General features: G+C 42.4%; 48 protein-coding genes and 1 pseudogene (2 of these 49 only partly in view). 25 read left to right on the top strand and 24 right to left on the bottom strand.

All coding sequences use genetic code 11. The features are described 5' to 3' along the window. The 3 genes and pseudogenes from ABEB05_RS15310 to ABEB05_RS15300 all read left to right on the top strand — a co-directional run. A pseudogene (locus ABEB05_RS15310) lies at positions 1-541 on the top strand (Y-family DNA polymerase) (it extends 92 nt beyond the left edge of the window). A gap of 57 nt (positions 542-598) precedes the next feature. Then, a complete protein-coding gene (locus tag ABEB05_RS15305) occupies positions 599-886 on the top strand; it encodes a DinB/UmuC family translesion DNA polymerase (RefSeq protein WP_345694312.1) in 288 nt (95 codons plus the stop codon). A gap of 29 nt (positions 887-915) precedes the next feature. Continuing rightward, complete coding sequence (locus ABEB05_RS15300) at positions 916-1,191, top strand: DUF4113 domain-containing protein (protein ID WP_265790960.1); 276 nt, start codon at positions 916-918, stop codon at positions 1,189-1,191. An 80-nt stretch (positions 1,192-1,271) separates the two neighbouring features. Here ABEB05_RS15300 and ABEB05_RS15295 read toward each other — a convergent pair whose 3' ends face one another. Together ABEB05_RS15295 and ABEB05_RS15290 are read right to left on the bottom strand one after the other, a co-directional pair. Then, positions 1,272-2,231 (bottom strand): DMT family transporter, encoded by a 960-nt coding sequence (locus ABEB05_RS15295; protein WP_265791429.1) that lies wholly within the window; start codon positions 2,229-2,231, stop codon positions 1,272-1,274. A gap of 65 nt (positions 2,232-2,296) precedes the next feature. Beyond that, entirely contained in the window at positions 2,297-2,842 is a 546-nt protein-coding gene (locus tag ABEB05_RS15290) for a DUF2911 domain-containing protein (RefSeq protein WP_265790961.1), read from the bottom strand. Positions 2,843-3,210: 368 nt separating this feature from the next. Here ABEB05_RS15290 and ABEB05_RS15285 point away from each other — a divergent pair, with 368 nt between their 5' ends. Beyond that, a complete protein-coding gene (locus ABEB05_RS15285; protein ID WP_265790962.1) occupies positions 3,211-4,140 on the top strand; it encodes a 2-hydroxyacid dehydrogenase in 930 nt (309 codons plus the stop codon). Between the two features lie 57 nt (positions 4,141-4,197). On the opposite strand, the gene ABEB05_RS15280 is transcribed toward ABEB05_RS15285, so the two are convergent. Continuing rightward, positions 4,198-5,277 (bottom strand): branched-chain amino acid aminotransferase, encoded by a 1,080-nt coding sequence (locus tag ABEB05_RS15280; RefSeq protein WP_265790963.1) that lies wholly within the window; start codon positions 5,275-5,277, stop codon positions 4,198-4,200. 183 nt (positions 5,278-5,460) lie between these two features. Here ABEB05_RS15280 and ABEB05_RS15275 point away from each other — a divergent pair, with 183 nt between their 5' ends. Further along, positions 5,461-6,144, top strand: coding sequence for a uracil-DNA glycosylase (locus ABEB05_RS15275; protein ID WP_265790964.1), 684 nt, complete (start codon positions 5,461-5,463; stop codon positions 6,142-6,144). 63 nt (positions 6,145-6,207) lie between these two features. Here the strand turns inward: ABEB05_RS15275 and ppc are convergent, their stop codons facing one another. After that, complete coding sequence (ppc, locus tag ABEB05_RS15270) at positions 6,208-9,003, bottom strand: phosphoenolpyruvate carboxylase (protein ID WP_265790965.1); 2,796 nt, start codon at positions 9,001-9,003, stop codon at positions 6,208-6,210. Between the two features lie 75 nt (positions 9,004-9,078). Here ppc and ABEB05_RS15265 point away from each other — a divergent pair, with 75 nt between their 5' ends. The 5 genes from ABEB05_RS15265 to ABEB05_RS15245 all read left to right on the top strand — a co-directional run bounded on the left by ABEB05_RS15265 (position 9,079) and on the right by ABEB05_RS15245 (position 14,728). Further along, positions 9,079-9,654 (top strand): DNA-3-methyladenine glycosylase I, encoded by a 576-nt coding sequence (locus tag ABEB05_RS15265; protein WP_265790967.1) that lies wholly within the window; start codon positions 9,079-9,081, stop codon positions 9,652-9,654. A gap of 126 nt (positions 9,655-9,780) precedes the next feature. Continuing rightward, positions 9,781-9,987 carry a hypothetical protein gene (locus ABEB05_RS15260; protein WP_265790969.1) on the top strand — a complete coding sequence of 69 codons (207 nt, stop codon included), beginning with the start codon at positions 9,781-9,783 and terminating at the stop codon, positions 9,985-9,987. A gap of 399 nt (positions 9,988-10,386) precedes the next feature. Next, complete coding sequence (locus ABEB05_RS15255) at positions 10,387-11,922, top strand: M16 family metallopeptidase (protein WP_265790971.1); 1,536 nt, start codon at positions 10,387-10,389, stop codon at positions 11,920-11,922. A 43-nt stretch (positions 11,923-11,965) separates the two neighbouring features. Beyond that, positions 11,966-14,056 carry a M16 family metallopeptidase gene (locus ABEB05_RS15250; RefSeq protein ID WP_265790973.1) on the top strand — a complete coding sequence of 697 codons (2,091 nt, stop codon included), beginning with the start codon at positions 11,966-11,968 and terminating at the stop codon, positions 14,054-14,056. Between the two features lie 123 nt (positions 14,057-14,179). Continuing rightward, entirely contained in the window at positions 14,180-14,728 is a 549-nt protein-coding gene (locus ABEB05_RS15245; protein ID WP_265790975.1) for a DinB family protein, read from the top strand. 26 nt (positions 14,729-14,754) lie between these two features. Here ABEB05_RS15245 and ABEB05_RS15240 read toward each other — a convergent pair whose 3' ends face one another. Then, positions 14,755-15,759, bottom strand: a complete 1,005-nt coding sequence (locus tag ABEB05_RS15240) for a glycosyltransferase family protein (protein ID WP_265790977.1) — start codon at positions 15,757-15,759, stop codon at positions 14,755-14,757. Then, positions 15,756-16,571, bottom strand: coding sequence for a UDP-2,3-diacylglucosamine diphosphatase (locus ABEB05_RS15235; RefSeq protein ID WP_265790979.1), 816 nt, complete (start codon positions 16,569-16,571; stop codon positions 15,756-15,758). The genes ABEB05_RS15240 and ABEB05_RS15235 overlap by 4 nt, the downstream gene beginning before the upstream one ends. Before the next feature lie 264 nt (positions 16,572-16,835). Here ABEB05_RS15235 and ABEB05_RS15230 point away from each other — a divergent pair, with 264 nt between their 5' ends. Next, positions 16,836-17,291 carry an OsmC family protein gene (locus ABEB05_RS15230; RefSeq protein ID WP_265790981.1) on the top strand — a complete coding sequence of 152 codons (456 nt, stop codon included), beginning with the start codon at positions 16,836-16,838 and terminating at the stop codon, positions 17,289-17,291. A 65-nt stretch (positions 17,292-17,356) separates the two neighbouring features. Here the strand turns inward: ABEB05_RS15230 and gcvP are convergent, their stop codons facing one another. Continuing rightward, positions 17,357-20,272, bottom strand: a complete 2,916-nt coding sequence (gene gcvP / locus ABEB05_RS15225) for an aminomethyl-transferring glycine dehydrogenase (RefSeq protein WP_265790983.1) — start codon at positions 20,270-20,272, stop codon at positions 17,357-17,359. Positions 20,273-20,525: 253 nt separating this feature from the next. Beyond that, entirely contained in the window at positions 20,526-21,743 is a 1,218-nt protein-coding gene (locus tag ABEB05_RS15220) for a putative manganese transporter (protein WP_265790985.1), read from the bottom strand. Positions 21,744-22,043: 300 nt separating this feature from the next. Between ABEB05_RS15220 and ABEB05_RS15215 the strand changes: the two genes are divergently transcribed. The 3 genes from ABEB05_RS15215 (at position 22,044) to ABEB05_RS15205 (ending at position 23,928) form a co-directional block, all read left to right on the top strand. After that, positions 22,044-22,880 carry a ZIP family metal transporter gene (locus ABEB05_RS15215; protein WP_265790987.1) on the top strand — a complete coding sequence of 279 codons (837 nt, stop codon included), beginning with the start codon at positions 22,044-22,046 and terminating at the stop codon, positions 22,878-22,880. 67 nt (positions 22,881-22,947) lie between these two features. After that, positions 22,948-23,328, top strand: coding sequence for a response regulator (locus ABEB05_RS15210; protein WP_265790989.1), 381 nt, complete (start codon positions 22,948-22,950; stop codon positions 23,326-23,328). Positions 23,329-23,454: 126 nt separating this feature from the next. Further along, positions 23,455-23,928, top strand: a complete 474-nt coding sequence (locus ABEB05_RS15205) for a hypothetical protein (RefSeq protein ID WP_265790991.1) — start codon at positions 23,455-23,457, stop codon at positions 23,926-23,928. A 15-nt stretch (positions 23,929-23,943) separates the two neighbouring features. Here the strand turns inward: ABEB05_RS15205 and ABEB05_RS15200 are convergent, their stop codons facing one another. From ABEB05_RS15200 to ABEB05_RS15185, 4 genes are all read right to left on the bottom strand, one after another. Then, positions 23,944-25,434, bottom strand: coding sequence for a PH domain-containing protein (locus ABEB05_RS15200; protein ID WP_265790993.1), 1,491 nt, complete (start codon positions 25,432-25,434; stop codon positions 23,944-23,946). Beyond that, a complete protein-coding gene (locus ABEB05_RS15195; protein WP_265790995.1) occupies positions 25,427-25,912 on the bottom strand; it encodes a PH domain-containing protein in 486 nt (161 codons plus the stop codon). The genes ABEB05_RS15200 and ABEB05_RS15195 overlap by 8 nt, the downstream gene beginning before the upstream one ends. Positions 25,913-26,004: 92 nt before the next feature. Then, complete coding sequence (locus tag ABEB05_RS15190) at positions 26,005-26,181, bottom strand: histone H1 (RefSeq protein WP_265790997.1); 177 nt, start codon at positions 26,179-26,181, stop codon at positions 26,005-26,007. 124 nt (positions 26,182-26,305) lie between these two features. After that, positions 26,306-27,589, bottom strand: a complete 1,284-nt coding sequence (locus ABEB05_RS15185) for an MFS transporter (RefSeq protein WP_265790999.1) — start codon at positions 27,587-27,589, stop codon at positions 26,306-26,308. 113 nt (positions 27,590-27,702) lie between these two features. Here ABEB05_RS15185 and ABEB05_RS15180 point away from each other — a divergent pair, with 113 nt between their 5' ends. After that, positions 27,703-28,275, top strand: a complete 573-nt coding sequence (locus tag ABEB05_RS15180) for a hypothetical protein (RefSeq protein ID WP_265791001.1) — start codon at positions 27,703-27,705, stop codon at positions 28,273-28,275. Between the two features lie 146 nt (positions 28,276-28,421). After that, positions 28,422-29,660, top strand: a complete 1,239-nt coding sequence (locus ABEB05_RS15175; protein ID WP_265791003.1) for a Gfo/Idh/MocA family protein — start codon at positions 28,422-28,424, stop codon at positions 29,658-29,660. 15 nt (positions 29,661-29,675) lie between these two features. Here ABEB05_RS15175 and ABEB05_RS15170 read toward each other — a convergent pair whose 3' ends face one another. Next, a complete protein-coding gene (locus ABEB05_RS15170; protein WP_265791005.1) occupies positions 29,676-30,113 on the bottom strand; it encodes a 5' nucleotidase, NT5C type in 438 nt (145 codons plus the stop codon). Between the two features lie 256 nt (positions 30,114-30,369). Between ABEB05_RS15170 and ABEB05_RS15165 the strand changes: the two genes are divergently transcribed. Next, positions 30,370-31,566 (top strand): CynX/NimT family MFS transporter, encoded by a 1,197-nt coding sequence (locus tag ABEB05_RS15165; RefSeq protein WP_265791007.1) that lies wholly within the window; start codon positions 30,370-30,372, stop codon positions 31,564-31,566. A gap of 49 nt (positions 31,567-31,615) precedes the next feature. Here ABEB05_RS15165 and ABEB05_RS15160 read toward each other — a convergent pair whose 3' ends face one another. The 5 genes from ABEB05_RS15160 to ABEB05_RS15140 form a co-directional block, all read right to left on the bottom strand. Beyond that, positions 31,616-33,184 carry a DEAD/DEAH box helicase gene (locus ABEB05_RS15160; protein ID WP_265791009.1) on the bottom strand — a complete coding sequence of 523 codons (1,569 nt, stop codon included), beginning with the start codon at positions 33,182-33,184 and terminating at the stop codon, positions 31,616-31,618. A gap of 241 nt (positions 33,185-33,425) precedes the next feature. Beyond that, positions 33,426-34,334, bottom strand: a complete 909-nt coding sequence (locus ABEB05_RS15155; protein ID WP_265791011.1) for a sterol desaturase family protein — start codon at positions 34,332-34,334, stop codon at positions 33,426-33,428. A gap of 142 nt (positions 34,335-34,476) precedes the next feature. Further along, positions 34,477-35,472: a universal stress protein gene (locus ABEB05_RS15150; RefSeq protein ID WP_265791012.1), complete on the bottom strand. Its 996-nt coding sequence runs from the start codon at positions 35,470-35,472 to the stop codon at positions 34,477-34,479. Between the two features lie 38 nt (positions 35,473-35,510). Then, positions 35,511-36,650, bottom strand: coding sequence for a DUF368 domain-containing protein (locus tag ABEB05_RS15145; protein WP_265791013.1), 1,140 nt, complete (start codon positions 36,648-36,650; stop codon positions 35,511-35,513). 95 nt (positions 36,651-36,745) lie between these two features. Next, the gene (locus ABEB05_RS15140) at positions 36,746-37,414 is read right to left on the bottom strand and encodes a protein-L-isoaspartate(D-aspartate) O-methyltransferase (RefSeq protein ID WP_265791014.1); all 669 of its coding nucleotides are present in this window, start codon (positions 37,412-37,414) and stop codon (positions 36,746-36,748) included. A 113-nt stretch (positions 37,415-37,527) separates the two neighbouring features. Between ABEB05_RS15140 and ABEB05_RS15135 the strand changes: the two genes are divergently transcribed. Next, complete coding sequence (locus ABEB05_RS15135; RefSeq protein ID WP_265791015.1) at positions 37,528-40,647, top strand: AsmA family protein; 3,120 nt, start codon at positions 37,528-37,530, stop codon at positions 40,645-40,647. Positions 40,648-40,765: 118 nt separating this feature from the next. Here ABEB05_RS15135 and ABEB05_RS15130 read toward each other — a convergent pair whose 3' ends face one another. Beyond that, positions 40,766-41,890 carry a trypsin-like serine peptidase gene (locus ABEB05_RS15130; RefSeq protein ID WP_265791016.1) on the bottom strand — a complete coding sequence of 375 codons (1,125 nt, stop codon included), beginning with the start codon at positions 41,888-41,890 and terminating at the stop codon, positions 40,766-40,768. Positions 41,891-42,364: 474 nt separating this feature from the next. Here ABEB05_RS15130 and cysS point away from each other — a divergent pair, with 474 nt between their 5' ends. From cysS to ABEB05_RS15105, 5 genes are all read left to right on the top strand, one after another. Further along, positions 42,365-43,819, top strand: coding sequence for a cysteine--tRNA ligase (cysS, locus tag ABEB05_RS15125; protein WP_265791017.1), 1,455 nt, complete (start codon positions 42,365-42,367; stop codon positions 43,817-43,819). Between the two features lie 102 nt (positions 43,820-43,921). After that, on the top strand, positions 43,922-44,956 hold the full coding sequence (lgt, locus tag ABEB05_RS15120; protein WP_265791018.1) for a prolipoprotein diacylglyceryl transferase: 1,035 nt from the start codon (positions 43,922-43,924) through the stop codon (positions 44,954-44,956). 114 nt (positions 44,957-45,070) lie between these two features. Next, positions 45,071-46,813 (top strand): phospho-sugar mutase, encoded by a 1,743-nt coding sequence (locus ABEB05_RS15115; protein ID WP_265791019.1) that lies wholly within the window; start codon positions 45,071-45,073, stop codon positions 46,811-46,813. 130 nt (positions 46,814-46,943) lie between these two features. Then, the gene (locus tag ABEB05_RS15110; protein ID WP_265791020.1) at positions 46,944-47,453 is read left to right on the top strand and encodes a ZIP family metal transporter; all 510 of its coding nucleotides are present in this window, start codon (positions 46,944-46,946) and stop codon (positions 47,451-47,453) included. Between the two features lie 95 nt (positions 47,454-47,548). Then, the gene (locus ABEB05_RS15105) at positions 47,549-49,783 is read left to right on the top strand and encodes a S9 family peptidase (protein WP_265791021.1); all 2,235 of its coding nucleotides are present in this window, start codon (positions 47,549-47,551) and stop codon (positions 49,781-49,783) included. Between the two features lie 87 nt (positions 49,784-49,870). Here ABEB05_RS15105 and ABEB05_RS15100 read toward each other — a convergent pair whose 3' ends face one another. Then, a complete protein-coding gene (locus tag ABEB05_RS15100; protein ID WP_265791022.1) occupies positions 49,871-50,809 on the bottom strand; it encodes a mechanosensitive ion channel family protein in 939 nt (312 codons plus the stop codon). 209 nt (positions 50,810-51,018) lie between these two features. Here ABEB05_RS15100 and rlmN point away from each other — a divergent pair, with 209 nt between their 5' ends. Then, positions 51,019-52,131 (top strand): dual-specificity RNA methyltransferase RlmN, encoded by a 1,113-nt coding sequence (rlmN, locus tag ABEB05_RS15095; protein ID WP_265791023.1) that lies wholly within the window; start codon positions 51,019-51,021, stop codon positions 52,129-52,131. Between the two features lie 68 nt (positions 52,132-52,199). Here rlmN and lepB read toward each other — a convergent pair whose 3' ends face one another. The 4 genes from lepB to ABEB05_RS15075 all read right to left on the bottom strand — a co-directional run bounded on the left by lepB (position 52,200) and on the right by ABEB05_RS15075 (position 56,236). Then, positions 52,200-53,294, bottom strand: coding sequence for a signal peptidase I (gene lepB, locus ABEB05_RS15090; protein ID WP_265791024.1), 1,095 nt, complete (start codon positions 53,292-53,294; stop codon positions 52,200-52,202). Positions 53,295-53,335: 41 nt separating this feature from the next. Next, the gene (locus tag ABEB05_RS15085; RefSeq protein WP_265791025.1) at positions 53,336-53,917 is read right to left on the bottom strand and encodes a hypothetical protein; all 582 of its coding nucleotides are present in this window, start codon (positions 53,915-53,917) and stop codon (positions 53,336-53,338) included. Positions 53,918-53,996: 79 nt separating this feature from the next. Further along, the gene (gene lepA / locus ABEB05_RS15080; protein ID WP_265791026.1) at positions 53,997-55,802 is read right to left on the bottom strand and encodes a translation elongation factor 4; all 1,806 of its coding nucleotides are present in this window, start codon (positions 55,800-55,802) and stop codon (positions 53,997-53,999) included. Between the two features lie 164 nt (positions 55,803-55,966). Further along, complete coding sequence (locus ABEB05_RS15075; RefSeq protein ID WP_265791027.1) at positions 55,967-56,236, bottom strand: hypothetical protein; 270 nt, start codon at positions 56,234-56,236, stop codon at positions 55,967-55,969. Between the two features lie 563 nt (positions 56,237-56,799). On the opposite strand from ABEB05_RS15075, the gene ABEB05_RS15070 reads away from it, so the two are divergent. Beyond that, on the top strand, positions 56,800-57,671 hold the 5' portion of the coding sequence (locus ABEB05_RS15070) for an SMP-30/gluconolactonase/LRE family protein (protein WP_265791028.1). 58 nt of this gene lie beyond the right edge of the window; 872 of the gene's 930 nt are visible here — the first part of the coding sequence; its start codon is at positions 56,800-56,802; its stop codon lies off the right edge, out of view.

The raw sequence follows: 57,671 nt of genomic DNA, 5'->3' as shown, positions 1-57,671 counted from the left end.
CGCTATTCTTTCCAATAATGACGGATGTATTATTGCCCGCTCTAATGAGGCTAAGGAAGCCGGCATTGAGATGGAAGCACCCGAATTCAAGATCAGAAATCTTCTTAAACGAAATAACGTTATTCAAAAATCTTCCAATTATGCCCTGTACGGAGATATGTAGCTCCGGGTCATGAAAACGCTACGTCACCTTACTCCCCGAGTAGAACCTTACAGTATTGATGAGGCATTTATAGAATTTCCAAAGCTAATGACAGATGATTTACGATCCTTCGGACAAGTTATAAAATCGACAGTAAAACAGTGGACAGGTTTGCCGGTTTCTGTAGGAATTGCACCTTCCAAAACACTGGCTAAGATTGCAAATGAAACGGCAAAATCTCAACCGGGATATAACGGTGTGCTCAACTTGATAGGACATTCTGAACTGGATAATATATTAAGAGACACCAAGCTGACGGATATTTGGGGAATCGGAGCAGGTCTTTCTCAACGTCTCTTCAACGAAGGAATTACTAATGCGCTGGAATTAAAGAATTGATATACGCAGACGGACTAGGTCCGAAGCCGACTAAGTGTAAACGGGCTACGAACTGTGATGGAACTCAATGGGAAGCCCTGCCTGGAGATTGAACATATTAATGATCCCCGAAAAGGAATTATGACTTCGCGATCATTTGGTAAAGCAGTTACGAAATTAGAGGACCTACAAGAAGCTATTGCAGAATTTATTATGATTTCCACTGAAAAACTAAGGCTCAAGAATCGGTTACCTCCCTGCTGCATATTACACTGCGTACTAATAAGTATGGCGATGGTAACCCAAAATATAAATATGGAATTGAAATCCCTCTTCACATACTTACTGCTGACACTTCTTTTCTGATTAAATATGGACATAATACACTTATAAAGTTGTATCAATCCGGACTTAAATATAAAAAAGCGGCTGTTATGCTGACTGGCATCATTCCCCAATCAAAAATACAAGGCAATTTATTTAGCAAAAAGCAACAATCTAATAATCAACATGAATTGATGAGAAAAATCGATGATATCAATACAAAATATGGGTCAGACACAGCCCATTTTGCGGCCACTGGGTTTGAGCAATCCTGGCAAATGAAACAACAATTTTTATCCCCGAAGTATACAACGAGTTGGGATAACCTAATGGAAATAAGCTGTTAAATAAAAATCAATCTCTAAGCAGGATAGAATATGAAAATGGAATATCTTTCATCAAACATCTAAATCAGTTTTAAAAATGACTAGTTATCCTGTTTAGTACTCATAAGGAATGAAAGATCTTCTTCAATTTCCTTCTTTTTATTGGATGCTCCCGCTTTACCATCAATGACCTGAATAAATATTGCCCCTACAATAATAAAAACGGCAGAAACAACTTCGAGCCTAGATGGATTCTCTCCAATACTTAACCAAGCGATCAAAAGAGCAGCAATTGGGACCATATTTCCATAAAGCACGACTTGAGTAGGGCCAAGTATTTTTAGTGCACGAACTTTCGCCCATTGTCCAACTCCTACTCCAATAGCTCCACCCGCCAGTATAGCAATCCAGGTCCAGGGTCCAAGAGATAGCCAGGTTACTTCAACAAGAGCCGGGGAAGCAATCATCATGTATAACGAACAACCAATAGCTGTGCGTATTGCAACGACAGGTACCGGACCATATTGGCGGGCCAACGGTTTTATCAAGTGAAGCTCTATTACTGTAAGGATAAGAGCTACAATTAAAATTAAATCTCCCAACCAATATCCTTGTGCCGGACGTAACCCATCCCAGGCTAAAATTACTGTTCCGATAACAGCTAAAACAATCCCTATGTACCCATATAATCCCATGCGTTCGGTTCTAAACAGATAACCGCAGTATGTGCTGACTGCCGGTCCGAGTGCCAACCAAAGTGAGGCTCGGGCACCGTGGGTTAATCCTAACCCCTCAATTCCCAGCCAGGGAGCAAGAGTGGCACCTATAACGGAGATCAGGATAAGTCGGGGCCAATGTTTGCGTTTTATTTTTGGAAGAAATGAAACAGGCCCGGAAGTTCGGCGTTCTTCATAGCGGTATTGTAGATACATTACTAAAAAAAGCGCCAGCCCGCCCATTGCAAAACGAGAGACACTAAAGGAAATGGGGGACATTTCTTTTAAGGCAACCTCTGCCAATATAAAGTTGGCACCCCACAAAAGAGTAAAAAATAAAAGAATCCCATGATGGGATAAGGCCCCACCATGAGATTCAGTTGTATTAGGCTCGAAATTTGAGATAGAAATTAAACGCTAATAGTGAATGGTACTTTTGTATTATCCCAATGAAGAACTACCGTAGCAGAATCATTCGAAACATCTTTAAAATAAAAGAGCATGCGCTCCATATAATCTGCTTCCTGAGATTCTACTTTAAACCGGAGCACATCCTGACCCGAATCGTATTCGGTGCCCCACGAAAGCTTGGAATTAAGAATAATGGTCCAGCTGTCTTTATTAGGAATAGTGTATAAAGAATATGTTCCAGCTTCTAACTTATTTCCCTCAATCATCACGTCATCAGAAACAACCAGAGCCGTGGACTCATTCGCACCGGTTCGCCAAACTTCTCCATAGGGTACCAGCTCTCCAAAAACTTCCCGATCATTTACAGCAGGCCGCCCATAGGTAATTGTAACGTCAGTTGTACCAATTGTTTGGCTGACTGTAGCATTTGGGCTGGTACGAGGCTCCTCACTCCCTCGTTCTTGAGCCAATCCCAAAGTAGTTATGCATAAAACTGCAAGCAATGACAATCCAATATTTGCAACTATTTTTTTCAGTGTTGTCATAATCATTTAGTTAGGTTAATTATTGTTACCAAACTCATTCAATGTAACTAAAAATAAAAAACATTCGTTTACTTTAATGCGACTGTCAACGGCTTTTTATAATCGTAAATTCGAGTCGATAAACTTTGATTTGAATTATTATAACAAAGGCAAGAATGGGTTGCAGATTTTTTTACAACTATTATTACAATCGTTAAAATCCCTAATCAAATAATTATATACTCATATTATAAAATTCGATATTTTTTAAAAGTTTATTTTGCAAAGTTATCCTTCCGCATTCATTTGCCAGGCCCACTAATTCTTAGCATTACGCTGTTGGCTTTCTTATACTTAGATTCGGATAATAAATAATCGAATATTCCTTTATGTCTCTTTTATTTGTCGCTCCTGATCGAAATCTTTCAGAATGGAAAAAACATATCCATCGCATTGATCCCAATATTGAAACTGATATCTGGCCGGCCATCAAGAATAAAGACCGAGTACAGTTTGCCGTCTGCTGGAATCAACCCCAACACCTTTTGGATAGCTTCCCGAATATTAAAGCAGTCTCTTCACTGGGAGCGGGAGTCGACCATTTATTATCTGACGATAGCCTCCCGGAATCAATAGAAATTGCCCGTATTGTATCTCCTTCTCTTATTCGGCAGATGAAAGAGTATGTTCTAGGGGCAGTGATCAATATCCAGAGGAACCTGCCACAGTATATTCGTCAAAGTGATCAGGGCAAATGGCAAATACATCGCCATGAGCTTTCGAAGAATTTACGAATTGGGATTATGGGATTGGGAGCAATTGGACAGCCAGTAGCAGAACAGTTGGTAAAAACCGGATTCCAGGTTTCCGGGTGGGCCCGATCATCCAAGGAACTTGAAGATATAGAATGTTTTGCTGGTCCGGATAAGCTATCGCTCTTCTTGTCGGATATCAATATCCTCGTATGTCTCCTTCCTTTAACAGATGCCACCAGAGACATTCTGGATCTTAAGGTTTTTAAAGAGCTGCCTTCTGATGCCTGGATTATTAACGCTGCTCGGGGAGAACACTTGGTGGATGAAGACCTGATATACGCTCTTGACAGTAATCTATTACAGGGAGCTTGGCTAGACGTCTTTAAGGAAGAGCCTTTGCCTGATAAACATGCCTTCTGGAATCGATCTAATATAATAATCACACCTCATATTGCCAGCATTACCCAGCCGGCTGAGGCAGCAGAGCAAATTGTCGAAAATTATAAACGTGCTCTTTCCGGAATGGATTTGCGCAATGCCGTAGACAGGGAAAAAGGGTATTAACAAGACTAATAGTCAAGCGCTCTAAATCGATAAGATAATTACAAACAAGTAATTGTTTTAGCTATTCCCAACTTGTACAGAACGAACCCAATTGAATGGATCTTCTATTCTTGAACGTTGGATATCATAAATAGTGTCATAGAGTTTTTGTCCAACCGGTCCGCGGTCTTTTTCCTTTGGGATAACAGATATCCCATCATGATGGATTTCCTCTACCGGGGCAATAACCGCAGCAGTACCTGTTCCAAATACTTCTTCAAGCTTTCCCGACTGTCCAGCTTCAATAACCTCTTCTATATTGATACGTCGCTCTTCCACCGGTATCTCCCAATGGTTCGCCAGCCGGAGCACAGAATCCCGCGTAATGCCCGGCAATATCGTGCCCTGCAGTTTTGGGGTAACCAATACACCATCAATTATAAAAAAGATGTTCATTGTTCCCACTTCCTCAATATAAGTATGCTCGTGGGCATCAAGCCATAATACCTGATCGTACCCCATTTCTTGAGCTTTACGCGCCGGATAAAAACTGGCGGCATAATTACCGGCCGCTTTGGCAGCACCCACTCCGCCTTTTACCGCCCGGACGTATCTCTTTGAGGTTGTCAGCTTTACTGACTTATTATAATAGGATCCTACCGGAGAAGTGATCACAAAAAAGCGATACTCCTCAGCAGGATTTGCTGAAATAACCGGATCAAAAGCACATGCAAAAGGACGAATATAAAGAACATTTCCCTCTTTACGAGGGACCCACCGGTGGTCTATTTCGATCAACTTTTCGATGCCTCCCAGAAATACCTCGCGATCAACAGGAGGTATACACATTCGCTTACAAGACTGTACAAAGCGTTCATAGTTCTGGCCAATACGAAATAAGTTGACGGTTTCGTCGTCTACATAATAAGCCTTGGTTCCTTCAAACACCGATTGGGCATAGTGAAATACATTTAAGGCCGGGACAACTTCAATAGTACCATAGGGCTTAATCTTTGGTTGTTGCCACTCTCCTTCATTATACGATACCTCCAACATATGATCAGAAAACAACCGGCCAAATCCAGGATCATCAAGATCCACTTGATCAATACGACTTTGGGCTACTTTCGTTATATCAAAGGTTATATCGGTGCTCATAGAAATCTCCAAGAATTAGTATTTATTGATACTGTAATATACAATTTTTTGCTTGATGTTTATGCTTTCCTTCCTCTTAGTTCAAAGTCGAAAACTTTTTTCTTATGGTTTCTCTGTGCACTATATTAGGAAACTTCAAAATAACCACCATTCATAACAAATTTTAATCTACTTTTTTTCATAATGGCTGATCTCAATGCCCTTTTTGAGTTGTTACGCGAAACCCCGGAAGGAGCTTTTTTTAATCCATGGTACCAGCGCGATCCACAGCACGATCGATCAGAAGACTGTCCGCGTATCCGACGTGAGCAACTACGTACCTATTTATCCGAACGCTTCCAAACGGCAAATTATCTCTTAATTGCAGAGGCACTCGGCTACCAGGGAGGCCATTTTACTGGTATTGCCATGACTTCGGAACGTATTTTGTTAGGCCATCATAAACCAGTACATGGCATTCCTGCGGATGGTGCTTTTCGGGGAATAGAACCTAAACGCACCAGCAAGAAAGAAGTGAATGCCAAGGGAATGTCGGAACCTACGGCTACCATTATGTGGAAGGCGCTCTATCAACTGGAAATTGATCCCTATCAAACAGTTTTATGGAATGCGCTTCCCTGGCACCCCTACGATCCGGAGGATGGGCTACTCAGTAATCGAACTCCTACAGACGATGAGCTTGAAACTGGTTATCCGGCCCTTAAATTATTCCTTGAGTTATACTCCGATGCTGAAATTATTGCAGTAGGACGCAAATGCGAACAAAGTTTAAACCATTTCGGTATTTCACATACTGCAGTTCGGCATCCGGCTAACGGTGGAGCCCCGAAATTTCGCCGTCAGATGAAAGAATTAGTTAGGAATTAGGGATTACGAACTGAAAACAAGATGATGCTAATTCGTAAATCCCCAGCTCCTAATTCTTAACTTTTAGCCTGTACTCTGCATAGCAGCGGCAATACCGTTGATGCTGAGGAAAAGGGCATTTCTTAACGGCTCTTCCTCCTCTGCTTCCGGACCTTCATTCCAGCGATTCAACAATTCTACCTGCATCATATTTAATGGATATGTAAACGGATTTCTAAACCGGATAGACTTTTTGATAACCTGACTGTTTTCCAGGATATATTCCTGATCAGTTATCTTTTTGATAGCTGCTTCCGCCTTTCTAAAGTCTTCCGTTATCTCTTCGTGGAACGATCCGTCATCGATATCCTCATAAATGGTGGAAGTAGGTATATGTGTACGAGCCATTTCCCGTTGCGCATTGTCTAAAATGGTATTGAAGAAGATCCCATCCTCATACCATTGCCGAAACTTATCAAGAGTCCCTTCATCCTTCTCAAGCATCTCCTGGAGAGCTACCCCAATGCCGTACCAACCCGGCACATTATATCGAACCTGAGTCCAGGCAAATACCCACGGAATAGCCCGCAGATTTTCAAAATCTGCCGTCTTGGTACTCCCCCGAGAAACCGGTCGCGATGCAATAGGCAGGCGACTAATATGCTCAATAGGTGTCTTTGAAGTATACCAAGGCCAAAAATCCTCATCGTCAATGAGTTCCCGATATGCCTTCATGGAACGTTTGGAAAGTTGCTCCATTGTTTGAAAAAACTCATTTTCTTCATCCGAAAAGCCCTGCTCTGCAACTGTTACCCGAATCATAGCATTTACGATCTGTTCCAGGTGCCGACGCGTAATAGAAGCCAGCGAGTACCGGAAAGATATCACCTCTCCCTGTTCAGTAAAACGAATACGACCATTATTACTGATTGGAGGCAATGCCAGAATCGCTTTATTTGATCGTCCACCCCCTCGACCAACAGTTCCACCACGTCCGTGGAACAGACGGAAATCCATATCGTATTTCCGGCAGACCCGCCCAAGGTCTTGCTGCGCCTTTTCCAATGCCCAGTTCGCCATCCAGTAGCCCCCATCCTTGTTACTGTCGGAATAACCAAGCATAATTTCCTGAATGTTACCCCTGGCCTGCAATTGTTTCTGGTAAAGATCACTCTCATACATCTGGCTCATTAAGTCCCCGCATACTTCAAGGTCCTCAATAGTTTCAAAAAGAGGAACAACATCTATATCACTGTATACCTCTCCACCTTCTTCATTCCACAGACCTCGTTCTTTGGCCAGAACCAAGACCTCCAGCATGTCACTAACTCCATGGGTCATGCTTATGATATAGCTCCCGAAACTGTTCTTATCGAGGGCTAATAAATCACCAATAAGCGAAAAGACCTTCAACATCTGCGTGGTTTGGTCACTTAGCTGCACCTTTACCGGCGACAAGGGACGCGGATTGCTGAGTTCGCTTGTAAGAACTTCAAGCTTCTCCTCTTCTGGAAGGTCGGCGTAATTATCCGTAACCTCAGCGATAGATAGAAGTTCAGACACCGCATGTTCATGGACTCCACTGTGCTGGCGAATATCAAGTGCCGCCATGTGGAAACCAAAGGTTTCTGCCCGCACAATCAAATGCTCAAGTTTACCTACAGATCCAACTTCCTCCAAGCCCGATTGGCGCAAGCTTTCGGCGATAAGTTTAAGTTCAGACTTAAAGTCTTCAGCCGTATATTCGTCTGCTTTCCTGCAAATATATGAACGGCTATCAGACTCTATGGCCTCTAGCTGCTCTTCCAGCTTATGCATCATATGGGTCACCTTTCGGCGATAAGGCTCTTGCTTATACAGCCGCTGGTAACGCTCTGAGAGCTGGTCGTTTTCTTCATCCCTTTTAAGCGAAGCATCCAGTTCCTCTGAAATTTTATATTTATTTTGAGAAATACTAAGATAGCTGCGTAATTCATCCAGCTCTTCCAAATAAAGAAGCATTACATTCTCCCGCTGTTCTAAAATAGTATCCCAGGTTACATCCGAGGTAACATTGGGATTCCCATCCCGATCGCTGCCAATCCAGGAACGGTAGCGCAAAATAGTGGATAAGTCGGGAACCTCATCATAATAAGTATTGAAGGCATTGCGAAGATCATCATAGAGCACTGGCACTGTTTCCCAGATGGCATTCATAAAATAAAACATGCCGTTTTCGACCTCATCTTCCACCGTTACTTTTTCTGTCCGTACTTCATCAGTAGCCAGCAAAAGGTGGATTTCATTAAGAATATCCATTGTCTGTGCAATCTGCTCATCCGGAGTAAGGCTTCCCTGACGTAGTTCATCAATCATTCGCGTTATATGCTGCTGTTTCTGCAGCACACTGTGTCGACGTGCCTCGGTGGGATGTGCTGTAATTGTTGGCTGGATATCCAGCTTCGCAATAACCTCTGCAGCCTCTTTTGCTGAGTACCCTTCCTCCTTTAGGAAATAAATTGCTTCTCCAATACTTTCGCTGCGTGGAGATTCCGGATCGGTATGCATAGCCCGATCCCTGTTAATACGGGTAATTTCCCGCTGCTCCTGTGAATTCATCAGGTGAAAAAAGACGGTATAGTAACGTAGCAACCGCGTAATTTCATCGGTTGAAAAAGAGGCAATCAGCTCTTCCATCTCATCAAAAGCCTCATCATCTCCTTCATCGAAAGCCTTTGCTGCCAGCTTCGGCAGGTTCACCAGCTCTTGCAGAAAATCATCCTCTTCTTTTTTTCGAACAACCTTTTCCAAAAAATGAGTTAGCGATTCAACCTGATTGGAAAGGACTTTACTTATATCACTTTTATCTGCAAATTCATCTACGAGTTTTTCCCAGTGCATTGGTCTCTAGTCTTATGGATTATTGATACCTTTAATCAAGGCGAACTTTAACCTTCATTTAACAAAAAGGCAATTATGAAAAACAGATGTCCGTGGTGTCTCAATACGTTCGATCAATATGTATGTTATCATGACGAAGAATGGGGTGTGCCAGTGTATGATGATCGCACACAATTCGAATTTATTACCCTTGAGAGCGCACAGGCAGGATTAAGCTGGAGTACTATCTTAAAAAAACGGGAAGGCTATCGAAAGGCATTTGCCAATTTTGATATCCAAAAAGTGGCTCGTTTTGATGAACAAAAAATTCAAAAACTACTTAAAAACAAAGAAATTGTTCGTAACGAGCGCAAAATTCGTGCGGCAATCCATAATGCACAACAATTCATAGCCATCCAGGAAAGCCACGGAAGCTTTAGTAAATATATCTGGTCGTTTGTAGATGGGGAGCCCATCCAAAATAACTGGCAACGCCAGAATCAGGTACCTGCCACAACCCCATTATCCGATAAATTTAGTGCCGATCTAAAGAAAAGAGGCTTCAAATTTGTAGGCAGTACTACCATGTATGCTCACCTGCAGGCTACAGGTTTAGTAAACGATCACCTTGTCAGTTGCTTTAGGCATACAGAGGTTAAGAAAACAAGCTGATTTTCATGCTCAAAAAGAACTCTGAAAAAATTAAGAATTTGACATAGCAATAAAGTTCAATTTTTATATATTTAGCCTACGTCAAAAGTGAAATTAACTATTTCTACATCAAAATATTGTTAGCATATGCGTTCGATGTTCACACTGGAAGAAGTTGGGAAAATGTTGGATATGACGACTGACGAGGTTAAAAGCGAAATTGAAAATGGCCATCTCACCTATTCATTTGATGGTGGGGAAAAGAAGGTATCGCTTTACGATCTGGAAAAATATATGGGGGCTGAACAAACCCAGAAAATCACCCGTGAATTTCTTGAAAGTCAAGAGTCATAACAGTTTTTTTCTAAACACTGGAACGGTATTTCCTATCTCAGGGATTGCACCATATACATTGGATTTCTCTATCGGATTGTGTACTCAATGTCCGTAACAATCTGTTCATCATATACTTGATCCTTTATCTTAAGTAGCATCTAATAAGTTTGAAAGAGGGTCTATATAAGCTCATCTGTAAATCGTACCCTATTTTTCAAGCAAATATTCTTTTTGTAACCTTTTTGCCTTTTTTTCGTACAGCCTTGCTGATGTTGTACCAAAATTTCTTCTTTAGTTAATTAGAGGACCATTAATAAATTACAAACCACACGTTGGCCTTCAATGGGTGGATCAAAAGAGATAGTCCTTTTAAGAAGTTAATAGCGATAATCTTTCTAACTTAAATCGGGAGTATATATGAGACTCAAAACCAGTACCTGGATCTTGGGATTGCTGCTTGTGCTATTTGCCACATCCAGTCAGTTGACTCAAGCACAATCACTCGAAGATTTTGAAGAAAAAGTAACCGAGTTCACCCTTGATAATGGACTCACTTTTATCATTATCGAACGACCGGTAGCCCCTGTCGTCAGTTTCGCCACTTATGTAAATGTAGGAGGCGCAAATGAGCCTGTGGGTCATACCGGTATGGCCCATATTTTTGAACATATGGCTTTTAAGGGAACACATACCGTAGGCACTACCAATTGGCAGAAAGAACAGGAAGTGCTTGAAGAACTCGATAACACCTACCAAGAATGGTTAGCCGAAAAATACAGCACCCAACCAGACTCCGCTAAAATAGATACTCTCTGGAGCCAGTTCGAAGATCTCCAGGAAAAGGCAGGAGAATATGTCGTTAACAATGAATTTTCTCAGATTATAGATCGAAATGGCGGTACCGGCATGAATGCCACCACTAGTCAGGACCGTACCAATTACTTTTACAGCCTCCCGGAAAATCGCCTTGAGCTTTGGTTTAGCCTGGAATCCGACCGATTCAAAAACCCGGTATTTCGCGAATTCTATAAAGAAAAAGAGGTAGTACGTGAAGAACGTCGCATGCGTTCCGAATCGCAACCTATTGGCCGCTTAGTTGAAGAGTTTACAGCTGTCGCTTTCACTGCTCATCCTTACGGCCGGCCAACGGTAGGATGGCATTCTGATATTACCGCTACCACGATGGAAGATGCCAGAGAGTTTTATAACACCTACTATGTACCTAACAATATTACATTTGCAATAGCAGGCGATGTCAACCCGGAAGAAGCTAAAGAGTTCGCCAAAAAGTACTTTGGAGATATAGAACCTGGTCCCAAGCCGCCTCCTGTATATACTAAAGAACCAGAACAGCGAGGAGAGCGACGATTTACGATAGAGGGCCAATCACAGCCCTATTTCCTCATGGGATATCATACTGTTTCCCAGGATCATCCGGATTCTAAAGCACTGCAGCTGCTGGGCAGTATTTTATCTGGCGGCCGAACCTCAATTCTATATAAACGTATGGTTGATGAGGAACAAACGGCACTTCAAGTCACTGCTTTTAATGGCTATCCCGGTCAAAAGTATGAAACCTTATTTGCTACTCTGGCCATCCCAAATCAAGGAGTTAGTGTGGATACTATTGAAGCCTCTATCCTGGAAGAGATTGAAAAGGTAAAAGAGGGAGAAATATCTCAGGAGGCGCTTGACCGTGCCCGAACTAACGCACGTGCCAACCTCATCCGAAGCCTTGACTCCAATTCGGGATTGGCTTCCTCCCTGGCATCCGCAGAAAGTCTGCGTGGAGACTGGCGCAAGGTATTCACTGACCTCGAGGAGCTCCAGCAGGTTACCGTCTACGATATTCAGCGTGTAGCCCAGGAATACCTCACTAAAGATAATCGCACCATTGGGGTCATCGTTAATAAGAATTCAAATAATGAGGGGGATACCAATGCTAATAACTAATCAATCTATTCAGAATTCTTTCAATATCCAGAACTCAACTATTATGAAGAGATTTAGCATTCTCTGTGTATTAGTTTCTTTGATCACCTTTAGTACTCAGACTACCAAAGTGGCTCATGCACAGCAAACCGGCGAATCGCCACATGAAAATTTAAATTTCCCGGAACTTAATGATTTCCAAAGACCAGAAGTAGAAACCTATACCACCGACAATGGCATTACCTTTTATTTGGTTGAGGATACAGAACTACCCCTGATCAATGTAAATGCCCGAATACGAACCGGTGGGGTATTGGTTCCGAACGAAAAAGCAGGACTTGCTTCGATCACGGGTACAGTCATGCGATCAGGTGGAACGGAAACCTATCCCGCTGACTCACTCAATGCCTTACTTGAAAATCGGGCAGCAAGCATTGAAACAGGTATTAGTTTTACTAATGGCACCGCCAGTATGAATGTTCTCAAGGAAGATTTTGAAAACCTAATCCCTGTCTTTGTAGATGTACTGACAAATCCGGCATTCCCCGATGAGAAGATTGAGTTGGCTAAAACCCAAACAAAATCCAGTATATCGCGCCGAAATGATAATATTCAGCAAATCGGAACACGAGAATTCCAGCGCCTTATTTACGGTCCCGATACTCGATATGGACGCAATACAGAGTATGAAACAGTTAACAATATCAGCCGGGAAGACTTAGTAAATTTCCATGATGAGCACTTTACAGCTGAAAACATGATGGTAGGAGTCGTTGGGGACTTCGATTCTGAAGAGATGAAAGAAAAACTGGAAGAAACCTTTGGACAACTACCGGCGGGAGACGAAACTACCCTTGAATTTCCCGAAGTAGATTACGAGCCCCAAAGCTCTATCAACTTTATCAATAAGCCGGATGTAAACCAGAGCTTCGTTATGCTGGGACATATCGGTGGATTGCGCGACAATCCGGACTATGCCAAAGTACAGGTTATGAACCAGGTACTCAGCGGTGGATTTTCGGGACGCCTGTTACAGATTGTTCGCTCTGAAATGGGGTTAGCCTATTCGGTCTACGGACGATACGGCATGAATAGCTTTTATCCCGGTGTATTCTACGCAGGTGTTCAGACAAAAAGCTCGACCACTGCCGAAGCCATTGATGCCATTATTGAACAAATTGAACGGCTACAAAACGAACCTATTACTGAAAAAGAACTGCAGGATACTAAAGATCAGATCTTGAATTCTGCTGTTTTTGAATATGACAGCTATGAAGAAGTGCTGAGCCAGCAAATGTCCTATGCGTATCGTGGATTGCCCAGTAATGCCTTTGAACAATATATCGAGGATGTAAAAGAGACAACTATTGAAGATGTCCAGTCTGTAGCTCAGGAATATCTGGATCCAGGTAACCTCCAGATCTTGGTCGTCGGCAACAAAGATGAAATCGGAGATCAGCTGGAGAAATATGGGAAGGTCAACGAAATTGACATCAGTATTCCCGAACCTGGTAGCGGAGAGCAGGAAGTAGTCAAAGGAGATGCAGAGAAAGGACAGCAACTGCTCAACCAAATGGCCGATGCGGTAATTAGTCCCGATACAGAACTCAATACGCTAACTGTATCCGGACAAGTACAGCAGCAGGGACAAACCATGCAAACAACTATGACTGTTGATTATCCTGATGCTATTGAGCAAACGATTCAAGCCCCCATGGGTAAAGTTCAACTCTCTTACAAGGGCGGATCGGGAACCATGACAGCTGGCGGACAAGAACGATCTCTCCCTCCCCAGATGGCCAATAGCCTTAAAAGTACGCTAAACAAAAGCTTTGTTTCTATTGCTTTGAATGCTGGGGAAGTTAATCCACAGTTTCTGGGTACTGAAGAGGTAGGTGGTACTACCTACAATAAGCTTAATGTAACTGTGGATGATTCAAATGTTGCCATATTGCTAAACCAAGAAACAAACTATCCTGATATCATTCGTTATAAGCAATTCAATCCTCAAATGGGTAGCGAGGTAACGGTTGAAAATCGTCATTCGGATTGGAATACTGTAGATGGTGTTGCTTATCCATATACACAAGTTACCATCATTAATGGTAATGAATCAGGTAAAGCAACATATGAGAGCCATGAAGTAAATAAATGATTACTTTCTGTCTTACTGTATTTTATGAGGCCGGAGTAATCCGGCCTTTTTTATATTTATATTTTCTTATCAGTAAATGATCTCCTAATATTAGGAACATTAACAAAAAATGTATGAATAATTATGGCTCTTTTTACCTGGGAAGATAATCATCCCGCACCCTATGAATATGGTGATTTCTATGAAGGATATATTAGTCTGGTTAACGGATCTAATGCCCTCCAAATGCTTATTGAACAGGGACAAAAAACCTATACTCTGATTCAACGGCTTACCCCGGACAAAGCTGATCACCGCTATGAAAAAGATAAATGGAGTGTAAAGCAGGTTATTGGTCACCTTATTGATACGGAAAGGATTATGGCTTATCGGGCGCTCAGTATTGCACGGGGCGAACAAAAGTCACTCCCGGGCTACAACCAAGATGACTATGTGGCCCACGCTTCTTTTGATGAGCGAAGCCTTCAAAGTTTGTCTGCAGAATACGACGCTCAGCGGAATGCCAATATCAGTCTGTTCAGCAGTTTCGATGAAGAACAGACGCAACGCATGGGTACCGCCAATGGGATGGAACTATCTGTCAGGGCTTTGGTCCATATTATCGTTGGTCATGAAAAACATCACCTGAATGTACTTAAAGAGAAATATGGTATTGATATAAACTCTGAATAAGTAAAAGAGTCCGTTGATCCGTTTTATCAGGCCATAGCCTTATCTTTTTTAGTTCCTATTGTAAGAAGATTATTAACCACCTCTTTTGGATCAGCAATTTCATTAATAGTTACCGTTTTGTAATCTTCAAGCCAGTTCCAGAGCGCAAGCGAACGATCATGAAGGGTATCCAGAGTTACCACTCCCATTCCCCGAAGAGCGGCAGCATTGCAAGCCTGCTCATACTGGTTTTGGATAGGAACTGTCAGCATCTTTTTCCCCAGATACATAGCTTCAGCACAGGTTTCAAAACCCGCTCCACAAATAATACCACTGCAGGAAGCAAAACTTTCTAAAAAGGATTGGTATCCTATCGGATGAACCAGACAATGCTCCTCCTCAAAGGCATCTGAACAAGATGGAGAGAATATATGCCAGTTGACGTGGGTAAAAGGAGCAAAAATATCCTGAAGTACTTTATGATGATAGGCTGGAAGGTAAACCGTAATATGGTTCCACCGCTTTACCTGTGCCTTGCGAATGTCCGAACGAATAATGGGAGGTTCGATGAAATCATCATACCGATCAAAGTGAAATCCTATTGCATGGTCGGCAGGCGCAAGATGCTGAAGAATAGTCTCGGCGGATGTAGAACATTCAGTGGGACGTGGCGTTGCATCTGATAAAAAAGAAGCCTGATGACTAAGTGCTATGGAGGGCACCTGTTCCAATCTTGCCGACCACGCCGATATCGGTTCATAGTCACTGATTACCAAATCATAATCTCGGGCAGAAATTGATCGGATATCTTTTAAAAAGCGAATCGGGCGTAGATCTCGCAAGGTCCCTAAAACAGAAACCCCTCCCCTGCGATTATATGTTAAACTAATTCCGGATCTGTGGTATTTAATCGGCTTATCCAGCCTTATATCTCTATCATGTCCGCTAATTATTACATCCACATTAGCATGCTTACTCAATTCCGGTAATAATTCACGCGCGCGGGTCAAATGTCCGATTCCTGTCCCCTGTATACCGTATAATATTTTCATCCTATAACTGCTTTTTCTTTAAGTTTCTTGCGGATCGGTAATACGACCGGATTACTTTTATCAATAAAGCTATCCTCTTCGTATTTATACATGCTCCACTCCTTACCATCGTATTCCAGGGCTGTTAAATTTTCGACCCAATCGCCTGAGTTCATATATATAACCGAGCCTTCTTCGTTTTCATATCCCCGCACTTTCGGCTGATGAATATGTCCACAGATCACATAGTCATATCCGTTCTGTATGGCCAAATCCATAGCCGCTACCTCGAAATCATCAATAAATTGAACAGCTTTTTTAACACTGTCTTTCATGCGTTTAGAAAGAGAAACTTTATCCCTTCCTGTTTGCTTCAAAACATAATTGATAGCTCTGTTTAACAGAATGAGCAGATCATATCCCTTTCCCCCAATTTTTGCAATCCATTTGGTCTGTTTCATTGCTATATCAAAAATATCACCATGAAAAATCCAGCATTTTTCTCCATTCAGATCCAATACCATCTTATCTTTTACGAATAAAGGACCAATCTGGAGACTTGAAATCTTACGGATCACTTCATCATGGTTTCCGGTCAGATAATAAATATCCGTTCCATTAGCTAACATGCTGATAAAACACTTTACTACCTCCATATGCGTGTCTGGCCAGTAGTATTTTTTAAAATTCCAGATATCAAAGATATCGCCGTTCAGTATCAGCTTATCGGGTGAAATTGAGTTAAGATATTTCGTTAATTCTATCGCATGGCATCCAACCGTACCGAGATGAAGATCAGACAAAACCACAATTTCTACAGCTCGTTTATTCATCTGAAATTTGTCTTTGGGATTATTTGACGATAATAAAAGGGAAGGATATTACTATCGAATAGCCTGTAGATTAATCCTGCGTCAAGATTTTATAAACTAATCGTTATGAATGATTTCTGTCAAATTTAATCAATACTGAAATATTCATATTCTATATCTCTTGTTCAATCTTCCTACTTTTCCTAAACCCAATCTCCATTTTTGTTCATATTTTCGTAGTATATATTTTAATCCACATTACTTTAAAATTTCATCCCTCGATTTATGGCTAAAGATTCCGACAAACAAAAAATTGTACATATCCATCTGCCAAAAAACGAAAAGTATACTACCACTCTTACAGCCGGGAAGCATGAACTTATTGGAGATGAACCGGAAAGTGTAGAAGGAGGCAACGATAAAGGTCCCGATCCCTATGATTATCTCCTGATGTCGCTCGGTTCATGCACTGTAATGACTATTAAAATGTACGTACAGCATAAGGGTTGGCCCCTGGAGGATGTGTACATGGAACTTCGTCATAATAAGCGGCATGCCGAGGATTGCGACAACTGTGAGGATCCCAAAAGTAAAATTGATGTTATCGAAAAAGAAGTGATTGTTGAGGGAGAGCTTACCGATAAACAGATTCAAAAAATTCTGGAAATCTCACAAAAATGCCCCGTACATCGTACTTTAATGCAGGATATCAAAATCGAAAGCAGTATTGAACACCATTGAAAAATCTGATAAGCTGATATAACTATTTATCCCATAATAGCTATATCAGCACGTTTTTGATTTATTCATTCAATTGCTGCAGGTTGCTGTCCCTCCGAATAAGCCTCCAAAGGAACACAATTACACATAAGGTTCCGATCGCCATATGCATCATCCACCCGACTGACAGCCGGCCAGAATTTATCGAATCGAAGATGATCAAGCGGGAAAATCGCTTTTTCCCGACTATACGGATGATCCCACTCTTCTGCCATGGCTACACGCATGGTATGCGGGGCGTGTTTGAGCACATTGTTTTCAGGATCTGCCTGCCCTTCTTCTATTTCCCGAATTTCTTCGCGTATAGATCTCATTGCCTCACAAAAACGGTCGAGCTCTTCTTTCGACTCACTTTCGGTAGGTTCAATCATCAATGTACCCGGCACCGGAAATGACATAGTTGGAGCATGAAACCCGTAATCCATCAATCGTTTTGCAACGTCAATGGACTCAATATTCGCTGATTGCTTAAAAGGGCGCAAATCTACAATAAACTCATGAGCAGTACGGCCGTTCTTTCCAGTGTATAAAATGGGATAGTGATCCTTTAACCGTTCCTTCAGATAGTTCGCATTAAGAATGGCTATTTCAGAAACTCTAGTTAGCCCTTCTGCCCCCATCATTTTGATATAAGCATATGAAATGGACAAAATACTGGCACTACCCCATGGAGCTGCTGAAATACTTTTAATCGCATGTTCTCCTCCCGTTTTTATAACAGGATTCCCGGGTAGAAACGGAGCCAGTTCTTTTGTCGCAGCAATGGGTCCCATTCCTGGTCCGCCGCCCCCATGAGGGATGCAGAACGTTTTATGCAGATTCAAGTGACAGACATCTGCGCCAATTTCAGCCGGACTGGTTAGTCCCACTTGGGCATTCATGTTCGCTCCATCCAGGTACACCAAACCACCATTTTCGTGTATAACCTGACAAATTTCTCTGATGTCTTCCTCAAAAACACCGTGGGTTGACGGATAGGTAATCATTATTGCAGCTAAGTCTTCCTTATTTGCCTCCACCTTTTCGCGCAGGTCATCAAGATCAATACTACCATGTTCATCGCACTCCGTTACTACCACCTCCATCCCAGCCATAACCGCACTGGCAGGATTGGTACCATGAGCAGAATCGGGAACAATCGTCACATTACGATGGCTTTCACCTCTATGCTTATGATAAGCACGAATAGCCATCAGACCTGAAAATTCACCTTGCGCACCTGAGTTAGGTTGCAGTGAAACAGCCGGGAATCCGGTGATAGCTGCAAGCTGATATTCTAATTTTTCAAACAATTCATGATATCCCTCGGCCTGATTTTCCGGCGCAAACGGATGCAACTTGCCAAATTCCGACCATGTTAGTGGTATCATTTCCGATGTGGCATTGAGCTTCATCGTACACGAGCCCAGCGAAATCATGGAGTGGACTAGGGAAAGGTCTTTATTCTCCAGCTTCTTCAAATAGCGGAGCATCTCATGCTCGGAGTGATACAGATTAAACACCGGGTGTTCCAAATAGTCAGAAGTACGAGTGAGTGATGAGGGAAAGTCAACCTCAATCTTTTCTGACAAGCTTTCAACATTCACCGTTTGGTCAGTGTCCTCAACGGATGCAAAAATAGAAAGCAACACTTCTACGTGATCCAAATCTTTAACCTCGTCAAACGAAATGCCGACTGCCGGCTCGTCGAAATAGCGTAGGTTTAATTTGTGATCAAGCGCTTTCCGGCGCAATTTTTCTTTCTGATCATCATTTTCAAGCCTGACTTTAAGTGTATCAAAATAGAGATCGTTTGCCACTTCAAAACCTAGCTTTTCAAGGCCTTTATCCATCACTTTTGTCAGTCCATGAATACGTTCAGCAATACGCCGCAGGCCTTTGGGACCATGATATACTGCGTAAAAACCTGCAATCACTGCAAGTAGAACCTGCGCTGTACAAATATTGGATGTCGCCTTTTCGCGCCGAATATGCTGCTCCCGTGTTTGTAGTGCCATCCGGTAAACGGGATTTTCTTCTTCATCCTGCGTAACACCGATAATACGCCCCGGTACCTTGCGCTTGTATTTTTCCCGGGTCGCAAAATAAGCGGCATGCGGTCCGCCGTATCCCATTGGGACGCCAAAACGCTGGGTTGATCCAACGACAACATCGGCTCCCATTTCACCGGGCGGAGTCAATAAGGTAAGACTCAGCAAATCGGCAGCCACAACTGTTTGCACGTTATTTTCTTCGCAGGCCGCAATTAAATCCGAATAATCTTCCACCGTGCCATCCGTGACGGGATACTGTAGCAATATTCCAAAAAGTTCTTCATCCGTTACATCCAACTCATTGTGATCGCCAACTACTACTTCAATATCGAGCGGTTCAGCACGTCCTTCTACTACATCTATTGTCTGTGGATGACATAGCTCCGAAACAAAAAACTTATGCGCATTCTTACGTTTAGCACCACGCCGCATGGAATAGAGCATCGACATCCCTTCTGCAGCAGCTGTCCCTTCATCCAAGAGCGATGCATTGGCCAACTCCCGTCCCGTTAAATCGCTTACCATTGTTTGAAAGTTGATGAGCGCTTCGAGCCTTCCCTGAGCAATTTCAGCCTGGTAAGGTGTGTAGGCTGTATACCATCCGGGGTTTTCAAGTACATTGCGTAAAATCACATTAGGTGTCAACGTATCGTGATACCCCATCCCAATGTATGATTCGAAAATCTCATTCTTATCGGCAAGCTTGCGAAACTCCTCCAAAAACCGATATTCGCTCATCGGTTCATCGAGATCGATCTGTTCTTGCAATCGTATACCTTTGGGTATAGTTTGATCAATCAGTTCATCAATCGAAGATGCGCCAATGGATGAAAGCATTTCACTTTCCTGCTTTTCATCCGGACCATTATGGCGATGCATAAAACGTTCTTTATCGAAATCAATGCTCATCGAAAAGGATTTTTAATTAAAAATGGTATTGGATTCAATAACAACGACCCATTAATAAAGGTTCTTCTCTAAACAAAGTAATCACCCATATAATGGAGATTCTATAAGTGCAGGAAGGTAAGGAAAAGTCTCCGAAATAAACAGTCTATACCTCTTCCTTTTTGCCTTTTATAATCAGCCTTTCATACAAATTTAGCTAATTGATAGGAAAAGAAACACGAAGGGTGACAGGTACTTACCATAGCCATACTTACTATCCGAGCACCCCAAATCCCATGCTGGCATATGGCCAAAAATAGTAGATTAAAATTCCCACAATCAGGGCCGGTATAGTTGTGTAAATAGTAGCAATAATGGCCGCTTTCATATCAATAGCCATAAGCGGAAACAGCGCATCGCCATCTTGACTGATAGCATTGGCCACCAAAGCCGAAAAGGGAATTTGATTGCTTGCATAAAGCGTGGCAAAAATAATCTGAGGACCACATCCAGGCACAATACCCAGCGCAGCTCCTGCTACCGGTGCCCAAATACCTACGGCCGCTGCCAGTGTTCCAATATCCAGTGAGAATATAACTATCGAATATTCATAAATCAGATATGCAGCAATAACCCACACAGTAACCATACTTGTTTCCATTGCAGCATGTTTAAACGTATCGTAGGTATTAGCAAAATCACGCATTTGGCCCGAACTCCCTTCCCCAATTATACGACGTCCTACAACATACAGATAGAATGATAAGCTCGTACCCAAAAGTCCGGCAACTGTAAATAAGGTTGGAAAATCGAGTCCAAAAGCAAGGGGTACCTCTGGGGCTCCACGACGTAAATACTCAATACCTGCAATTAATCCGGCTATTGTCAATGCCCACCAAGCAATATGAATTCCATGGCTAACCTTGTACAGAAATCCACCATTGCTAACATCAGGAGATATATCATGCTCACAATTTTTATTGATATTGGGGATATTTTGCTTACTGTTGCTTACACTGGCTGTTGCTAAGCTTCCATTCATTACTGAAGCACTAATCTGTTGAAAAGCCCGATCGAGTCGACCGGTACCCAAACCCCAAAAATCAATAGCATAACCAAATAGAATCCCCGCCAATGCCGCCAATCCATACGCATAGAAAGCCGCGACTGGGGCCTGTGTAAGAATAACAAAAGCGGAATCACCGGCCGTTGCGGTAAGAGTTGCTACAACGGTTCCAAAACTAATGGAACCACGCACATATAACGGCATTGCAATAATTGCCCCACCGCAACCGGGTGTCAATCCGAGCAAAACACCTGCAATAGGTTGTAGATGTTTATGTTCTTCGAGAAATCTAACAAGTCGCCCCCCAGATCGATACTGTATATAGCTGAATAATAATACCGTGAGGGCTACAAATGCACTTACCTGAACAAAACCATCACGGACTGAAAATATAAGGATGTCAATAAACTCTTGAGCCGTAATCATATATAAATAAAACAGCTAACTTACCACTTTAGCTTAGTCTGAAAGCAATGGAATTATAAAGTCTAAATATTTGATAAGTTTAATATAATATATATTTTAGTCTAAGCTAAATATGAGCAGAAGAAAATATCTGCCATTCCTTTGGATTGGCAAGTCGTAGACAAATAACGAAGTTAATAGCCTAAAAGATAAGTGAGTACAATCAAATTATTAGAACCAGCTAAATTTTATTTTTATTAAACCATTAATAGGAGTAAACTCATTGCGGAACTTTTAAGATTAATATTCTAATACCAGCATATGGATATCACAGTCATACAGGAATGGTTTTTATCACTTGGAGCTGTTAATCAAAGCCTCCTTGGAGGACTATTCACCTGGGGTTTGACGGCACTTGGGGCTGCCCTTGTCTTTTTCACTAAGAGTGTCAGCCACAAACTGCTGGATGCCATGATGGGCTTTGCCGCCGGGGTAATGATTGCTGCCAGTTTTTGGTCACTGCTTGTTCCCTCTATTGATATGGCCGCGGCACAAGGTCTGATCGAGTGGATGCCCGCTATCATTGGATTTCTAAGTGGCGGTTTATTTTTGAGAGTTTGTGACGAATATCTTCCTCACCTTCATATTGGTATGCCTGTAGAGGAAGCAGAAGGATTACCTACCAGCTGGCGGCGGGCTACATTACTCGTACTGGCTATTACCCTTCACAATATCCCCGAAGGTCTGGCTATTGGCGTACTCTTTGGAGCAGCTGCCTCTGGCATTGAAGCTGCAGGAGGTGCGACTGTTATGGGAGCTGTAACCCTGGCCATAGGTATTGGCATCCAAAATTTTCCGGAGGGGACGGCCGTTTCCATGCCTCTTCGGCGGGAAGGGATTTCGGTCGGTAAAAGTTTTTGGTACGGACAGCTTTCCGGCATTGTAGAACCCATCTCTGCTGTTATTGGGGCCGCAGCGGTTCTCATGATCCAGCCAATACTACCCTATGCCCTTGCTTTTGCTGCCGGGGCCATGATTTATGTAGTTGTTGAGGAGCTTATACCGGAGTCCCAGCATCGAGGAAATACCGATATTGCTACCTTGGGTACCATGCTAGGATTTAGCGTTATGATGGTTTTGGATGTTGCTTTAGGTTAAATCAAAAATAATTACTTTATTAGCTATCTAAAGTTTTTTACTAAGGTGACGGGTTTACCAAATAGCTATGCAAAGAGATCAATCAAAGAAAGTACTCATTGTAGAAGATGATATGATCATCTCTATGGTTTTAGAACGGATGATTAACAAAATGGGGTTTGAAGTTGTTGAAAAAGCAACAACTGGAGAAAAAGCCATAACCCTAGCACAAGAACATGAGCCAGATATCATTTTAATGGATATACAGCTCAAAGATGATATTGACGGAATTACAGCTATGCAAAAAATACGTAAATCATCAGAAGTACCGGTAATCTACATTACTGGCAATTCTGACCAGTATTATAAGGAAAGGGCACAGAAAACCAACTATATAGATTACTTAGTAAAACCCATACAGATGGACGACCTCAAAGAATCCATTAATAAAGTATTTAACAGTAATTAAACGAGCATCTCTGCATAAATCCTGTTGCATTCCTGCTTCCGCATTCCTATCTATTAAGCAGAGGCATCAAAAGTTTTAATTTATATAACAGCTTTTGATTTTCTAGCTGTGTAAAACTGGAGGCTTATGGAAGCTAATCTCTATATTGCAGCATTTGCTGGTTTTATCGGTGCATTTATCCTTACCTTACTCATCTACCTGTTAAAACTGGGAGGTCAAAATCTGGACATTCCCTATCTGATAGGTACTCGTTTCGTCGATCCACAAAACACTCAGAAGGTATATACGGTTGGGATAATCTTACATTTGCTAATTGGAGCCGGATGGGGCGTATTATATGTATTCCTGCTAACAGCCATGGTAGTAACACCCAACTGGCCAGCCGGGATATTATGGGGACTAGGTCATGGTATTTTTGTGGGTTCCGTAATGGGTATTATGGCCGATACACATCCTGAGATCGGAGAAGACAAAGCCATTCCTGATCCCGGAATCATGGGCCAGAAATGGGGATCGCTCATTCCCTATTATGTGCTGGGCCTTCATATTATTTATGGGGCCTCAACGCTCGCTATCTATTACCAATTTGTTTTTGCCTAACCAAAGGATGTGCTATTAATCTTCGCTTGATACTTCGGCGTCAGGGTGATTGAATGGTGTATCCTGTATCTCTGGTTGTGACTGACGTTCCATTGCCAACCACTGCCAATACCGGTTGGCGTCCTGAACTGCTATATCTCTTACGGAAAAAGAGCGGCCCTGATTACCACTTGCTACATGTACAATAAAATCGCGCAAGGTCATACGCTTCTGAAAGGGGTTTTGCTTTAATTGGGTTGCCTGCATCCGATATCGCTTTACAATAGCTGTTTTTTTACTTAATTGTCGCGCACTGATAATAAGAGTATCACCTTCAGTACAAATTCCGGCATCCCTATACTGCTGATAACCTAATAACAGTCCCATAGGCAATAAAAACCAAGTATAGACCCCATATGGGATAGCTGCCCATGCTACTAAAATAACAGGTAGAGTCCACCACAAGGTGCGTATAAGATATCGGCGTAACGCCCTTTTGGGAGGCACTGCTCCTTGTTGCATCATTTCATAGTTATATTCGGGAAGCACCTCTTTCAAAAAACCATGCATTTTACCTTTATCGATAAGGGGAAAGAGAACCGTGGAGTTACCTTCTTTCTCTCCATAACCGGCACTCTCGATTACCAAAGTCACATAACCGAACGGTTGACGCATAAGGCCTTCTTTAACCTGTACAGCCTGAATACGATTAAAGGGAATGGTTAATTGAATACGCTCAAATAATCCGCGTGAAATCAATAATTCATTCTTTCGGACTTCAACGCTAAAGCCGTAGTAAGTGATCAGCGTGGTTATAAAAGAAAACAGCCAAGAGATGAGCAATATACCGATAATTGACATGATAACTAAGGAGGCTGAAGTCGATTGAGGCATATTGGCCTCAATAAACTGATAGATTTCCTCATCTGAAATGAATTGATCTATTTGTGAAAAAGCCGCTCCTACTATTGACAGGGCTACTCCCATTCGTCCGGATGTTGAGGCAGCTACTAGCAGATCGCGAGTTGTAAGCGAATACACCTTTTGTTCCGGTTCGTCCCTGTCTTCATGCTCAATATCCTTTTCCTTCCCATTTACAGCCTGGCGCAGCTTTGATTTCAACTCTTCTGCCTTTTCTCGGCTCAACGCACTTATCTTAGCTTCTTTGGATGAGCTGCCTGCCGTCTTAACTTCTACTGCTACCAGGCCAAATATTCGTTGTATAACACCCGCACTGATATCAATTACCTGGATACGATCTGAAGTTAAATAAAGCTTTTTCCGTACGAACACCCCCTGTTCTATTTTAAGTTCTCCTTCATTTAACTCAAACGTAAAACGCAACCAGGACAATACTCCCCAAATAAGAAGAAGTACTACCATTCCTATAATCCAATAAAGAAGAAAGGTATCTTCGTCTCCACCACCGATAAAAATAACTAGCAAAATTGTGATAAAGTTACCCCGTAAAACGTCTAATGCCTTCGTAATTGCTGCAACGGGATGTTGACGCTCTGGTTTAGACATCTTCTTTGGCTAATCGAGCAAATTTAGAAATTCGATCTCGTACGTCCTCTGCCGTTTCTTCTTCCAGTGCCGGAATGCGATGGGTTGTGGCCGCCGTTGAAATAGTCACATCAGCCAATCCGTAGGAACGAAGAATAGGTCCCTGGCGCGTGTCTACATGCTGGACCCGCTTTACGGGCACCAAAGTGCGGGTAATAATCAGTATTCCACTCTGCAAGTCAATCTCATGTTCATCGACTTGGTAAGACCAACGTTGCCATCGAATTTCAGGAATGAAAAATATTGCTAATCCCGCTAAGACAACCAGACCAAAGGTAATGGCACTAATAATCCAGAGGGACATTTGCCCCGACCCAAGATAGCTGATCATCCACATAGTCAGGGGTATCAAAAACAAGAAAAGCATAGAAAGTAAAGTGGATACACGCCAGGCACTAATTGCTGACTTAGACAAATTGTTTTTAGGTGAAGAACGCATTAACAAATTTTTTTTGAGAAAAATAGCATGTCTAAATCTATAAATAAAAAAAGCCACTTTGCAGTGGCTTTTCTAAGGAAATTCAAACAGAATTAACCGTTGTTTTTAATATCCTGAATTTCCAGTCGTACCTCTTGAGAAAGCTTGCGAAGCTGCTGCAAACCTTTACGAGCACGAGTACCTGCGGCCTTGTTTCCTTTTTCGTAAAACTTTGTCATGTCTTCTTCCACTCCGGCCACAATTCCTTTTAGTTCATCAAATCGGCTCATAGTAATGTATTTTATTATATTAAAGTTGAATATCAGAAAGCTCTTCTTTTTAAGCTATTCCGAATGAATATCCCCTAAGGTACAACATTAGTGCATAAAAGACGACTTTTATTCCTTACTGGCCTCATTTTTCAAGAATAACTTTTTCTGCATCAGGGATGCGGTAAAGCAAGATGAAACCTATAATGAAAAGAACTACGATAACACTCATCCCTATGCGCTGGCTATCAGCAAAAAAGGTCAGCCACCCAACTAATAAGGGTCCAGCAAAAGCCGTTACTTTCCCTGAAAGTGCCAAAAGTCCAAACATCTGGTTCTGGAGATCTTTAGGAGCCACCCTGGCCATATAGGTTCGGCTCGCAGCTTGTGCGGGTCCAACAAAAATGCCAAGCAGCAGCCCAAATACCCAAAACCAGAATACCTCAAAAACAAGAAGTACGGCAGTAGTAGTTGCAATTAAACCTGCCAGTGAATACAACATGGTCTTTCGGCTTCCCAGTATATCATCCAGCCAGGCAAAAGCGATAGCTCCCAATCCTGCGGTTACGTTTAGTCCAATACCAAAAAGAAGCACATCCCGCTCGCCCAAATCAAAAGTGCCTGCCGCATAAATACCGCCAAAAGCAAAAACAGTCGCAAGACCGTCAATAAAGACCATTCGAGCAATCAAAAATTGAACAATCGTCTTATATTTTCGAACCTCACTGACAGAAGCTTTAAGCTGTTTCCATCCAGAACGTACTGCTTGCGACAATGTTACTCCCGTATGGGGACGGTCAGAAGTAAAGCTAAACATCGGAAGAGAAAACACAGCATACCATACGGCTACCAAAACGAAGGTTGCACGAAGATGCTCAGCAGCTGCCTTTTCCAACCCAAAAGGAGGTTGGTCCACATCTACAAACACAAAAAGCGCTATAATGAGACAAACAAGTCCACCGGCATAGCCTAACCCCCAGGACCAACCCGACCAGCGTCCCATTTTTTCATCTGAAGCTAAATCGGGAAGCATAGCATTGTAAAAAATAATAGCAAATTCCGATCCTATGGTACCCAGAAATACGAGTGAAAGAGCTAACAGTACAAATTCCTGAGAAGGCATTACAAACCATAGTCCTGCCGTAGCGGAGATCGATAATAAGGTAAACCAGGCGATCCACGGCTTACGACGCCCCATCTGATCAGCTACGGCACCCAAAAAAGGTGCAGTAAGTGCTATTACCAATCCCGCTGCACCTATAGTATTTCCCCACTGTGTACTTCCCAGCGTATCATTTTCTGCCACAGACTGCATAAAATAGGTAGCAAAAACAAAAGTCTGGATGACGGCAAAAAAAGCGCTGTTGGCCCAGTCATAAAGAGCCCAAGAAAAGAGTGATCTCACCGGCTCCCGATTATTTGTACTCATAAATATTTCCCATTTAATTTATAATACCGTCTATTATGAATGGAATACTTGTGAAATGCAACTTGTTATCTTAACCTGACAAACAGATATAAATTCAAGAACCTATACATTTTATGACCGAGCAGAACAAAAATCTGATCTATATTTATGACACGGATGATCAAAAGATCATTATGATCGATAGCGAAACCGGGGAACGGGTTCGTGAAGAAGATGATGAGGTAACTACCTTTCTCAAGTATCTGGATGAACAACGGGAAGACCAATTACTCCGCAAGTTTGCCGTCTGGTGTACCCGACAAATTAATAAGGAATTAAAACCAATCCAGAAAAAAATCCTGGATCTTGCTGAGAAAGCCATCCAGGAAGATGTAGAAACCAAGGATTTAGAAGAACTGTACAATGAAACAGAGGGAACAGCTGTAGCAGCAGACACCGTGGGTTTGCGTCAGGGGTCTGAAAGTGCCCCTGGCTACCTTGCAGCACGGGAGTGCATCAATCCTAATGCCTTGGAGGGAGCGATACAGGCAGCACGGTTTCATCGCCTGTGGGTGGAAATGAAGGAAAATAAAGAATCACTTTCGGACAAGGCATTGGAAGAAATCAAGGCTTCTTCCGATAGAAGTACGATCCAACAGGTGAAACAAAAACAGACTGACCAACTTCTTGATCTTATGAATGATTAGGGCTACCATCATCACAAATCTGCTCATTTTCAAATAGCGAATTTCTTATTTAAAATTCGAAGTAGCATTTTTCGTGTATATTATTAGTTTATAGGGCATTTGTATTTATCGTCGTCCTCAAAAAAAGATCAAATAAATAGTACTTCATGAAAACACTCAGAGTTGGCTTTATAGGATCAGGATTTATTGCACATTTTATGGCTAAAGCCATGAAGCAGGTGCGCAACTTAGAGCTAACAGCCGTCTATAACCGGAGCGGTGCCCAAGAGTTAGCACAATTTGCAAAAGATAATCGCCTTGGGAATTGTGAAATATATGATTCCATTGAAGAAGTCTGTCAAAATTGCGACGCCGTAGCGGTACTGGCTCCTAACTTTGCCCGGGTAGAATTGGTAGAGGAAATTGTTGATGCCGTAGAGGGAGGAGTGGAACTGCGAGGTATTATCTGTGAAAAACCATTGGGACGTACTATTGCGGAGGCTCAACGCTTGGTAGAGTTAGCTGATTCCGTAAATTTATTAACGGCCTATTTCGAAAACCAAATTCACATGCGAGCCATTAATAATGCCTTGGAACAGCTCCAGCCTCAACAAAAAACCATGGGCTCTTTTACCCTGGCTCGTAGTACCGAAGAGCATGCCGGCCCTCATAACAGCTGGTTCTGGGATCCACGTAAACAAGGTGGGGGTGTTCTCTCCGACATGGGTTGTCACAGCATTGCTGTTTCACGTCATATTTTAACTCCCAAGGGCAAAGCTCCCGATTTTTTACAGGTTGAGTCGGTACAGGCAGACACTTCCTTACTTAAATGGGGCCAACCTCAATACCGAAAAAAGCTGAAGGAAGAATACGGGGTAGATTACGCCGAAACACCGGCAGAAGATTTTTGTACGGGACTTGTTACCTTTCGGAATCCGGAAACCGACCAAATAGTTAAGGCACAGTTTACCGATTCCTGGATGTATGATAAACAGGGTCTTCGCATCACCATGGATGCTCTTGGTCCCGGTTACGCAATGGAAGTCAATACCCTTATATCCCCTCTCGAAGTCTTTATTGGAGATGATGCTGCTGATGCAGTTGCAGATGCCGAAACGGCACTCGAAAAATCAACCGCCTCACGTGGCTTGCTTGCAGTACAGCCAAACGAAGCTGACCTATATGGCTACGTAGGTGAACTTGAGGAGATGAAAAATGCTTTTCTTGATAATAGAGATGCCTATCTGGACTGGAACTATGGCCTGGATATTACACGTATCTGTCAGGCGGCTTATATGGCGGCAGAGCAACAGCAAACGATTGATCTTACCGATCCCCAAGTTAGCAAAGAGCTTGATAATTACCAGTCACTCATTTCACAAGGTGAGGGTGCCCAGGTACTTTAGAAGAGCTTTAGAATTCTAGAGCAAGTAATCCAACACCGAATCCCAGTCGGGAAATTCAGGGCTTTCAAAATGGATATGCTCGCCCCTGAAATTTACTACACCATTGGCTTTTCTGTCATCGATGAGGTAATCGCCGTAATTTAAATTTTTGTGATGACTCAATATAAGCCGTTTGTGTCCGGTTTTGGGCAGATGTTTTTTTACCCATAAATGCTTGTCTGTCCATGCGGAGGGATTATTCCAGGGTGCCGTTGAAAGTATATAGGTATCGAAATGTTCCTGAAGGGTACGAAATCCCTCAATTGCCCCATCCACTGGTGGCAAATCTCTGAAAAAGTCTGGGACCTCATCAAAATCGCCTTCATATTTCTGCCTGAGCTCTTCCGATAATTGATCAATTCCCCACGGAAAATCTACCAGTACATTATCCATATCCACATATACAATACTCATAATCTCATTCCAATACCTAAATTTATGCCGGGTATTACTTAATCGTTTGTAATAACTTTAATTCCTTTGTATCTGTAAAAAAAGTATCCCCATTTTTTCGATCAAAAACCAACAGAAAGATCTTACGCTCTCATTTGTCTCTTCTATCTGTGTCATAGATTTTTTATAAGGGATCAGGTCAGGAATCAAGTATCCATTTTTGTATCTTGGGCTCGCTTCATCATATTGACAACATTTCTTGATCTTAACTTAACGAATGGCAGCCTCTTCTCCCTACGAGCAAAATTCTACTTTACAGAATATTCTCCTTATCAGTGGAATTGTACTTATTGCTCTTAACTTACGACCAGCTCTTGCAGGGGTAGGACCTCTTATTGGGACGATCCGGAATACTACCGGACTTTCCAATACGATGCTTGGCTTGTTGACAACACTGCCTCTGCTTGCTTTTGGCGTAATCTCCACCCTTACCCCTTTATTTACCCGCCGGCTGGGTATTGAAGGCACAATGGCGCTAGCAATGGGAATACTAACCGGGGGGCTTTTTCTTCGCGTAATCCCAACCAACTTTGCCCTTTTCGGGGGCACCCTTCTGGCGGGTATTGCCATTGCATTTGGAAATGTACTACTGCCCAGTATAGTTAAGCGCGATTTTCCTAATCACACAGGAATTATGACCAGCGTATATTCAAGTATTTTAGGGCTTGGTGCCGCCATTGCCGCGGGTATTAGTGTTCCCCTGGCTTTCGACCTGAATTGGGGCTGGCATTGGTCACTCGGAGCCTGGGGTTTTGTTGCTGCCCTCGCTTTTATCTTCTGGCTTCCCCAATTAAAAGATCTCACGCTTCCCAGAAACAAGAAAACCTTCCTGACCTCTTTAAAAGAACTTGGGAATTCTTTAACTGCCTGGCAAGTGGCCCTTTTTATGGGGCTCCAGTCACTGGCATTCTATGTAATTTTAGCATGGCTGCCAGAAATTCTTCAGGATAGAGGGCTTACAGCAACTTCCGCCGGATGGATGTTATCGCTTTCGCAGGGGATGGGCGTGGTAGGAACCATTTTCATACCATTATGGGCCGACAAAACTAACGATCAACGAGGCCTCGTTTGGATTTTATTAGGTATGGAGGCTATAAGTCTCATGGGACTTTTATTTCCGGATCCGTTTTTAGTCGGACTTTGGGTTTCCCTTATTGGCTTTTCACTCGGAGGGAGCTTTGGCTTGTCGCTGCTTTTTATTGTTCTGCGTTCCCACGATACCGAAGCGGCCACGGCTCTTTCTGGCATGGCACAATCGATCGGATACCTTTTAGCAGCAATTGGACCAACCCTTTTTGGTGCACTTCATGATATAACGGAAGCCTGGGTAGTTCCGCTTGTCTTTCTCTTTATAGTAGCTATAGCAAAACTTTTTGCAGGTCTTGGGGCTGGAAAGCCACAGGAAATAAACTAATTCCCTGTGCTTCTTCCCAATTAATTACTCGCCGATATCAAGGATAAAATTAAGCTACTTTTACCCTGACTTTCTTTCCTTTTACCCGGTTACTATTCATAAACTTCAATACATCTTCTACATGCTTACCAGGAACATCCACAAAAGAATGGTGAGGATGGATATCAATATTGCCTATAACATTACCGGGAACGTTAGATTCTCCTGCAATGGCTCCCACCAAGTCACCGGGATAGACATTATTTTTCTTACCCACATTAAAATGCATCTTTATCATTGCTGAATCATCATAACTTTTGCTTGTACTATCGGATTGATCCGGCGATTCACTAGCGGCAGTAACCTTCTTTAATAACGCTGCTGCAACTTCAATGGTTGTAAAACGATCATCCGCAAAAGATTCTATCTGCTCAATGAAAGGCCGTAAACTACCCTTCTCCAGCACTTCTACCAAGTCATCCATTTCACCGGTTATACGTGATTCCTGCACCTCTGCTGTAGATGGTAAATTCAGTGGCTGTAACTGGTTCTTAATTTGCTTCTCAATACTACGAAGCTGTTTCTTTTTATTTTTGGTCGTAAAAGTAATAGCCATTCCTGATCGACCCGCACGTCCGGTTCGACCAATGCGATGCACATAATATTCCGGATCATGTGGAATATCATAATTGAATACCACTTCAATATCCTCGATATCAAGTCCACGCGCCGCTACATCCGTACCTACCAAAATATCAATGGCTCCGCTGCGGAATTTTGCCATGACTCGGTCCCGCTGATTTTGGTTAAGATCACCATTAATAAAATCCGTAGAATAACCGCGGGATTGCAGTTCTCTGCTCACTTTTTCTGTTTTTCGCTTTGTATTGCAAAAAACCAGAGCCAGTTTAAATCCATTGATATCCATAAATCGACAGATAGCTTCCGTCCGTACCGAATCACGTACTTCCACCACATATTGCTCGATATTCGGAGCCGTAACTTTTTTACGCTCAATAGCGATAGTCTGCGGATTATTCATGTACCGCTTCATAATTTTTTGGATGCCTTTAGACATCGTCGCTGAAAACATAATCGTCTGAACGGGCTGATCCGCATACGATAGGATTTGCTCCATATCATCCCGGAAACCCATATTCAGCATTTCATCGGCTTCATCAAAAACAACGCGCTGCAATTGATCTAATTTCATGGTGCCTCTTCGAAGGTGGTCAATCGTACGTCCGGGAGTTCCTACCACAATATGGGCACCTCGTTTCAGGGCTTTAATCTGCCGGGATATAGATTGTCCCCCATAAACCGGAACTACATGCAATCCATCTATATGCTTGCCTATTTTAATAAGTTCTCCAGTAACCTGAATTGCAAGCTCGCGGGTAGGACACATTATAATGGTCTGCACTTCCTGTACCGAAATATCGGTCTGTTGAACAACAGGAATACCAAAAGCTGCTGTTTTACCGGTTCCCGTCTGGGCTTGTCCTACTATATCCTTTTGATTTAATAGCGGAGGAATGCATTGTGTCTGAACGGGTGTGGGCTCTTCAAATCCCATATCTGTGAGACCTTGAAGAATAGGTTGGCTGAGATTAAGCTCAGCAAAAGTCAAATCTGTCATAAATTGAATAAAAGTAAATGAGTATTATAAAGTACCTGACGTCAAAAAGTATGCTTTTAATAGCAGTATTTTTACCTGCTATCCTAAAACCGTACACGAAAGGTACCGACAGACCTAAGAGAAGGATGTAAGAACCTGTTTAAATGAATAGGTAGGTTTATGTAACACCAGAGCGGCTAATATACGGATAATTATTTCCAATCCACATTACTAATTATTTGGTGTCAAAAAAAATATGAGATTATTCTTCTCCCGGAACCGTAGTGCTATTCACTTCAACCTGTTTCTCTTTTTCAACACGAGCCTGTTCGGCAGGACTTGCAAATAAAATAAACAGCCAATCCCGCCAGCCTTCAGCTTTTTTCAGATCTTTCCAGATAGCAATAAATTCATGGAATACCAGATAAACCGGGTTATACGATTCCGGCGGCTTTGTAATTCCGTAGTTAGGCGTATTGAGCTCAGGCTGGAATGTTCCGAATATCCGATCCCATATAATCAATGTGGAACCATAATTTTTATCCAAATAGTGATCATCCTTTGCATGATGGACCCTATGATGAGACGGAGTAGTAAAAATAAATTCTATGGGTCTGGGCAGCTTGTCGATAAGCTCTGTATGAATCCAAAACTGGTACAAAACTGCTATCTGATGACATATAAAGAACACCACGGGATGGAAGCCAGCCATTGCTACAGGTAAGAAGAAGATCACTTTAAAGCCCTGAACCCAAGAGAGACGGAATGAAACCGAGAAATTATACTGCTCCGAGGAATGATGCGGTACATGGGTAGCCCACCAAATGCGTTGCTCGTGTGCTATACGATGTGCCCAATACCTGCAAAAATCAAGAAATACAAAGCACAATGGGAACGACCACCAGGTATAGGGTATTCGCCAGGGCATCATATTATAAAACAACAGGATAAGAGCAAAAATACTTACCTTTGTAAGTGAACTTACAATAATATTGCCGATTCCTATGGCCGTGGATGCCCAAAAATCCTTGCCATCATAAAGATCCCATTTCCGCCAGGCACTAATGGCCCACTCAATAAATACGAGAGCAAACATAATAGGTGCCGCATAAATAATAATCGGGGGAAGTCCCATCGCCATGAGCTCTTCAACAGTAATCAGTTCGGGCATAAAAAATTGAATCTAAACTAATATTTCGAATTTTAACATATTGTTTATTATACGCTATTTAAAATAATAAAGGACCGAAAATAATCGGGTTTTAATTTTATTCACCCCTCAGCCGTGTCCACTTCCGGCCAATTTATTAATACTACCGCTCTCTCAATTTAGAAACATCAGGCTTCACGGTTACGACCGGAATATCAAGATATTGGGCGACCTTTTCGGTTGTGGAACCCAGAAAGAGGTGTGCCCAGCCGCTATGCCCGTGCGTAGCCATCACCACAACATCTGCATGCTCACCGGCATAGTTTTCGATACCTACATGAGCAGTAACGCTTTTCTCTATAACCGTATGGAAATTCACTGTATGACTTGAGGCGCCCTCTGTTATGACAAACTGATCCTCAAAATCTACTTCCCCACGGTTAATCTGGATATTTTCCAGATTCTCACCATCCAGATAATCTTCCAGCGAATCTATTAGTGCTTCATAAATATTTTCTTCATCTGATTTTTCAGGATTCCGTTCCCTGCCATCATCCAGGGAACTACCATATAGCTCAATGGCGTGATAAAAAGTGATTTTCGCTTTATAAATATCAGCTATCAAAAGTGCCATTGAGAGAGCAGACAAGGATATTTTTGAACCATCAGTAGGCAATAATATGCGCTCTAACCCCTTGGACGATAACCCGGCATCCACCGTGAATACCGGAATTTCGGAATGTCTGATCACCTTCTCCGTTGTTGACCCTCGCAATAAATGGGAATCATGGCGGCCTTTGGAAGCCATCACGATCAGGTCATAGTCTCCTGCTTCGGCCCAGTCCAACATTCTGGACGACGGCTTCCGACCTATTCTGCAAATAGCCTCTCCTCTGTGCTCATCAGCAAGGTGAGTATCCATAAGCTCGTTCAATTTTTGGACCGCTTCTTTTTGAGCTTTGGGATATATCTCTCCTTCTGTATCCAAAGAACCTTCCAACCTCGAAATACTCTCATGAAAATACTTCAGTGTAGGAATTATATGGATGAAATCGACTTTGGCATCAAAATGATGAGCAATTTCCTGGCTGTGTGCATAGGCCGATTCAGCATTTTTAGAAAAGTCAGTAGGTACTAAAATTTTTTTAATAGTCTCCATGAAACAATATTAATTAGTTCATTTAGCTTTATAAAACATTATCCTTTCGCTCGCAAAGAGTCAACTCCGACAACCATAAAAAGTCCGATTATCATCCCCCATATTCCGCTGTAGAAATGGTCGGTTTTGACTCCCTCCACTGTTATATATGGAACAAACGGCTCACTTCTGATAAGCTTCTGCTTAACCGTTTCTACTTTTACTTTCTTAAGGCGATCCAACTCTGCATCGGGATTTGTGATTTCTCCCAGTCGATCATATTCCGGCTGCTGTTTATTAGGAGTTTTGCTTAGTAGTTCCTGAACCTTTGAACTATTATATGCAAGGACCTCCTCTTTCGTGACAATTTCGGAATAGGTGCGATCCTGATAAGGCCAAATTACATACAACGATCCTATCAAGAAGCCGATAAGTATTGCTAATGTTTGGGCTTCATACCGATTCAGCAGCCACGATAAGATTCGTGAAAAAAGTACGAGACCAAATATAGCACCCAATCCGAACGGCAGTAGATTTATCAGGCTACTGAAAGTATCTAGTGTACCCAGTTTTCCAATTTCCGAAAGAATATAATCATATTTGCGCAGAATAAGCAGAATATAAGATCCTGAAATACCCGGTAAAATCATTGCACAAATAGCTATTGACCCGCTGATAAAAATAAACCATGACGATTCGGGCGTAGCCGTTGGCACTAAGGTAACCACCCAAAATCCAACGATAGTCCCCAAAGCAATCAATAGGCCGTGCAGCCAGTTAAAGCCCTCAATTGCTTTAGCCAGCACAAAAATTGAACCCACAATCAAACCAAAAAATAGTCCATATACCAATTCCGGATCGGTAAACATATATACCTGTAGAGGCACAATCTTAGTAAAGAAAAAGACCGCGCAGGCCATGCCTGCTAGCAGCATAACCATAAATTTCCACTCGACCTCGCTAAGGGCCTGTCTGAACTTTAAGGTAACCAATCGCTTGATAAAGCTATAGTCAAAGCTGCGAATGGCATCGATCAGCCGGGTATATATGCCGACAATGAGGGCCATTGTTCCCCCGCTGACGCCCGGAACCACATCCGCGGATCCCATTAAAAAACCTTTAATTAAAAGAAAAGGAGCTTCTTTCCAGGAGGTGGGTGTTTGATTATCGTCTGCTGATTTTTGTTTGGTTTCAGGCAATGGGCGATCAGGAATTAATGATTAAGAATACAGTTTTTGATACAAAATGATTGAAGAGAATTTAAAATTCATTACTCTCAATTCATAATTCCTGACTATCCCTTCCAACCCTTTTCCCCGATAAGAGGTACAAACTTAAAACTGCTGTAACGCTCTCTTTCAAACTCATCTTTTCTTATTTTAATAATCCGCACCATTTCTTGCCGTTCTTCACTGCCTACCGGCACAACAAGCCGTCCATTTACGTTGAGTTGATCAACCAAATCATCCGGTACTACCGGAGCTCCGGCCGTAACCACAATGGCATCGTAGGGAGCGTAGGCCGACCAACCTTTTGTGCCGTCTCCCAGCTTGGCCTGCACCGAATATCCCAATTCTCTCAGTGTTGAACGGGCTTTTTCATAAAGCTTCTTATGTCTTTCAACGGTATAAACTTCCGCGCCGAGCTCACATAAGATGGCAGCCTGATAGCCAGAACCTGTCCCAATCTCCAATACCTTTTCACCGGGTTTGGCTTCCAACAGTTCTGTTTGGCGAGCTACAGTATAGGGTTGGGAGATCGTTTGTTTCTTTCCGATTGGCAGAGCTGAATCTTTATAAGCCCGGTCCTCAAGGGCCGTATCCACAAAAACGTGCCGGGGCACCATATTAATGGCAGAAAGTACTCGTTCATCTTCTATGCCCTTATCTCGAAGTTTATCTACGAGATTTTGTCGGCGCTGTTTAAATTTAGGATTGTTCGCTCCGGATCCCCAGTTCAACATAGATCGAATAATTGCTGTTTTACATGCGTTAAATGTTATTTTATAACATAAGGAACTTGAGGGAATAAAATCGACTTTATTGTACCTTATCAAGTCATAAAACAAACGACTATATGATGAAAACATTTCTCAAGATTGCAGGAGCGGTAGCGTTAGTCCTATTACTCTTTGTTATTGGATTGAACCTTTATTTCACGGATGATCGGCTCCGAGATACCCTGATGCCCTATATCAATGAATCGGTGGGTCGCACTGTTCAGGTGGAATCGATGTCTCTTGCTCTTTTTAAAACATTTCCCAATCCCGGACTTGAAGTAAACAATCTCCGCATCCCCGGCGACACTGAAGAGGATACCCTCCTGTCAATGGAACAGCTGGTAGCGGGAGTAAAACTCTTTCCCCTCTTCCGAAACGAGATTAATATTACTGAACTGACCCTCACCAAGCCTCAATTTACGTACAAGCTATATGCCGACAGCACGACTAATCTGGATTTTTTACCAGGGAATGAAGAAACCGATACCTCATCAGCAGGGTATGATATTAGCATCCCCTATTTTAAAGTAACCGACGGGCAGTTTGGCTATTGCGACTTTACCTCTAATACTTCTGTATATCTGGATGACGTGGATGGCGATATTTCCCTGGCCTATGCCGATTCTATTCAAAGCAGCATTGATATGCAGGTAGGCGCATTTCATGCTACCGTTGACAGTACAGAATATCTAAGCGGATTACCTGTACGCCTGACACAAGAATCGGTTATTCATACAGGCAGCGAACAGGTCAGGATTACTGAAGGTACGCTTGCTGTTCGGGGCCTGGAAATGGATCTTACCGGTTCACTCAGCAACTGGAGCGAAGCCTTTACCGTTGATCTGAAGTTTAACTCTTCAACCGATAACTTTGGAAATCTGCTCCGGTTAGTGCCCGAAACCTACGCAGAATCTATTGAGGGACTTGAATCAAGCGGGACACTCGATCTGGGTGGTTCGGTACAAGGCCCCATAACGGCCGATTCTATTCCCCGTTTTGATGTTCGGGTTAATGTAGAAGATGGCTACCTGAAAGATCCAGACTTGCCTCAACCTATTGAAGATATTCAAATTTCCGCTAATGCCACGAATGAATTGGTAACAATACAAACTTTCAACGCCATTGCAGGTGCCAATTCACTGAACGGCTCAGGTACCCTTGATAATCCACTGGAAGGCAACGGTACTTTTGACTTGGATTTTGTGGCGGACGTGGATCTTTCTACCGTGGATCAGTTCTATGATATTTCTGAAATGGATATCGAACAATTGGGGGGACAGCTCGACATAGATGCCAATGCAGAGGGACAGCTCGATCAGCCTGAAAATACCATTTTTGATGGTAAAGCAATGCTGGCCGATGGCTTGCTTAAATACCAAGACGTACCCGAAGCAATACGGAATATCAATGTCGATGCGGCCGGAACTCAGGAACTGTTCACAATTAATAGCCTGGATCTACAGGCAGCCGAAAACTCTCTTTCGGCCAACGGAGAAATACAACACCTGCTGGACGAAAAGAACCGGTATATCAATATGGATACCAATCTGAAGTTTAATCTTGCCACTATTAAGGAATTCTATCCGATCGATGAAGATACACTTCGAATGGAGGGTATACTCACTGCACAGGCTATTCTAAATGGACAGGCCGACCAAATTGAACGAGCGGTGCAAAAAGGAACAATTAAATTATCCAATGGACTCATTGAGCACAAATCACTCGATAATCCTATTCAGGAAATTACTTTCAACTCTACCCTAAACGGACCTACACTCAATATTTCGGAAGCATCATTCATTACCGGAGATAATAATCTCTCTGCTGATGGAACTATTACCAACTATCTAAGCGACAACCGGTCTATTGACCTGAATATATCAGGTAAAGCAATGCTACAGGAAATTACTAATTACTATAACCTGGAACCCGGTATTACGACTCTCAATGGAGTGGGAGATCTCAATATTCGGGCCCGCGGTCCACTAAATCAACCAGACGAGCTACAACTAAACGGAGATATTAGTTTACAGGAAGTCAACATGGCGGGCGACAACCTTGTGCAGCCGGTTAGCAACCTTAACGGCAAGCTGAAACTTAATCCGCAAAATGCTACGCTCTCATCGCTTAACTTTAACCTGGGCTCCTCAGACATAAACATTCAAGGGACATTAACGGACTATATGGCCTATCTGAAGAATCCGAAAGAGCGTTCTTCTACTCCCCGCCTGAAGGGTTCCTTTTCCAGTTCGCATCTCAATCTCGATGAACTCATTGACTGGACTGATACCACAAGGACAGAGGTGCCTATCCACCTACCCGATTTGCAAAGTACGGTAGATGCCAACATAAAAGAAATGATCCTTACCGGCATTACCATGACAAACGTTCGGGGCAACGCGTCTACCACTCCCGAACAAATTGCCCTCGACCAGGCTACAGCCAATCTTCTGGGCGGGACTGCAACCGGATCGCTGACGTGGGATGTCCTGCGTCCTGATCAAACCACAATCAGTTTTTCAGGAAAGCTTGACAACCTTCGGGCCGGTTCTTTTTTCGAAGAATATCCGGTACTGGGTGAAAAAAGTAAGTTACACCAGTATGTGGAGGGAACTTTCAATGCCGAAGTGGATTATGAATCCGGGTTAAACGTATACCTGGAACCACAGCTTCCCACTTCAACTATGAAAGGCACCTTCGGAATGAGTAAAGCCGTTCTTGAAGGACATCCGGTACAGGTAAAACTGGCCGAGAGACTTAACGCCGGTAACCTACAGAGAATGGCGCTGGATAAATGGGAGAGTTCCTACAATCTGAAAAATCGCTTATTCACTATCAACAACCTGAGCCTAACCAGTGGTAATATTGGTGTGGAACTGAATGGTAACAAACATTTGGTCAGTGAGGTAATGGATTATCAAATGACCCTTTACCTGCCCTCCCGCTTCGATAAAGCTATCGCATCCCTAATTTCCGACCGGGCACTTAAGGCCTTAAAACAGGAAGACGGAACCACCATGCTACCTCTTCGCGTAAGCGGCAATCCAAGTAATATTAACGTTACTCCTGACCAAGAAGTAATTGAACCTAAAATTAAGAACTTCTTCAAAGATAAGGGACGAGATGTTCTTAAAAATATTTTTAACAGAAACACACCCAAAGATACGACAACTGCCGATACAACCTCTGGAAATTAAATAAATCTGGTACTATTGCCAGTCGAAAACAATTTTCATAAACTCCAAATTAAAGCAAATAACATATATATTATGGGTCCCAAATTAATTTAAGGGACCCATCACTTTTAGTTATAATTTAAGGGTAATTATTACGCGCCCATGAAATGAGTGCCGAAAGACCCGGACCACCTCCAAACTCATTGTCACCGGACGTATTAAAAGCCGGATTATTGGATTCCGCACTTTGAACACCTACTACCCTGGGCCAACTTTCTCCATCCCACCAGCCCCAGACAGGACCACCGGAATGACCTCCTGTAACATCATTAAAGTGCCCGAGTACAAATCCTTCTTGGCCAGATGTTGATTCAGAACTAATAGAAGAAATAGAGCAACTTCCCTCATAAGCTGGACGTTGAGTACTCGTTAGATCTCCGGGATAGCCCATATGCTGCCATACGCCCAAGTCATCCCAAGATTCCGAGTAGGTCCGGTAGCCCGGGTATCCTACTCGGTTCCCGATATAATCATTCATCACCAATACTACATAATCAAATGCAGTCTCCAAGTCGGATAAACCACCCTGGGCTTTATTCCAATAAATAACCCGCGTGGCATAGAATTCTCCCCATGGACCATTGCCGTTATAATAGCTTGGCGAAAACTTAACCCATCCTGCCCCGCCTCCGCTCTTCCAATTTATACAATGGCTTGCAGTTAATACCAATCGCGGCCCGATTGTACATCCTGTACATGCACCGGTTTCAGTCCATACTCTTCCCACCGTACGCCACGGGAAACTGGTATCCTGGTATATATATCGTTCGTCCGTACCAAAAATATTGGTCGGTCGATCTTCTCCTCTGCTTCGCCGTTTGAATTCCCTGGCTAACTCAAGATCAATCTTTGACTTCTCCGGAAAAAAACGGCCGGGTGCAGAGGCTCTTTTCTTGCCAATAATAGATTCCACATCCCCAAACTGTCTTAAGCAATCTTTACCTAGCGGTGTGACTGGTATCCTCGGAACAGGTGTTGGCTTAATGAGTTGCTCTTTTTCATATTCTATATGCTTGCTTTCAAGCTCCACAACTACATTATATGAGCCGGGTTGTTCCCAGTTACGTTTAAGTCTCGGTTCTGCTCCTTTCGGTAGCGTAAATGAACTTACGTTAACCTCTTCAAACTGCTGTTCAGGCTCTTTGGGCTTCTCGAACGTTATTTCCTTTAACTTATCAATTCTTAATGGATCAGTTGATTTCATATCAACACCTCCTTTTATTTTTTTTGAAATATGCGCTCTCTTTATATAAGAGATACATAAGTAAGATCCTCAGGAAGGCCAATCCTTACAACTTATTTATTCCATTAATAAATAAGTTTAGTATTCCGGAAAGGCTAAATAGGATTAACTACATTAAGCATAAACAGTTATAAGGATCAGCTATATAGAAAATAAAATGGCTAAATAGGCCTTTTTGCTTCGACTTAGTGTTAATCTCTCAATGTTAATTCCAATCTGGAACTGCTTTCTAACCAATTTAGCGCATCAGTCGATGAAAAGATACCTATTCTTTAAAGGAGCTATACCTTCATTCAAAACTATCTGAGTATTAAATCCTACAAGGAATAGGGATGTTTATTACACTACTCAGTTGCCCCACTATCAACTCTCCATGGTAAGCGTTATCTTTGCATTCGTACATATTTAGAATATTATATAATTGCTCGTTGTTCAATGGATGATCTACATATTTACAATACTTTAAGCCGAGAGAAAGAAAAGTTTGAACCTATTACCGACGGCTTCGTAGGAATATATGTTTGCGGACCCACTGTTTACGGAGATTCCCACCTGGGCCATGCCAAAAGCTATGTTTCATTTGACATTGTGGTTCGTTACCTGCGCTATCTCGGTCATAAAGTACGATATGTCCAAAATATTACAGATGTAGGACACCTAACTGATGATGCTGATCAAGGAGAAGACAAGCTGGAAAAACAGGCCAAAATTGAAAAAGTAGAACCGATGGCCCTGGCCGAGAAATACACCTATAATTACTTCCGAGACATGGATAAGCTCGGAATTGAGCGGCCGGATATCTCACCACGTGCTACAGGTCATATTATCGAACAGATTGAGATCGTCAAAAAGCTCCTTGAAAACGGCCACGCTTACGAAACAAACGGCAACGTCTATTTTGATGTATCCTCAGATGAAAATTATGGAAAACTAAGTGGGCGGACTGTAGAAGACCAAGAAAGCGGGATGCGTATTGAAACTGCTAGTGATAAACAATCTCCCGAGGACTTTGCCCTTTGGAAAAAAGCAGATGACGGCCACATCATGAAGTGGCCCTCTCCCTGGGGAATGGGATATCCCGGCTGGCATATTGAATGCTCAGCAATGTCAACCAAATATCTGGGAGAGCATTTTGATATCCACGGAGGTGGAATGGACAACCAGTTTCCCCATCACGAATGCGAAATTGCCCAGAGCGAATGCGCTTATGACGAACCTTTTGCAAACTACTGGATGCACAACAATATGGTAACGCTCGAGGGGCAAAAGATGGGTAAATCTCTTGGAAATGCTATTTCACTCGATGAATTCTTCTCTGGCGACCATGAACTTCTGAGCCGTGCCTGGGATCCCCAGGTTATTCGCTTCTTTTTGTTACAAAGTCACTACCGAAGCACTACCGATTTTTCGGAAGATGCACTTGCCGGGGCAGAGAACGGGTTGCACAACCTTCAGGAAATGCTGTTAACCATTGACTCAGCAAGTAAAGGATCCGGTGGAAAATATGATTTGGATCATTTGCGTACCGATCTGGAGTCAAAGCTTAATGACGATTTCAATACGGCCCAATCCATCGCCCTCCTGTTCGAAGAGCTGAAAAAAATTCGGAAACGTATAAACAGTGATGACACTCCTGAAAATATTGAGGAAATAGGTCAGTTTCTGCATGACTTTGTAGAGGATGTACTAGGGTTATGGCCTAAAACCGACTCGACTTCCGGAGATACTGACAAAACAGAACAGCTTGTAGAACTGCTTATCGAATTGCGTAATCAGGCTCGCAAGGACAAAAACTTTGAACTGGCTGATACCATTCGCAATAATCTAAATGAAATGGGCATTGAATTAATGGACAACCCAGACGGTACAGATTATAAGATTGAGTATTAATTTGTATCTCCGTCCATCCTTCCCGAGTCAAGGGAGATACCATTACCAATATCCAAACCAGAAAATATTATTCAACACTCATTACATATAATAATTTAGCCCATGCAATCATCCGATTACTTTACATGGAATGCCGATCCCATTGCTTTTACCATCGGAACAATCGAACTGCCTTTTCCCATAGCTATTTGGGGGATCGTCGCTGCCTTTGTGTTTATCTATTTCGGATATCAGAAACTGATCCCCGATAATCTTTCGGACCGGGAAGATCCGGACATCCCACAGTGGAAATTCTGGACCCTCATTCTGGGTTCATTTATCTTAGGACAACTGATCTTCCAGATTCTCCCCTCCCCTACATTTAGTCAAATCGGGCCTATACAACCGCGCTGGTATGGACTGCTCTTTGCCTCCTCTTTTGTGGTTGGATACATTCTTATGCAGCAAATGTATACGGTTTCAGGGCGTACCCAAGAAGAACTCGACAAGTTACTTACATACGTTATGATTGGCACCGTGGTTGGGGCCCGCCTCGGCCATGTACTCTTCTATGATCCTGCTTTTTATTTTCGGTACCCCTCTCAAATTCTGGCAATATGGAATGGTGGACTGGCCAGTCATGGAGCTGCCATCGGTATCATTTTAGCTATGTATTTGTATATAAATAAAGTCAGAGAGATGAACTTCCTCTGGCTTGCTGATCGTGTAGTTATTGTTGTGGCTATAGGCGGGGCTTTCATCCGTACAGGAAATTTTGTTAACTCGGAAATTATTGGCCGTACTACTGATTTGCCCTGGGCAGTGGTCTTTGAAAATGCAAGGGGGCTTAGTGCTACTGAACAAATGCTGCCCCGACATCCGACCATGCTCTATGAGGCTCTACTTTGTATTGTGATCTTTATCATACTATGGGTTGTTTACAAAAAATATCAGTCTCGTCCACCGGAAGGTGCTCTTTTCGGTAGCTTTTTAGCACTCCTGTTCAGTGGCCGGTTTCTGCTTGAGTTTACAAAAATTAATCAAGCGGCCTTTGCAAGCAATTGGTCTATAAATATGGGACAATGGTTGAGTCTTCCGTTAATAATTATTGGTCTGTGGCTGCTCGTTAAGAAAGTAGATTGGCAAAGAGAATCATAACATATATGAAAGACTTTACAAATCTGGCTGATATTAGAAATAATGGAATTGAAATAGTACTTTCCTTTTACTGATACCAAAGATAAACATTATCAAATTCTAAATCGTACTGTTATGGAATCATTAGATCCGGCTATTCAGGAAAAAGTTGACCAATGGCTAAAGGGTAACTACGATGAACAGACCAAAGCCGAAATTCGCTCAAAGTTAGAGAACGAACAGTATGAAGAACTGGCAGATGCCTTTTATAAAGATTTGGAGTTTGGTACGGGAGGCATCAGGGGAATTATGGGGATAGGTCCCAATCGTGTAAATAAATATACCTTTGGAATGGCTACTCAGGGATTCAGTAACTTCCTGAAAAAGAACTATCCAGACGAACAGATCAGTGTGGCTATCGCCCATGACTGTCGCAATAATTCGGAAACCCTGGCCCGCGTAGTCGCTGATATCTTTTCTGATAATGGTATCTATGTTTATCTATTCGATGGATTACGTCCGACCCCTGAACTCTCTTATGCCATTAGGGAACTGAAATGTCATGGAGGCGTTATGCTTACCGCCTCCCATAATCCCAAAGAATACAATGGCTATAAAGCTTATGGGGCTGATGGTGGTCAACTGGTATCACCTCAGGATAAGATGGTGATGGAGGAAGTCCAGAATATTGAAGATGTACAGGAAATCGCGTTTGAAGGTAATGAAGAAAAAATAGAGCTGATCGGAGAGGAGATAGATAACCGCTACCTGGATACCATTAAAAAACTTTCTATATCGCGCGATGCCATTGAGCGTCAAAAAGATTTAAGTATTGTCTTTTCTCCTATTCACGGCACTTCAGGGGTATTAGTGCCTCCGGCTCTGGAACGTTACGGCTTTGAAAATGTATCGCTGGTTGAGGAACAGATGGTCTATGATGGAAATTTCCCGACGGTGGAACTGCCTAACCCCGAAGAAAAGGAAGCCCTGTCGATGGCCCTGGATAAAGCCAAAAAAATTGATGCTGAATTGGTTATGGCAACCGATCCGGATGCCGACCGGGTAGGTATTGCCGTTAAAGATAATAACGGGGAATGGATACTGCTTAACGGTAATCAGACCGGTACGCTTATTATCAATTATATGCTCAATGCGTGGCAGGAAGCCAATAAGCTGAGCGGCAATGAATATATTGTCAAGACCATTGTAACGACCTACCTCATTGATCGCATCGCCGATCATTACGATGTAGAGTGTTTCAATACGCTAACTGGCTTCAAGTACATCGGCGAACTAATGACGAAACTTGAAGATGAGAAGCAGTTTATAGCCGGGGGTGAAGAGAGTTACGGTTACCTGATTGGCGAACATGTACGTGATAAAGATGCTGTTGTATCTGCTGTCATCATCGCCGAAATGGCCGCCTACTACAAAGACAAAGGCAGCAGCCTGTATGAAACACTGTTGGACATTTATCAACAGTATGGCTATTTCAGGGAAAAGCTGGTTTCTGTTTATAAGCGGGGACGTGAAGGAGCTTCGGAAATTCAGCAAATGTTAAAAAACTACCGCGAAGATCCTCCCAAATCACTGGCCGGATCGGAGGTTGTAGTCATTAAGGATTATAAAAGCAGCAAAGCCAAAAATATAACAACTGGTAAAACCGAGGATATAGGACTCCCCTCTTCCAATGTCTTACAGTTTATTACTGAAGATGGTTCCATTGTATCAGTTCGTCCTTCAGGAACCGAACCCAAAATTAAGTTTTATTGTAGTGTCAATACCGAACTTAACAGTATTGATGCGTTCGACACGGTCACTGAACAACTCGAAGGTAAGATGGATACCATTATCAATGAGTTAACTGGTGATGAATAACAGTAACAGCTCCATATTACTTCTATAACAATCATCAATAAAAGCTATTTAATTTTATTCTAAATATACCTCAAGTGATGGATTAGGAATAACCACTCATTATATTTGGTGCTAACTAAAAAAAGGTATAATGAGTGAACTGCTACAACATCCTACCGCACAGGTTTTTCTATATGCCCTAATTACGGCGGTCGCCACCGGTCTGGGAGCTCTTCCCTTTTTCTTTTTTGAGAAGTTAACGCGCTCCTGGCTTGGTATTTCCAATGCTATTGCATCGGGACTTATGCTAGCGGCCAGCTTCGGCTTAATTTATGAAGGACTTAATTATGATCTGTGGTTTACCTTTTACGGTATAATTATTGGGCTCATCCCCAGAGGCACCTCCCCTTTGAAGGCTGCTTGGTGGAGTGTCTTCTCAAGCCTACCTCAACCATTAATGGCTGTTCCGGCATTCATTTTTGTAGAAATCTTTCGTGACTATTTGCCCGTGGGACTCGGGTTTGCCGGGGGTGCAATGATCTGGATGGTCTTTGCGGAGGTCATTCCAGACGCTATGGAGGAAAACGATGCCTCAATTATCGCCACTGCTATCACTATCTCCGTTGCCCTTATGATCGTCTTTCAGGTTCTTATTGGCTAATCTGCAAATTTCACTTGCCCTGACCTACAATATTTGATTAATTCAATCCTTCTAACAAAACTTATATAATATAAACAGCCAGCATTTATACATATATGAAACATTCTATCTCATCACTCTATAAATCAATAGCCCTCACCATTCTCCTGGGTGCATTTATTTTTCAACAGCCAGGTATTGCGCAGGAGAAACAACGATATTCTGACGTAAAGGAGGCCCTGTCTCAAAGTGGACAGCTCAGTGGTTCCAATGGCCCACGCAATATCAACTGGATTGACGAAGGTAACCGGTATTCCTATATGCAGTACAACGAGGAGACCGAGAATATGGAGATAAGGGTGTATGACCCTGCCACCCAGGAAGATGAGCTAATTTTTAACAACGCTGAACATACGTTTCCTGATACTGATTCGACATTTGAATATTCTTCCTTCCAATGGTCAAATGATTCAAAATACCTAGTCTTTCAATCCAACTTTCGACCTGTTTATCGCCGTTCCGGCATTTCTGATTACTATCTATACTCAGTCGAAAACGAAACGCTGGAATTACTCGTCGAAGACGCACGTACTGCAGAACTCTCTCCTAACGGACAAAAGATCGGTTATGAACGCAACGGTGATCTTTTTGTATATGATTTGGCTTCAGAAAAAGAAACACAGCTTACAAACAGTGCTGAAGAATATTTTTATAACGGACGTTTTGGATGGGTCTACGAAGAAGAATTCGGTTTGGCACAAGCCTGGGAGTGGTCACCCGACAGCGAACATATTGCCTACTGGCAAACCGATGAACGACATGTCAATATTTTTCAAATGACCGATTATTCCGGTCAGCACCCTGAGTACGAAAAAATCCCTTACCCAAAAGTAGGTGATGAAAATCCCGAGGTAAAAATCGGTGTTGTAAATGTTGAAACCAAAGACCAGCAATGGATGGATTTACCCAGGGACGGATATATTCCCCGATTGTACTGGACGGCCAATGAAAATAAGCTTGCTATTGTGCACCTTAACCGGGCACAAAACCATCTCAAACTTTTCTTTAACGATATTCATAGTGGCGAGAATCGCCTGGTTATGGAAGAAACATCAGATACATGGATCGATATTTTTGACTTTTTTGCGGGTATCAATCACCTGTTCTTTTTTCCGGAAGATAGTAAAGAATTCTTCTGGATTTCTGATCGTGATGGATGGAGTCACATCTATCGTTACGGATATGATGGAGAGGTAAAAAATCAAGTAACCCGGGGAGATTGGGAAGTCACCTATGTCCATACCGTTGACTACGCCAGTAATCGCATTTTTTATACATCCACCGAAACTTCTCCCCTCGAACGACACCTATACTCTATAAGCTTCGACGGACAGAATAAAACAAAACATACCACAGCAGAGGGAACCCATAACATAAGCATGGGTTCAAACGGCAAGTATTTTATCAACCGTTACTCCAATATTTCTACCCCAACACAGGTAGAACTATGGAATACAACTGATGGTAAACTCATGGTACTTGAAGATAATGAATCCGTTAATGAGTTCGTTGAATCCCACGTTTATTCGCCGCGTGAACTCTTTACATTTACAACCTCAGACGGACAGCAACTCGACGGTTACATGATTAAGCCTGTCGACTTTGACTCAACCAAAAGCTATCCGCTGCTGCTAAATATTTATGGCGGACCCGGTGCACAGGGGGTTTATAACCAGTGGGAATCCAGCGGGTGGAACCAGTACCTCGCCCAAAAGGGATATATAGTTGTAAATGTTAATAATCGAGGAAGTGGTGGTTACGGCTCAGAATTTGAAAAAATCGTTTATAAACAGCTCGGTAAATGGGAAGCCAACGACTTTGTTGAGACGGTAAAATATATGGCCGACAAAGACTGGGTTGATGGTAATCGCATGGCTATTCGTGGACACAGTTATGGCGGCTACATGACGACCTATACTCTTTTTACTCATCCCGATGTTTTCGTCGCAGGAATTGCTACAGCACCGGTTACGAACTGGAAATTATATGACAGTATTTATACCGAACGCTACATGGGATTGCTGGATGATAACGCCGAGGGCTATAAACAGAGTTCTTCAAATACACATGCTGAAAATTTGGAGGCTGACTTATTGCTCTCACACTCTACCATGGACGAAAACGTACATGTCCAAAATACGATGCAACTAATGACCGCGCTTACTGGCAATGGGAAGGATGTGGATTTACGAATTTATCCCCCCGGAGCGCACGGCGTTTCCTTTAATACAGCCAGCTATTATCTGCTATATCAATCCTATACCAATTACCTGGAACGTCACTTGAAGTAAAACCTTAACACCTGCTCTAATAAGAAATGCCAAGGACCTTCCTCCTTGGCATTTCTTACATATATCAGTCTTAGGAGCTATAGTTTTCTAAGAATCCGCTCCGTTTTCTTCAGCCGGAGCTGTTCCCTTAAGCATACTATCCAGTTTTTCCCCTCCGCGTATGCCAAAATCAAGCGTCCGAATGGGAAACGGAATGGTAATATCATTTTCATCAAACTTCTTTTTAAGCGCCATAATCGCATCACTTCGAGGAGTAAGAAAATCAGAATTCCTCCGGAAATTTACCCAAAAACAAACCTTGAAATTGATAGAACTCCCTCCGAATTCATCGAAAAAGAACAGGATATCCTTATCACTGTCATAGTTTTCAAGCTCTTCAATAGCCTCAATAGCTAGTTGGCGAACTTGCTCAAGATCTTCGGCATATGAGACCCCGCAACTCAAATCAATACGACGCTGACGCTCATCCGTAAAGTTAGAAAGCGGATTTTCAAATACCATTTTATTCGGGATATATACAATCTGTCCCTGGGGCGTTTGTAGAATTGTGTTTCGAAGATTTAACTTCCGTACAGTGCCATATATATCATTAGTTTCAATAATATCGCCAATGCCAAACGGATGCCGGAGCGTAAGAATGATACCCGAGATAAAGTTTGATGCAATATCCTGAAATGCAAAACCTAAGGCCAAACCGACAATACCAGCACCGGCAAGCAGCGAGGTAACTGCCCCATCCAGGTTCAAGACACTCAGGGCAATAAATATACCGATACTAATAATCATGATACCCACTATGGTTTCCAGCAGGTCAATAACGGTTTTATTCATCGTTGCCTTTGACAACAGTTTGTGGACGGCCTGCCGAACCAGCTTACCAATCACATAAAACACAATCAGTACCAGCAGGGCCATCACCATCTCAGGAAGCATGCTTATAAGCGTATCAAGCCAAGTCTCAAGCTTGCTTGTCACTTCCTCATTAAACTTGCTCCTCAAGTCATTGAAAAGGGTAGAAAATTCCATTGCTTATCTTTTATATTTTATTTCTTGCAGACTATTAAAATCTATATAACTATCATCAATTCATAATAACCGCTTCTTTTTTATAAAATTTGTTAGATTCTACCTATCCGGTGATTTCTATTCTTAAATATCATATATACCCATCAACCACTTAATATTTTGTCTCTAAAGTTTAACATCCGTGCTGTAGTCTTTGTATCTTTGGATATATGACTACACAAACCCATAGCGAAGAAAAAATAAACCTTAAAGATCTTACAAAGCAAGAACTCCAGGAATTTAGTGCCGATATGGGACTGGCCTCCTATCGGAGTGATCAGCTCTTCCAGTGGCTCTATCAAAAGGGAGTACACAGCTTTGATGAAATGACCAACCTTTCCAAGGACTTACGAATACGCCTTAAAGAAGTAGCAAAGGTCCCTACCATTGAGCACAAAATGCAGCTCGAATCTAAGGATGGGACTATAAAGTTTCTCTTTGAACTCGAGGGCGACGAACAACACAAGGTCGAGTCTGTACTTATCCCTGATTTTTATCCTGATGGAGCGGCTAATCGATTAACGGTGTGCGTGTCATCCCAGGTGGGGTGCGTATTTGGATGCTCTTTCTGTGCCACCGGAAAAATGGGATTTTTCCGGAGCTTAACCCACGGCGAAATTGTAGATCAGGTACAGTACATTAATAACCTGTGTCAGGAGAAGTTTGGAAAGGGCATCACCAATATCGTATATATGGGAATGGGAGAACCGCTTCATAACTATGAGGCCGTAGTTAATTCTGCATCTATTATCATGGATGAACTAAGTATTGGACTTTCTCCCAAAAGAATAACCGTTTCTACGGTAGGACTTACCAAGCAAATTAAGCAACTGGCAGACGAGCGCCAGCCTTTCAATTTGGCGATATCTCTGCATGCAGCTAATGATGAAAAGCGGGATGAAATTATGCCCATAAATAATTCAATGAACCTGGAAAAACTCAAGGAAGCAGTTCAGTATTATTATGATAAGCTGCACCGGCCTATCACCTACGAATACCTGTTATTTGATGAATTTAACGATACCAAGGAAGATGCGCGCCAGCTTGCCGAAATCGTACAGTGGGTACCCAGCAAAGTAAATATTATCATGTACAACGATGTGGCAGGCGTAGAACTCAAACGAGCCCGAGAGCAACGACTGGATGCCTTTATGCAGGAACTTGTATCAAGGGATATTACTGCTACAGTGCGCCGAAGCCGTGGTGATGATATCGATGCCGGCTGCGGACAGCTGGCCATTAAAGAGGGACAAGCCCAAGGAAAATCAATACGAAAGAATTAAGGAGCAGCCCTGAAGTTAGGAGGAAGGAAGTACTCGACTCCTTCTTTCCTCACATACATACACCAATACTAATCATGGATAACATTCAGAAGACGATCAAAACGGGGCAGCCACCGATCTTTATCCCATGAGAAATAAATAATACCTGCTTTGCCGACTATATGCGTCTGTGGTACAAATCCCCAGAACCTGCTGTCCTCACTGTCATCTCTGTTATCACCCATTACGAAGTAGTAATCCTGCTGAATAGTATATTCATTGGTTTCTTCTCCATTGATAATAAACTGCCCTCCATTTCGCTCCACATCATTTTTCTCATAGCGAGTAATAATAGCTTCGTAAATATGGTAATTATCAGCCGTTAAGGTTACGGTTTGTCCTTCAAACGGAACAACGACCGGAGACATGTGATGGTGGTTATTAAAACCGGAAGAAAAGCTGAAGGACCGCCGATCATATTCATTAAAAGTATCAGGCAACACAAAAAGCTCTACATTTGTTACTTCCGGCCAGTTGCTAATGTTCTCAGCCACCTCATCAGTCATATTAATACGGTAGCTTCCTGAGTTACCGTTACGTGATTGATATATTGTTCCTCCAGCTGCTTGTACCTTTGACGCACTTAACCTTATCCTGTTCCGAACATCCACCTCATAGACTTGCTGAATTCCAGGAAAAGGATTGGCTTCTTCAGAGTTTACATAAAGCTGTTTGTCATCTATAGACAGGGTATCCCCCGGTATCCCCACAGCACGCTTTATGTAGTTTGTCTTACCGGCAATAGGTGCAATATCAATCGGATAGTTAAACACCACAATATCATTCCGTTCTACCTCACTAAAACCAGGCAGACGAGTCCACGGCAACACGAGTCCCTGCATATAGATATTCGTAAATGGAACTCCTAATACCATTGGTGTACGGGGACCGTAACTTATCTTTGAGACTATCAAGAAGTCTCCCGTCATCAGTGTTTTCTCCATTGAGGGAGTTGGAATACGATAAGCTTCAAAAAAGAAAGCCCGAATGATAAGTGCAGCTACTGCTGCAAAAAGGAGAGCATCCAGCCATTCCCTTATCCAGCTTTTTGCTTTCTCGTTTTGATTTTTTGTACGCCGATTGCGTCTTTTACTGCGTTCTTCTTTTGAAAGTTGCTTTGCCAATGTATCTCCTTCTGTGGTTCAGTTTATTAAAATCCCAAAATCTAGTTGATTGGAGAGGATATTTCTTTTGTTCTATACTGTCCCTCTTGGAGGCTCACTTCAAACCACTTCCGCCGCTCCGGAGCGTAATAATAATCCTCATAATCAGGTAAGCTGTCTCTTTTAATAGCCATCAGTTCTTGAGACAAGGTACGCTTCACTTCTGGCATAAGATCAATATATTTGCTGGCTCCCGCATAAACGAGTCCTCTTCCAAAAGGACCATCAATATCTAAAAGCATCATAGGGATCGAATCGTCTACCACAAACCAATATTCGAACTGAATAGCCTGTGCCGGACGGAAATCTGGCTGAGTGATTAAATCTTCAATGGTTTTTGTAGGATCTCCAAATACCTCCTGTAAGCGGGCCCGGATTTCATTTGTTTGTCGTTCATCAAGTTCTGTTCGTCCGTAAAAACCCTGGCCGGTCCATTTTACGTCTTCAAATTTGTTCATAAACCAAGTTTTTTGATCGGGATCAATCCGTTCTATCTCCGGCTCCTCAAATTGAGCAGAAGCGGAAAAAGTAGAAAAAACTACAATGAGAACAGTAAGAAATAATGAGTTTAGTAACTTTTGCATCAGTAGAATATAATTTTAGTAGTATTATTGTCGTTTACATAACGCACTTTGCATTAGGATATTACAAGATATGGACGATTTAATCATCATCCATAGATAATACCGCAAGAAATGCTTCTTGTGGTACTTCTACAGTTCCCACCTGTTTCATTCGCTTTTTCCCTTCCTTTTGTTTTTCCAGAAGTTTTCGTTTTCGGGAAACATCTCCGCCATAACATTTTGCCGTCACATCTTTTCGTATAGCCGGAATAGTCTCCCGGGCGATAACCTGCGAACCAATAGCAGCCTGTATGGGTACTTCGAACTGATGTCGTGAAATCAGATCTTTCAGTTTCTTACACAATTTGCGCCCCAGATCATAGGCTTTATCACGATGTGTAATGCTTGAAAGAGCATCCACCGGGTCGCCATTAAGCAAGATATCCAGTCGAACCAAATCTCCTTTCCGATACTCAAGAAAGTCATAATCCAGCGAAGCATACCCTCGGGTACCGCTTTTAAGCCGATCATAAAAATCAAACACTACTTCTGCCATCGGCAACTCGTAGGTGATATCCACACGCTGACTCTGCATATGTATCTGGTTTACATACTTACCCCTTTTCTCCTCACAAAGTTTCATAACCGGGCCAATATAATCAGAAGGGGTAATAATGCTGGCTTTTATATAAGGCTCATATACGGCATCCACATTGGCAGGATCCGGCATTTCACTGGGATTATCAACCGTTACTTTCTTCTGCTCATTTTTCTCGGTCATATGAACTTCATACTCCACATTGGGAACGGTCGTGATAATATCAATATCAAATTCGCGATCAAGGCGTTCCTGAACAATCTCCATATGCAGCATACCCAAAAATCCGGCGCGAAATCCAAATCCAAGCGCCTTGGACGTCTCGGGCTGATATGTAAGGGAGGCATCATTCAGCTGTAGCTTTTCCAGTGCAGAGCGCAGATCCTCAAAATCATCGGATTGAGTCGGGAATAAGCCACTAAATACCATTGGTTTCGGTTCCTGGTAGCCCGGAATGGGTTTATCGGCAGGGTTCTCTGTTGAAGTAAGAGTATCTCCTACCCGCGCATCCTGCAGAGATTTCACACTTCCGATAACATATCCCACATCACCGGCTTCGAGCTTATCTGTTTTTACTTTTTTCAGCTTCAGGTGCCCGATCTCTTCCGCTTCATAATCTTTATCAGTGGCCATAAAGTGAATGCCTTCGCCCTGTTTCAGGCTTCCTTCCATAACTCGAACATATATAATGGATCCACGATAGGTATTAAAAATCGAATCAAATATAAGCGCTCTCAGGGGTTTGTCGGTATCTCTCCCTGGTGCAGGAATCTGCTCTACAATTGCTTCGAGAAGTCCATCCACCCCCTCACCGGTTTTGCCGGATACATGTAAAATATCTTCATGGTCGCAGCCGATTAGATCCACAATCTGCTGGCCTACGCCTTCAGGATCTGCGCCGGGTAAATCTATTTTGTTAAGGACCGGTACAATTTCCAAATCCTGTTCAATAGCCTGATAAAGTGTAGAAATAGTTTGGGCTTCAACTCCCTGAGCAGCATCGACTACCAACAGTGCTCCCTCACACGCTTTTAATGCCCGGGACACCTCGTAAGAGAAGTCAACATGTCCAGGCGTATCAATGAGATTAAAAATCACATTCTCACCATTAGGACGCTCATAATCCATCCTGATAGCATGGCTTTTAATCGTAATGCCCCGCTCGCGTTCCAGATCCATATCGTCAAGTATCTGCTCGTGCATCTCGCGCTCGGTAATAGCACCGGTACGCTCCAGAAGTCGGTCAGCGAGCGTTGATTTACCGTGATCGATATGAGCTATAATACAGAAATTACGAATGGGAGTCATAGGCTTGTGCTACCTGCACAGGTTTGCTTATAAAAAAGAACGCTTAAGATACAAAATTAAGCGCCTGTTTTCACACTCAAATGTGAGAAAGGATAAAATATTTACTCAATAAAAAAGTCCGATACTTTTATTCGCATCGGACTCTGCTGAAATACAAACACCCTTTACTTATTGGGTATATCAAGAGATTCATCAGCAACGGGGCTTAACAACTCCACATGGAAACGGAATTCTTCTCCTTCAATAGTCATCGTTTCATACATATCGCTGATGAGTTCAAAAACAACTTCGGTCTCTCCCCGAACACTTGTAGATAAGTAGTTAACATCTACCTCCACTTCGTGCTGTGCGACTAATTCAAGCAAAAAGTCTACACTTTCGCGTGGATCAGCTGATTTTAGAGGGATATAGGTTAATTGAGCAGTAGTTATCATAATAAGATATCTGATTGATTGCTGTATTAATCACTTAACTTTTTAAGTAGTAAGGATAATCGTTTCCCGCTAATAGTTCAATCATAAATATAGCTTGTCTCATCACTAAAAAAACAGACGCCGTTCACCTCATTTAAAACCTATTTATTTTCCGGGAACATATTTCCAAATAGTCACTATAAAATCAGCAAAAAAGAAATCTTTCATTAGCTAAATCATGATAAAGAAACGAATCGGAAGCGCTTTTCTTCAATTAGCCATTTTTACTCTTTTGCTAATTGGGGTTGTAGCTACAATGTCAGCTTAATTAAGCTCATTGCTTTTTAAGACATTTCAATATCAGATAAATTATTTCTGGATATAATTGCAATGGTGTGTTGGTTTATTCATATTTGAGCACTGCAATAAGTAAGTGGTCCATAGAATAATTGAGACGATTGAGAACAGGGATAACTTATTAGGGATAACCGAACGACCACTTATGGGATACACTTAAGAAAATTTAATACTCTTCCAGTTTAATATTTTAGATCACTCTCCAACTTTAAATAAAACAGACTCTTATGGATAAAAAACAACTATTATCGCAGAGCGTACTCATGTTGCTGCTGCTCATATTTACCAGCTGCAGCTCAGATACCGAACAACAAGAGGAAGAAGCTCCCACGACATCACTGCAAGAAGTGGACGATCGAATAACAGTAATTGACCAAGGATTATCCGGCCCGGAAGCAGTTCGCTATGATCCGGATCAAGATGTTTATTTTGTTTCCAATTTTAATGGATCCAGCAGTGAGGCCGATTCCAATGGGTACATCGCCAAAGCCCGGCCAGATGGCTCTATTGACTCACTGAAGTTTATGACCGGTACTGAGGAAGCCCCCCTGCATTCTCCGCGAGGTATGTATATTACGGGAGACACACTATATGTAGCTGACCTTAAGGGTGTACACGGATTTAATAAGCAAACAGGCGAACAGGTTGCATTCAACGATTTCACAGATTTTGAACCCGGCTTTCTCAATGATGTTGCCGTCGACACGAATGGCACAATATATGTTACGGACACCGGACAGGCCCGGGTTTATCAAATAAAGGGATCCAATATTTCCATTGTTGCCGATTCACTCGCTGATCCACCCAATGGAATCACGCTGGATGAAAACAATAATCAGCTGGTAATTGCTCCGTGGAATGGCGGACAAATATTCCGCTCGTTCTCACCCGCTGACTCTACTCTTCAGGATTTCATTACGGTGGAATCGGGTGGAAACTTTGATGGCATAGAGCCTTATAATGGATCTTTCCTGGTTTCCAGCCAGAATGATTCCAGTCTCTACCTGATAAGTAATAACCAGGAAAGCAAAGCACTCATCAAAACTGGACCCGAACCGGCTGATATTGCGCTCGACACTAAACGTGAACGAGTTGCCAT

This window comes from Fodinibius salicampi (assembly GCF_039545095.1).
Taxonomy (GTDB): domain Bacteria; phylum Bacteroidota; class Rhodothermia; order Balneolales; family Balneolaceae; genus Fodinibius; species Fodinibius salicampi.
Note: the sequence above shows the minus strand (reverse complement) of the source record. Positions and strands in the feature narration are given on the sequence as shown.

Coding starts and splice junctions, on each gene's coding strand:
- ABEB05_RS15305 (WP_345694312.1), top strand. CDS start 599: ATGGAACTCAATGGGAAGCCCTGCCTGGAGATTGAACATATTAATGAT.
- ABEB05_RS15290 (WP_265790961.1), bottom strand. CDS start 2,842: ATGACAACACTGAAAAAAATAGTTGCAAATATTGGATTGTCATTGCTT.
- ABEB05_RS15285 (WP_265790962.1), top strand. CDS start 3,211: ATGTCTCTTTTATTTGTCGCTCCTGATCGAAATCTTTCAGAATGGAAA.
- ABEB05_RS15280 (WP_265790963.1), bottom strand. CDS start 5,277: ATGAGCACCGATATAACCTTTGATATAACGAAAGTAGCCCAAAGTCGT.
- ABEB05_RS15275 (WP_265790964.1), top strand. CDS start 5,461: ATGGCTGATCTCAATGCCCTTTTTGAGTTGTTACGCGAAACCCCGGAA.
- ppc (WP_265790965.1), bottom strand. CDS start 9,003: ATGCACTGGGAAAAACTCGTAGATGAATTTGCAGATAAAAGTGATATA.
- ABEB05_RS15265 (WP_265790967.1), top strand. CDS start 9,079: ATGAAAAACAGATGTCCGTGGTGTCTCAATACGTTCGATCAATATGTA.
- ABEB05_RS15260 (WP_265790969.1), top strand. CDS start 9,781: ATGCGTTCGATGTTCACACTGGAAGAAGTTGGGAAAATGTTGGATATG.
- ABEB05_RS15255 (WP_265790971.1), top strand. CDS start 10,387: ATGAGACTCAAAACCAGTACCTGGATCTTGGGATTGCTGCTTGTGCTA.
- ABEB05_RS15250 (WP_265790973.1), top strand. CDS start 11,966: ATGAAGAGATTTAGCATTCTCTGTGTATTAGTTTCTTTGATCACCTTT.
- ABEB05_RS15245 (WP_265790975.1), top strand. CDS start 14,180: ATGGCTCTTTTTACCTGGGAAGATAATCATCCCGCACCCTATGAATAT.
- ABEB05_RS15240 (WP_265790977.1), bottom strand. CDS start 15,759: ATGAAAATATTATACGGTATACAGGGGACAGGAATCGGACATTTGACC.
- ABEB05_RS15235 (WP_265790979.1), bottom strand. CDS start 16,571: ATGAATAAACGAGCTGTAGAAATTGTGGTTTTGTCTGATCTTCATCTC.
- ABEB05_RS15230 (WP_265790981.1), top strand. CDS start 16,836: ATGGCTAAAGATTCCGACAAACAAAAAATTGTACATATCCATCTGCCA.
- gcvP (WP_265790983.1), bottom strand. CDS start 20,272: ATGAGCATTGATTTCGATAAAGAACGTTTTATGCATCGCCATAATGGT.
- ABEB05_RS15220 (WP_265790985.1), bottom strand. CDS start 21,743: ATGATTACGGCTCAAGAGTTTATTGACATCCTTATATTTTCAGTCCGT.
- ABEB05_RS15215 (WP_265790987.1), top strand. CDS start 22,044: ATGGATATCACAGTCATACAGGAATGGTTTTTATCACTTGGAGCTGTT.
- ABEB05_RS15210 (WP_265790989.1), top strand. CDS start 22,948: ATGCAAAGAGATCAATCAAAGAAAGTACTCATTGTAGAAGATGATATG.
- ABEB05_RS15205 (WP_265790991.1), top strand. CDS start 23,455: ATGGAAGCTAATCTCTATATTGCAGCATTTGCTGGTTTTATCGGTGCA.
- ABEB05_RS15200 (WP_265790993.1), bottom strand. CDS start 25,434: ATGTCTAAACCAGAGCGTCAACATCCCGTTGCAGCAATTACGAAGGCA.
- ABEB05_RS15195 (WP_265790995.1), bottom strand. CDS start 25,912: ATGCGTTCTTCACCTAAAAACAATTTGTCTAAGTCAGCAATTAGTGCC.
- ABEB05_RS15190 (WP_265790997.1), bottom strand. CDS start 26,181: ATGAGCCGATTTGATGAACTAAAAGGAATTGTGGCCGGAGTGGAAGAA.
- ABEB05_RS15185 (WP_265790999.1), bottom strand. CDS start 27,589: ATGAGTACAAATAATCGGGAGCCGGTGAGATCACTCTTTTCTTGGGCT.
- ABEB05_RS15180 (WP_265791001.1), top strand. CDS start 27,703: ATGACCGAGCAGAACAAAAATCTGATCTATATTTATGACACGGATGAT.
- ABEB05_RS15175 (WP_265791003.1), top strand. CDS start 28,422: ATGAAAACACTCAGAGTTGGCTTTATAGGATCAGGATTTATTGCACAT.
- ABEB05_RS15170 (WP_265791005.1), bottom strand. CDS start 30,113: ATGAGTATTGTATATGTGGATATGGATAATGTACTGGTAGATTTTCCG.
- ABEB05_RS15165 (WP_265791007.1), top strand. CDS start 30,370: ATGGCAGCCTCTTCTCCCTACGAGCAAAATTCTACTTTACAGAATATT.
- ABEB05_RS15160 (WP_265791009.1), bottom strand. CDS start 33,184: ATGACAGATTTGACTTTTGCTGAGCTTAATCTCAGCCAACCTATTCTT.
- ABEB05_RS15155 (WP_265791011.1), bottom strand. CDS start 34,334: ATGCCCGAACTGATTACTGTTGAAGAGCTCATGGCGATGGGACTTCCC.
- ABEB05_RS15150 (WP_265791012.1), bottom strand. CDS start 35,472: ATGGAGACTATTAAAAAAATTTTAGTACCTACTGACTTTTCTAAAAAT.
- ABEB05_RS15140 (WP_265791014.1), bottom strand. CDS start 37,414: ATGTTGAACTGGGGATCCGGAGCGAACAATCCTAAATTTAAACAGCGC.
- ABEB05_RS15135 (WP_265791015.1), top strand. CDS start 37,528: ATGATGAAAACATTTCTCAAGATTGCAGGAGCGGTAGCGTTAGTCCTA.
- ABEB05_RS15130 (WP_265791016.1), bottom strand. CDS start 41,890: ATGAAATCAACTGATCCATTAAGAATTGATAAGTTAAAGGAAATAACG.
- cysS (WP_265791017.1), top strand. CDS start 42,365: ATGGATGATCTACATATTTACAATACTTTAAGCCGAGAGAAAGAAAAG.
- lgt (WP_265791018.1), top strand. CDS start 43,922: ATGCAATCATCCGATTACTTTACATGGAATGCCGATCCCATTGCTTTT.
- ABEB05_RS15115 (WP_265791019.1), top strand. CDS start 45,071: ATGGAATCATTAGATCCGGCTATTCAGGAAAAAGTTGACCAATGGCTA.
- ABEB05_RS15110 (WP_265791020.1), top strand. CDS start 46,944: ATGAGTGAACTGCTACAACATCCTACCGCACAGGTTTTTCTATATGCC.
- ABEB05_RS15105 (WP_265791021.1), top strand. CDS start 47,549: ATGAAACATTCTATCTCATCACTCTATAAATCAATAGCCCTCACCATT.
- ABEB05_RS15100 (WP_265791022.1), bottom strand. CDS start 50,809: ATGGAATTTTCTACCCTTTTCAATGACTTGAGGAGCAAGTTTAATGAG.
- rlmN (WP_265791023.1), top strand. CDS start 51,019: ATGACTACACAAACCCATAGCGAAGAAAAAATAAACCTTAAAGATCTT.
- ABEB05_RS15085 (WP_265791025.1), bottom strand. CDS start 53,917: ATGCAAAAGTTACTAAACTCATTATTTCTTACTGTTCTCATTGTAGTT.
- lepA (WP_265791026.1), bottom strand. CDS start 55,802: ATGACTCCCATTCGTAATTTCTGTATTATAGCTCATATCGATCACGGT.
- ABEB05_RS15075 (WP_265791027.1), bottom strand. CDS start 56,236: ATGATAACTACTGCTCAATTAACCTATATCCCTCTAAAATCAGCTGAT.